Source organism: Nostoc cycadae WK-1, from assembly GCF_002897135.1.
Lineage (GTDB): Bacteria > Cyanobacteriota > Cyanobacteriia > Cyanobacteriales > Nostocaceae > Nostoc_B.
Genome location: NZ_DF978432.1, coordinates 1 through 57,671, shown reverse-complemented (window position 1 = coordinate 57,671; position 57,671 = coordinate 1). Strand labels below are relative to the sequence as shown.

The 57,671-nt window shown below is 40.2% G+C and carries 50 protein-coding genes and 2 pseudogenes (1 of these 52 running past the window's edge); 20 read left to right on the top strand and 32 right to left on the bottom strand.

Annotated elements, in window-relative coordinates; all coding sequences use genetic code 11:
* The 11 genes from NCWK1_RS17920 to NCWK1_RS17870 all read right to left on the bottom strand — a co-directional run.
* Nucleotides 1–958: the 5' portion of a hypothetical protein gene (locus NCWK1_RS17920; protein WP_103125651.1), read on the bottom strand. It extends 455 nt beyond the left edge of the window; only the first 958 of its 1,413 coding nucleotides appear in the window; the start codon lies at nucleotides 956–958; its stop codon lies beyond the left edge, outside the window.
* 6 nt (nucleotides 959–964) lie between these two features.
* Nucleotides 965–1,816 (bottom strand): hypothetical protein, encoded by an 852-nt coding sequence (locus NCWK1_RS17915; protein WP_103125650.1) that lies wholly within the window; start codon nucleotides 1,814–1,816, stop codon nucleotides 965–967.
* Nucleotides 1,813–3,639 carry a TrbI/VirB10 family protein gene (locus NCWK1_RS17910; RefSeq protein WP_103125649.1) on the bottom strand — a complete coding sequence of 609 codons (1,827 nt, stop codon included), beginning with the start codon at nucleotides 3,637–3,639 and terminating at the stop codon, nucleotides 1,813–1,815. Before NCWK1_RS17910 ends, NCWK1_RS17915 begins: the two co-directional genes overlap by 4 nt.
* A 24-nt stretch (nucleotides 3,640–3,663) precedes the next feature.
* On the bottom strand, nucleotides 3,664–4,440 hold the full coding sequence (locus NCWK1_RS17905) for a hypothetical protein (RefSeq protein ID WP_103125648.1): 777 nt from the start codon (nucleotides 4,438–4,440) through the stop codon (nucleotides 3,664–3,666).
* 13 nt (nucleotides 4,441–4,453) lie between these two features.
* On the bottom strand, nucleotides 4,454–5,605 hold the full coding sequence (locus NCWK1_RS17900; protein WP_103125647.1) for a hypothetical protein: 1,152 nt from the start codon (nucleotides 5,603–5,605) through the stop codon (nucleotides 4,454–4,456).
* A 69-nt stretch (nucleotides 5,606–5,674) separates the two neighbouring features.
* Nucleotides 5,675–6,406, bottom strand: coding sequence for a hypothetical protein (locus NCWK1_RS17895; protein ID WP_103125646.1), 732 nt, complete (start codon nucleotides 6,404–6,406; stop codon nucleotides 5,675–5,677).
* A 117-nt stretch (nucleotides 6,407–6,523) separates the two neighbouring features.
* Entirely contained in the window at nucleotides 6,524–9,352 is a 2,829-nt protein-coding gene (locus NCWK1_RS17890) for a hypothetical protein (protein WP_103125645.1), read from the bottom strand.
* Between the two features lie 42 nt (nucleotides 9,353–9,394).
* Nucleotides 9,395–9,730: a hypothetical protein gene (locus NCWK1_RS17885; protein ID WP_103125644.1), complete on the bottom strand. Its 336-nt coding sequence runs from the start codon at nucleotides 9,728–9,730 to the stop codon at nucleotides 9,395–9,397.
* Between the two features lie 93 nt (nucleotides 9,731–9,823).
* Nucleotides 9,824–10,471, bottom strand: a complete 648-nt coding sequence (locus NCWK1_RS17880) for a hypothetical protein (protein ID WP_103125643.1) — start codon at nucleotides 10,469–10,471, stop codon at nucleotides 9,824–9,826.
* Between the two features lie 371 nt (nucleotides 10,472–10,842).
* The gene (locus NCWK1_RS17875; RefSeq protein WP_103125642.1) at nucleotides 10,843–11,409 is read right to left on the bottom strand and encodes a DUF192 domain-containing protein; all 567 of its coding nucleotides are present in this window, start codon (nucleotides 11,407–11,409) and stop codon (nucleotides 10,843–10,845) included.
* A gap of 124 nt (nucleotides 11,410–11,533) precedes the next feature.
* Entirely contained in the window at nucleotides 11,534–13,171 is a 1,638-nt protein-coding gene (locus NCWK1_RS17870) for an ATP-binding protein (RefSeq protein WP_103125641.1), read from the bottom strand.
* 199 nt (nucleotides 13,172–13,370) lie between these two features.
* Between NCWK1_RS17870 and NCWK1_RS17865 the strand changes: the two genes are divergently transcribed.
* Entirely contained in the window at nucleotides 13,371–13,949 is a 579-nt protein-coding gene (locus NCWK1_RS17865; protein ID WP_103125640.1) for a hypothetical protein, read from the top strand.
* Nucleotides 13,950–14,079: 130 nt separating this feature from the next.
* Here the strand turns inward: NCWK1_RS17865 and NCWK1_RS17860 are convergent, their stop codons facing one another.
* On the bottom strand, nucleotides 14,080–15,267 hold the full coding sequence (locus NCWK1_RS17860) for a hypothetical protein (protein WP_103125639.1): 1,188 nt from the start codon (nucleotides 15,265–15,267) through the stop codon (nucleotides 14,080–14,082).
* A 307-nt stretch (nucleotides 15,268–15,574) separates the two neighbouring features.
* Between NCWK1_RS17860 and NCWK1_RS17855 the strand changes: the two are divergent.
* Nucleotides 15,575–15,718, top strand: a pseudogene (locus tag NCWK1_RS17855) (tyrosine-type recombinase/integrase); the annotation flags it as partial.
* Nucleotides 15,719–15,767: 49 nt separating this feature from the next.
* Here the strand turns inward: NCWK1_RS17855 and NCWK1_RS17850 are convergent.
* The 11 genes and pseudogenes from NCWK1_RS17850 to NCWK1_RS17800 all read right to left on the bottom strand — a co-directional run bounded on the left by NCWK1_RS17850 (nucleotide 15,768) and on the right by NCWK1_RS17800 (nucleotide 23,704).
* Entirely contained in the window at nucleotides 15,768–16,754 is a 987-nt protein-coding gene (locus NCWK1_RS17850; protein ID WP_103125638.1) for an A1S_2505 family phage non-structural protein, read from the bottom strand.
* A complete protein-coding gene (locus tag NCWK1_RS30445) occupies nucleotides 16,744–16,869 on the bottom strand; it encodes a hypothetical protein (RefSeq protein WP_281259136.1) in 126 nt (41 codons plus the stop codon). The genes NCWK1_RS17850 and NCWK1_RS30445 overlap by 11 nt, the downstream gene beginning before the upstream one ends.
* 144 nt (nucleotides 16,870–17,013) lie before the next feature.
* Nucleotides 17,014–17,382: a hypothetical protein gene (locus NCWK1_RS17840; protein ID WP_103125636.1), complete on the bottom strand. Its 369-nt coding sequence runs from the start codon at nucleotides 17,380–17,382 to the stop codon at nucleotides 17,014–17,016.
* A 183-nt stretch (nucleotides 17,383–17,565) separates the two neighbouring features.
* A complete protein-coding gene (locus NCWK1_RS17835) occupies nucleotides 17,566–18,015 on the bottom strand; it encodes a hypothetical protein (RefSeq protein ID WP_103125635.1) in 450 nt (149 codons plus the stop codon).
* A gap of 426 nt (nucleotides 18,016–18,441) precedes the next feature.
* The gene (locus tag NCWK1_RS17830) at nucleotides 18,442–19,044 is read right to left on the bottom strand and encodes a siphovirus Gp157 family protein (protein ID WP_103125634.1); all 603 of its coding nucleotides are present in this window, start codon (nucleotides 19,042–19,044) and stop codon (nucleotides 18,442–18,444) included.
* An 88-nt stretch (nucleotides 19,045–19,132) separates the two neighbouring features.
* On the bottom strand, nucleotides 19,133–19,300 hold the full coding sequence (locus tag NCWK1_RS29635; RefSeq protein WP_187308174.1) for a hypothetical protein: 168 nt from the start codon (nucleotides 19,298–19,300) through the stop codon (nucleotides 19,133–19,135).
* A gap of 756 nt (nucleotides 19,301–20,056) precedes the next feature.
* Nucleotides 20,057–20,596 carry a hypothetical protein gene (locus tag NCWK1_RS17820; RefSeq protein WP_103125633.1) on the bottom strand — a complete coding sequence of 180 codons (540 nt, stop codon included), beginning with the start codon at nucleotides 20,594–20,596 and terminating at the stop codon, nucleotides 20,057–20,059.
* Nucleotides 20,593–21,156, bottom strand: a pseudogene (locus NCWK1_RS17815) (GNAT family N-acetyltransferase). The gene NCWK1_RS17820 and the pseudogene NCWK1_RS17815 overlap by 4 nt, the downstream one beginning before the upstream one ends.
* 54 nt (nucleotides 21,157–21,210) lie before the next feature.
* On the bottom strand, nucleotides 21,211–21,702 hold the full coding sequence (locus tag NCWK1_RS17810) for a hypothetical protein (protein ID WP_103125632.1): 492 nt from the start codon (nucleotides 21,700–21,702) through the stop codon (nucleotides 21,211–21,213).
* Nucleotides 21,703–21,906: 204 nt separating this feature from the next.
* Nucleotides 21,907–22,377 carry a hypothetical protein gene (locus NCWK1_RS17805; RefSeq protein ID WP_016869159.1) on the bottom strand — a complete coding sequence of 157 codons (471 nt, stop codon included), beginning with the start codon at nucleotides 22,375–22,377 and terminating at the stop codon, nucleotides 21,907–21,909.
* Between the two features lie 244 nt (nucleotides 22,378–22,621).
* Nucleotides 22,622–23,704, bottom strand: a complete 1,083-nt coding sequence (locus NCWK1_RS17800; protein WP_103125631.1) for a tyrosine-type recombinase/integrase — start codon at nucleotides 23,702–23,704, stop codon at nucleotides 22,622–22,624.
* Nucleotides 23,705–23,880: 176 nt separating this feature from the next.
* Here NCWK1_RS17800 and NCWK1_RS17795 point away from each other — a divergent pair, with 176 nt between their 5' ends.
* Nucleotides 23,881–24,372 carry a hypothetical protein gene (locus NCWK1_RS17795; protein WP_103125784.1) on the top strand — a complete coding sequence of 164 codons (492 nt, stop codon included), beginning with the start codon at nucleotides 23,881–23,883 and terminating at the stop codon, nucleotides 24,370–24,372.
* 154 nt (nucleotides 24,373–24,526) lie between these two features.
* On the opposite strand, the gene NCWK1_RS17790 is transcribed toward NCWK1_RS17795, so the two are convergent.
* The 3 genes from NCWK1_RS17790 to NCWK1_RS17780 are packed head-to-tail and all read right to left on the bottom strand — an operon-like array spanning nucleotide 24,527 to nucleotide 34,720.
* Nucleotides 24,527–30,895, bottom strand: a complete 6,369-nt coding sequence (locus NCWK1_RS17790) for a DEAD/DEAH box helicase (protein ID WP_103125630.1) — start codon at nucleotides 30,893–30,895, stop codon at nucleotides 24,527–24,529.
* Nucleotides 30,892–31,815: a hypothetical protein gene (locus NCWK1_RS17785; protein WP_103125629.1), complete on the bottom strand. Its 924-nt coding sequence runs from the start codon at nucleotides 31,813–31,815 to the stop codon at nucleotides 30,892–30,894. The genes NCWK1_RS17790 and NCWK1_RS17785 overlap by 4 nt, the downstream gene beginning before the upstream one ends.
* Before the next feature lie 4 nt (nucleotides 31,816–31,819).
* Nucleotides 31,820–34,720, bottom strand: coding sequence for a chromosome partitioning protein ParA (locus NCWK1_RS17780; protein ID WP_103125628.1), 2,901 nt, complete (start codon nucleotides 34,718–34,720; stop codon nucleotides 31,820–31,822).
* A 402-nt stretch (nucleotides 34,721–35,122) separates the two neighbouring features.
* On the opposite strand from NCWK1_RS17780, the gene NCWK1_RS17775 reads away from it, so the two are divergent.
* Complete coding sequence (locus tag NCWK1_RS17775) at nucleotides 35,123–36,298, top strand: helix-turn-helix transcriptional regulator (RefSeq protein WP_103125627.1); 1,176 nt, start codon at nucleotides 35,123–35,125, stop codon at nucleotides 36,296–36,298.
* 91 nt (nucleotides 36,299–36,389) lie between these two features.
* Here the strand turns inward: NCWK1_RS17775 and NCWK1_RS17770 are convergent, their stop codons facing one another.
* The 6 genes from NCWK1_RS17770 to NCWK1_RS17750 form a co-directional block, all read right to left on the bottom strand.
* Nucleotides 36,390–39,626, bottom strand: coding sequence for a DEAD/DEAH box helicase (locus tag NCWK1_RS17770; RefSeq protein ID WP_222838796.1), 3,237 nt, complete (start codon nucleotides 39,624–39,626; stop codon nucleotides 36,390–36,392).
* 225 nt (nucleotides 39,627–39,851) lie between these two features.
* Nucleotides 39,852–42,002 (bottom strand): caspase family protein, encoded by a 2,151-nt coding sequence (locus tag NCWK1_RS17765; protein WP_103125626.1) that lies wholly within the window; start codon nucleotides 42,000–42,002, stop codon nucleotides 39,852–39,854.
* A 371-nt stretch (nucleotides 42,003–42,373) separates the two neighbouring features.
* Nucleotides 42,374–42,679 (bottom strand): DUF3155 domain-containing protein, encoded by a 306-nt coding sequence (locus NCWK1_RS29180; RefSeq protein ID WP_146034006.1) that lies wholly within the window; start codon nucleotides 42,677–42,679, stop codon nucleotides 42,374–42,376.
* On the bottom strand, nucleotides 42,648–42,980 hold the full coding sequence (locus NCWK1_RS17760) for a GIY-YIG nuclease family protein (RefSeq protein ID WP_245894926.1): 333 nt from the start codon (nucleotides 42,978–42,980) through the stop codon (nucleotides 42,648–42,650). Before NCWK1_RS17760 ends, NCWK1_RS29180 begins: the two co-directional genes overlap by 32 nt.
* Before the next feature lie 53 nt (nucleotides 42,981–43,033).
* Nucleotides 43,034–44,143 carry a hypothetical protein gene (locus NCWK1_RS17755; RefSeq protein WP_103125625.1) on the bottom strand — a complete coding sequence of 370 codons (1,110 nt, stop codon included), beginning with the start codon at nucleotides 44,141–44,143 and terminating at the stop codon, nucleotides 43,034–43,036.
* 72 nt (nucleotides 44,144–44,215) lie between these two features.
* Entirely contained in the window at nucleotides 44,216–44,806 is a 591-nt protein-coding gene (locus NCWK1_RS17750; RefSeq protein WP_103125624.1) for a hypothetical protein, read from the bottom strand.
* A gap of 305 nt (nucleotides 44,807–45,111) precedes the next feature.
* Here NCWK1_RS17750 and NCWK1_RS17745 point away from each other — a divergent pair, with 305 nt between their 5' ends.
* The 16 genes from NCWK1_RS17745 (at nucleotide 45,112) to NCWK1_RS17670 (ending at nucleotide 57,652) form a co-directional block, all read left to right on the top strand.
* Complete coding sequence (locus tag NCWK1_RS17745) at nucleotides 45,112–46,056, top strand: hypothetical protein (RefSeq protein WP_103125623.1); 945 nt, start codon at nucleotides 45,112–45,114, stop codon at nucleotides 46,054–46,056.
* A 20-nt stretch (nucleotides 46,057–46,076) separates the two neighbouring features.
* Complete coding sequence (locus NCWK1_RS17740; RefSeq protein ID WP_103125622.1) at nucleotides 46,077–46,877, top strand: hypothetical protein; 801 nt, start codon at nucleotides 46,077–46,079, stop codon at nucleotides 46,875–46,877.
* A 13-nt stretch (nucleotides 46,878–46,890) separates the two neighbouring features.
* A complete protein-coding gene (locus tag NCWK1_RS17735) occupies nucleotides 46,891–47,742 on the top strand; it encodes a hypothetical protein (protein ID WP_103125621.1) in 852 nt (283 codons plus the stop codon).
* Nucleotides 47,743–47,887: 145 nt separating this feature from the next.
* Nucleotides 47,888–49,132: an AAA family ATPase gene (locus tag NCWK1_RS17730; RefSeq protein ID WP_103125620.1), complete on the top strand. Its 1,245-nt coding sequence runs from the start codon at nucleotides 47,888–47,890 to the stop codon at nucleotides 49,130–49,132.
* Nucleotides 49,133–49,137: 5 nt separating this feature from the next.
* Complete coding sequence (locus tag NCWK1_RS17725) at nucleotides 49,138–49,677, top strand: HNH endonuclease family protein (RefSeq protein ID WP_103125619.1); 540 nt, start codon at nucleotides 49,138–49,140, stop codon at nucleotides 49,675–49,677.
* A 793-nt stretch (nucleotides 49,678–50,470) separates the two neighbouring features.
* A complete protein-coding gene (locus NCWK1_RS17720; protein WP_010994008.1) occupies nucleotides 50,471–50,869 on the top strand; it encodes a hypothetical protein in 399 nt (132 codons plus the stop codon).
* Between the two features lie 22 nt (nucleotides 50,870–50,891).
* The gene (locus NCWK1_RS17715; RefSeq protein WP_103125618.1) at nucleotides 50,892–51,443 is read left to right on the top strand and encodes a hypothetical protein; all 552 of its coding nucleotides are present in this window, start codon (nucleotides 50,892–50,894) and stop codon (nucleotides 51,441–51,443) included.
* Between the two features lie 8 nt (nucleotides 51,444–51,451).
* Entirely contained in the window at nucleotides 51,452–51,700 is a 249-nt protein-coding gene (locus tag NCWK1_RS17710) for a hypothetical protein (RefSeq protein WP_011316695.1), read from the top strand.
* 2 nt (nucleotides 51,701–51,702) lie between these two features.
* Nucleotides 51,703–51,921, top strand: coding sequence for a hypothetical protein (locus NCWK1_RS17705; protein ID WP_011316696.1), 219 nt, complete (start codon nucleotides 51,703–51,705; stop codon nucleotides 51,919–51,921).
* A 10-nt stretch (nucleotides 51,922–51,931) separates the two neighbouring features.
* A complete protein-coding gene (locus NCWK1_RS17700; protein ID WP_103125617.1) occupies nucleotides 51,932–52,774 on the top strand; it encodes a phage terminase large subunit family protein in 843 nt (280 codons plus the stop codon).
* A 4-nt stretch (nucleotides 52,775–52,778) separates the two neighbouring features.
* Nucleotides 52,779–53,345 carry a hypothetical protein gene (locus tag NCWK1_RS17695; RefSeq protein ID WP_103125616.1) on the top strand — a complete coding sequence of 189 codons (567 nt, stop codon included), beginning with the start codon at nucleotides 52,779–52,781 and terminating at the stop codon, nucleotides 53,343–53,345.
* Nucleotides 53,346–53,363: 18 nt separating this feature from the next.
* Nucleotides 53,364–53,852, top strand: a complete 489-nt coding sequence (locus NCWK1_RS17690; RefSeq protein WP_103125615.1) for a hypothetical protein — start codon at nucleotides 53,364–53,366, stop codon at nucleotides 53,850–53,852.
* Complete coding sequence (locus tag NCWK1_RS17685; RefSeq protein ID WP_103125614.1) at nucleotides 53,852–54,193, top strand: hypothetical protein; 342 nt, start codon at nucleotides 53,852–53,854, stop codon at nucleotides 54,191–54,193. The genes NCWK1_RS17690 and NCWK1_RS17685 overlap by 1 nt, the downstream gene beginning before the upstream one ends.
* Nucleotides 54,194–54,197: 4 nt before the next feature.
* Nucleotides 54,198–54,848 (top strand): M23 family metallopeptidase, encoded by a 651-nt coding sequence (locus tag NCWK1_RS17680; RefSeq protein WP_222838795.1) that lies wholly within the window; start codon nucleotides 54,198–54,200, stop codon nucleotides 54,846–54,848.
* Between the two features lie 26 nt (nucleotides 54,849–54,874).
* Nucleotides 54,875–55,702 carry a glycoside hydrolase family 24 protein gene (locus tag NCWK1_RS17675; RefSeq protein WP_103125612.1) on the top strand — a complete coding sequence of 276 codons (828 nt, stop codon included), beginning with the start codon at nucleotides 54,875–54,877 and terminating at the stop codon, nucleotides 55,700–55,702.
* Between the two features lie 9 nt (nucleotides 55,703–55,711).
* Nucleotides 55,712–57,652: a DNA translocase FtsK gene (locus NCWK1_RS17670; protein WP_245894925.1), complete on the top strand. Its 1,941-nt coding sequence runs from the start codon at nucleotides 55,712–55,714 to the stop codon at nucleotides 57,650–57,652.
* The last annotated feature ends 19 nt before the right edge of the window (nucleotides 57,653–57,671 follow it).

Here is a 57,671-nt window from a genome sequence, read left to right as displayed (position 1 = left end):
CGGGGATGGGAACACTGGGGAACCGATCGAACGGTACATCAGCTAATCCCGGAACCTTACCAATTGTTGTGTTTTGCCAGTTAGTAAAGTCTTTTAGCTGTGCATCCTGAATACCAGGGATGCTGGTTAGTTTATATTTATCAAGTTTGACATACTCACCAAGTTCCACTTCTCCCAGTTGGGGATAATTGTCCAGCACCTCACCAACAGTTTGGTAGCCTGCGGTGCTGCCCGTTACTTTGGTTACTAGTTCTTCAATTGGTGGGATGGCTGCGATTTCTGAATCTTCTAAATTAGGGATTGCTTCGGCGAGGTCTTCAAGTGTTTGCCAATCGAGTGTTTCAAAATCTGACAGTTTGAGATTTTTGAGTTGAATGCCCGTGATGTCAGCGATATCTTCAAGCGTGAAATCTTCAATATTGAACTCAGTTGCTTCAAAATCACCCAGTTCCATGACTTCAGCAAGGCTTTGCCCAGCACTCCAGGTGCGTGTTTCCTTCATACCAGGGTTTTTGATATTAGGGAATTCGACGCTGCCAGCACCGCCAAACTTCATATTTCTAAACGTGATACTGCTCCAATCGGGAGTAGGTGCGCCATTGACGTATTTTGTTGCAACGGGCTGTGGTTGTTTGGTTTGTTTTGTTTTATCTATCGAAGTGTTCAAATTTGAATACTTCGATGAAACTGTTTGAGCTACAGCTTTATCGCCGAATAGGAGACTGCCGATATTATAGCTACCTCCATATCGGATTAATCCGTGTAGGGCAAGCCCAGCAATAAGTCCTGCAACCATTAGGTAGCGTAATTTATTAAATTTTTCCATCCGATACTCAAGCCCTCGGTTGGTTTTGTTGTGAGTAGTTTCCTGGCTTGCAGCTCTCACTGGTACGATCGCAGTGACCTCTGCTGTAGTATCTAAAATTTGGTTGTTAGTGGCCAGATGTTCGTTATACATCACTATTTATTTAAAACTTGATTTACCTAGATTTGTTGTTGTGAGAGGGTTATTGCGCTGTGGTGGTATTTCTAACAAGCGCTTTCCACCCAGTAGCATGAGTTTTTCAACCAATTGCATTGATACTCCGGCGGTGCTGGCGGCGACGACAAGTTCCTTTCCTTGCGATCGCAACTCCACAAGTTGGTTCAGACGCTTCCAAAGCTTGCTGTCTGTCGTAACCCACTGGTTTTTTAAGGCAACTTGCATTCCTTTGGCGATATGTCTGCTATCAGATAATGCGGTGTAACTAACCTTTGGTTTTACTTGTTCAGGTTTGCTGGGAGTGTCGCCAATAATTTCAATTTGACTGTACTCTGGTGTGCCACTGCCCGCTACAATCCGGAAGTGATAGCTTTTCCTTGTTGAACCAGATTCGGTAATCACCGTCATGTGCGCCCCGTAAGGAGCTTGTGGTAAACCGGGGATTTTGACTGTCTCAATGCGGCGAATGTGAATTAGTCCAGCACCCGTGCTGCTTCCAGAACACTTACCCAAACCTTCAAGACATCCGTCTACATCAAAAACAAATCTAGATGGGTCATCCAGCCAGATTTTCTTGATGACTTCTCTGGTGTTGTAGAACGATATTGATACCCCATGTCCAGGCCACACCTTAACTGTCTGCAATTGGGCATTTTCCCCTGATACCTGGGACGCTGCAAGTTGACGAATAGTACTTGCTAGTAGAAGTTGGTTTGGTGCAAGCACGGAGGTGATGGTGAGGCACCCACCAAAGGCGATTGCGCGGAGCGCAGTGCCAGAGGCAATCGCCCAAGGCATCCTTAAACTAAAATCGGCTATATCTCTTAGTTTCACAGTTTGATTGACCTATCGACTTTGATTGTGATTTTGGTGTCTTTAGGCACATACCAAACATTGGGACGGCGATTGATTTCGTCAGTAGCACGTTCTGTGCGCTTGCTGACTGTTTCGCCAAGTTTACCAAAGGCACCTTCAAGGAAAGCAGCTCCCAGGTTGCGGTTGTTATTGCGGCTGCGGGTTCTTGTCCCACCTAAAGGCAAATCTTCTGTGACTTCTTCATCCGGCTGGTTGATAATTTCTCCTACCTTGGCAAGACCAGCTATTGTCCCTAATGTGGCATCATATTTGGCAATTTCAGATCCCTTGTCGTCGTAAGGTCTGGCGATTAGGGGTGAACCTGCCTCTCCCAAAACCGATATCGTTCCAGGTGATAGAGGATATTCTGTGCCGTCCTTGAGGATGGCCGTGACTTCGGCACGCACGCCTGATGTGCTATCAACCGAAATCATAGCGATAGTTACCTGCGTTCCTGCGGGAATGGCTATTTCACCAGTATTGCTGTAAAGCGGCTCGTCCAACCGGGCGACAAACCTTAATGTATTTGTCTGTTCTTGGGAACGAGCGTTATTACTGGTTTGGGGCATAACGAGTGGAGTTACCAGGGTTGCACTTGCAAACGAACCGACAACTAGATACTGCGGTTGTGTTTCTTGGAGTATCTGCGCTTCTTCTGGCAGGTAGTTATTTGCAACTTGCTCAACTTGCAGAGTAGAGTTGTTTTCTTTATTACTAGCAAAACTGGATTCTACGGTCTTTTCTTTGTCAAGTTCTGAGCTGGTTTGTGGCTCTTTTAGCGAGAAGCTATAAATAACTGGCACGGCTGGATTGTTATCTTTGTCATCAGTATTGCCATACTCAGGAGTACTGTCATTTGTGGTTACAGGTTGCCAACGCGGGCGCAGTTCTTCAACTTGATTAGGAGTATTGGTAACTGTTTCGGTATTCTCGTTGCGTCGGCTACGGCGACGACGGGAGCGATCGCTATTTTGTTCTGCTGGGCGTAATGTTTCTTCAGTTTTAGCTGTAACTTCTTGTACTGTTGTGTTTGTAGGTTCACTGACAGTGGTACTGGCTAGCATATACTCAACTCGACCAACTGAACCCAGGTTACGCAGGCGTTCGAGTTCGGCTATTGGATCTTTGGCGACACTCTGGTTGCTGGCAACTGTTTGTTTGGCAAATTTTGGCAGAGGAGCGCTAGGACGCAGAGGTGGTATTGGCTGTGAAGCCACTACTCTACGTGTTGGTCTAACAGGTTCGGGTGTTACTTCCCGGTATACACGTCTTCTGGAAGTAGGGGTAGTTTCTTGAGCAACTACCCTTCGTTGTCGAATAGAACGGGTTTTCTCTTGGTTTTTGGCTTGTTCTTCAGTAGCTTCCTTTTTCTCCTCTTTGTCTCCCGTGTTAGCTTGACCATTTAGGGCATCAAGTTCTTCCTGTTGCTTGGCGAGAGCAAGCTTGGCATAAACATCGCCTTCTTTTTTCTCAGATGTGGCAACCGTGGGAGTTGGAGTAGTAGTTAATTCTGGTTTTTTGGCGTTTTTACTACCCCCATTCATCATGCCGTTGAGGACAACAAATATAACTAGAAAACCAGCACCAAATGCACCACCAATAATTCCTAACCTTGACCAGGGAGATGTAACAAAGTCGTGTTTAGTTTGGATTAATGCGGGGTCTTCTACTTCAGTTTCATCTTCTTCAACAACCTCAAATTGCAAATTTTCAACTTCATCTTCTTCTATCCTATCGATTGGTAAAAGACTATCTACGGAAGATATATGTTTATTGGAAGCCTCATTCTCTAGCTGTAACATAGTTCTATGCTTGATTAATGATTTTTATTTCTTACCGAGGTTATAATCAACAATTTGAGTAATTTCTAAACCTGGTTCTCGTATCGAATAAATTTTTTTATCGAGTTCAGTTGGCTTATTTGGTAACTTGGGAGTATCGACAGCTTCGACAGTAATTGTTTTGTTAAAGGCGATTCCCTTGCCTTGGTTTTCGTTCCTATTAAAGCTTACGAGCGTAGCGATATAATCGACTTCCCACTGTCCATCCTTAATTTTTCTGGGTTCGGAGATATGGCGGGTAACGAGTGAAACTTGAACTTCACCGTTAAATACACCACTTGGAACGATTTCTGCTAATTTCTTGAGAAAGTTTGCCCGAAAATCTTGATTTTCAGATAGTGCAAATGCAGCTTCCCAGGCTCTAGTAGGAATTTTTTTTCTACTATTTTTTGTTGTTTGAATATCTATTCCCCTATCAGGTTTAGTAACATTTTCGCCATTCTCTGTTGCTTCGATTATTCCGTTCCAACCGAACATCTTAATCATGCTATCTGAGATAAAGCGTTTGATAGTTTCGGCTTCGCGTTCGTTGGGAGCAGCAAATTTACCAGGTGAAATAGACCCATCTTGGAGTTGAACTATCGTCATACCTTTGACATGATGATTTGTGTTAGCACTCATGCCAATATTTATTATTTGCAATAGGGTAGATAAGATAGTTCCTCCTGCTGTTACGGCGATCGCCATTGCAATAGGTGTGGAGGTAGATTGCCCATAACTGAGGAGCCGAGCTGGTTGAGATTTAGACTTAGGTTTAAGCATAATTATTTGTTAATTACTTTTTAACTTTGATTTTGGAACTAACAAATTTAGTGGCGTTAACAGCAACCGTAGCAGTTGTACTTGCTCCACCTGTAGCGATTCCTGCTGCAATTTCAGAGCCAAATGCTACTGTTTTACCTAATCCTGTCCAAACAGCTATTCCACCACCTGCTGCTAATGCAGACGCAAGAATAGGAGAAACTAACCCGACAAAAAGCAGAAATATCATCGGTTGATTTTGTTCGGAATTAGCGATAAGTTGTCCGCACAAACCAATAATCATGTTGAAGCAGAGTTTCGCCATTCCAACGGTGAAATAACCAGTTAGCCAAGCGAAAATAGGTTTTGCGCCAAAGGGGAGTAGCGAACCGCCTATTGCCAACGGGCCAAGTAGGGCAGTTAAAAGCATCGTGAATTCGATACCCCACTGGTAAGCGTTATTGAGGGCGAGGAGGATCACTGCGACAAATCCGGTGATCATCGAACCGATTGTACTGGTGATAGTATTACCAATCTTTTCGGCGATTTGACCAGGGGAGAGATTTTCGAGCGCGTCTTTAGCATCAGATAAAGCCTGAAGTGGGTTAAATTCCCAACTACCGCTATCGGGGGCTTCTCCTTTGAATAGATCGGGCGCAGAGGTTTTGAGTTCTGCTTCTGCTTCTTGCAAGCAGGTGATTGAATCTTGCGTGTTACCAGGGATTGAGCGGCATCTTTCCATTGCCGCCCCTACTTGCTGCTGGAGGGCAATATTGCCGACTGCTCGATTGAATGCTACTTCTAGGTTTGCTCCGGCAGCAGTAAACTCAAGAATGTCATTATTGACAGTATTAATGTATCCTCGTATGGCGAGTGTTCCACTTCTGAGTAAAGTGCCATTGTTAGCTAGTAGCCCGATAACCAGGATGGGCCATATCCAACTGGAGAGAGCTTTCATATCCTCTTGATTTATCCAGTTTTTGCCTAACTCAACCATAAAAAGGGTGAGTGTGGCGATCGCAAAAAACTGACCAACTTTGCACATCGAGCCATACAAGCTGCCGTTGAGGGTTTCTTGCCAAAGTTCATTGAAACCTTCAGCTACTAGTTGCGCCCCGGCTGCGGCATTTTCTAAAATGTCTTGTCCAAAAAATGGGTCGGTTGCAATTATGAGGTGTTCTAACATAGCACTTGGTTAACAGGCGTGAAGGTTTGGTCATCTCTGCAATTGAGATGACCGATTGATTAAGGTGAATTATTCACCTGCTGTGGTTTTGAGACTGCTAAACCCGCTGATTTCGATGTACTGGGCGCTGATACCGTCCATCATCAGGTTTTGACGACGGCGATCGCTTGCCCCCTGTTCGGCAAGTTGAGATAGCATCAGGTTAGTTTGTTGGGCATCGTGCCGTGTTTGCAGTCCGTCAATGCGAGATTGACCCAACATTGAGACAATTTGCGAGTTTTGGGCAGCAATGACCTTGAGGATGTTTTGTGAAGCATCCATTGGTTGTGCAGATTCTGCGAGTTCTTTGGCCTCAGCCACAGTTTGTTCAGTTGCTTCTATCTCATTTTTGGTACGTTCCTGACCGACTTCCCCTAAGACGCTGGCGATCGTGGCGCGGGTGGTTTCTCTCTCCAGTTCGTTAGCTGCACCTACAGCACCTTCAACTGTGTTACTTTCATTCCAGTTACCCTTTTCCTTGAGCTGCTCTTTGAGCTTTTCGGCTGAATTTACTGGGTCTGGCATATCCATACTGCCAGTCTGAATAGCAGTTTTAGCTTCGCTTTTCATCCCACCCCATTCATTAGCTGCTGCGGTGAGTTCGTTTTTGGTTTCCTCAAAATAGTTATTGAATTTGCCTAAAACCTTGAAAAAATCGTCAATTGAAAAGGCATAACTGGGTGCTGTACCAAGTAAAGTAACCAGACCAATGATTGACCCGATTATTGCCCCTTTCTTACTAAACTTGAACTTTGGTTTCATACTTTTGGTGGATAAAATAACTAATGTGGCAATTAAATAAAGTTAAGCCACTTTTTTATGATTTATTGATTCTTCTTTTTCTCAGTCCCGATTATTTGTTAGTTTGTCTTATATAATTTATGCTGGCTTTAATTGCTGATTGTTATTTTTATCCAGTAAATGTTGTGCTTCTTGGCTTAACTCATCTCCGCGAAGTGTCTGTATGTATGCCTCAGAAAATCTCACCATACCCAGCATTGGATTATCGGCATATTTATTGAGGAAGAGAGTGCGTAATTCTTGCTCATTCGGGTTATTTGCTACTGCTGCAAGTAAACAATAAGCAGGGTAATATCTACAGAAAGTAAGTTTGCCATTATCGTCAAGTAACCACTGTGAGTAGATACTTTCGCGTTTTGGAAAGAATGCTTCGGTACTATTGCGTGAGATAATTTCATAAGGGTATTTAAACCTGTTAACAAATGGGTCAACAGCTGATGTTTGAATCCGACCGATAAGGCGGGTCGTGATGTTAGCAAATATTTTGGAGGCAGATTTACTTTGGAAAATACTTTCTGGTTCTTGGGCAGATAAAATTACACGTATACCTGCTTTCGCACCGTTGGCGCAGAGTCTACCAATTAGCTCGGCTATGCTGTCAAAACTGAATAAAATCGGCGCTTCATCTAAGAAAAATATTGATACTTTAGATGATAAAGCTCTACGTAATGCTGCGGAATAGGCGCTAAGGGCAAGGACTGCTGCATCAGCTTCACTCCCAAGCGATCGCAGTGCGAATACAAGCAATCGAGCATCAGTTTTAAAGCTAGATGGATTGGCGATTGATTGTCCAACTCGTGAGTTCAGCCAAAACTTTAATCGCAATCTGATTTGGTCAAGAGCATCAAGAATTTCTTTACTATTATTGGTGATTGAATCAAGTTTGATAAACCCAGGCGAACAATAATTATAGAAATCCTTAAGTGTTGGAATATCTGCCCATTCAGGTGTTCCTAATCCATTTTCTAGTGCTAGCTTATACCGCAGCTTGATATCCTCATCGTTGTAGAAAGTTTCAATTGTGATTGTAATGATACTCTCGATATTTGATATCATTGTCGGACTTACCCCGACAGGATTTGTCCCAAGTACCATTATCATTAATGTAGATTTCAAGAATTCCTTGAAATCAGTCATCCTTTCCTTAATAAGTTCAGGTTCATACCCCCTTAAATCTGGTAATTCAAATAGGTTGTTCGATTCTTTAGTAATATCGAAATATGCCCCTTCTTCTCCCATAAATTTGGTATAGTCGGTAAACGTGCTAGTACCATCGGGTTTGGGATAATCAAGTGCAATTACGGGAATGTCTTGAGCCAAGGCAGGTGTTAATAGACCTGCTACTAAGACAGATTTACCTGCACGGGTAGTACCGAAAATAGCGAGATTTTTGTGCTGCTTGTACAAGTCGAGATGTACTGGAGTTCCTCCCTCTTCAGCAATTAGCTCAAACCCGGATTTATCTCCCGTAGCTGTTCTGACTATCGGCATGAGTCCGGGAACTTCTGATGAGAAATAGGGGAGGCGACGGTTAAAGGGTCTTGTAAGTAGATTTTCCCAGACAACAGGTACACATTGTAACCATGTTTTCCAGGCATACTCGATTTCTCTATCAACTACGGCAGGTCGTAAGAAACAGCTAGAAAGGTATTGGCAAGCCTCATCAAGTTTTTGACGACTGTGACGATGAACACAAAAAACAACAGCAGTATGGATGGGCAAACTGCCTCTGAGGATAGTTTCTTGTGCCTTAACTGCCTCCTCGATGTTCATATTAGCTTTTACGTCAATTGACCCTTTCTCAGAAGACATCGCGCTGGAGGTAATTGACTGTTTGGTAATTCGTTGCAGAGCAGTTTTGGCGAGTCCCTGGTTAGCTTTAGATAGCTGGCAGATAATCTCAGTGTCAGAGATTTTTTCTTTGGATATGACTTCCCAGAGGTATCGAAGCTGGGCGTATTCGTCTACCCACCCTTGGGGCTTTTCGCTAAATTGCAGGACACCGATATACTTGTCTTGTAGTCTTACCCAGCTGCGATCGAGAAACGGGACAGATTTCTCATTCTCCAGCATCAGGTGGCGAATATGGAAATCGCTGGTTTGAACTTCTCGAAGCCCCTCTTCATCTAATATGACAGGATTGGGAACTTTGGGTGCGTCGCTACGGTTAAATTGACTCCAAAGAATCGACCATACTTCCTCACTTGTGACTGCTCGCACTGAAAGCCCCATTGAGTTAGTAAAAAGTTGTTCCCACCGTTGAAACCCAGAGGTAAAACTATCCCGTAAAATTGTTTCGATTCGTTCTTGCCGAACACCGTGAATTTGTCCAGTAAATTGGAACCAGGCATTTTGCAATTGTTTGATAGTTTTTTCAATCGCATCATTTGAGCGACTGTCTTCAGAAGCAAGGACGCTATAGGTACACCAGAAACGTAAAAACTTATTTTTACGGGTTCCTGCTTCAGTGAGTTCTCTTGCTCGCAGACGTTCCGATCGCACTAATAAAGTTAATTGCTCTAGATCGCATTTATCCTCTATCTTTTTTAGTTCCTGCTGCCGGAGAAAATCATCAGTGAACGAACCAAGGTGAATTGTTAAGGTTTCTCGTTCGGGAAGTTCTTTGAGTCCGCCTTCAATATTTTCAAAAATGGGGAGAATCTGTTCTTCGGGCAAGGACGGGTGAATTCCTTGTACGTCAAAGCAGAACTTGATTTGAATATCCTCTTTTTTCTGGAGAATAAGTGCGCCGATATCTCTACGACCAGCAAGCGAGATACTTGCAATCCCGGCTAAATGGGTAATATCCTCAAACGGTGTCAGATTTTTGACAACACCTAATTGTTCGGTATCGAGAGATTTTTTACCAATTTTGTGCTTTATTTTCGTTGAGGTGGTCGAACTCATAGCCTGTAGTTTCGTTCGGTGATATTTATTAATTGAGAAGCTTTATCTGCGTTTTTTCAGCTGGCGCTTTTTCTTGGGTTGAGGTTGTAGAGGATTAACGAGGGAGACAAAAGGTTTGTAACCACGGGTGATGCGGGGTGTGCCGACAAACTTACCGAAAAAGGCTTTGTTGGAACTTACTGTCCACCAGGTTGCCCATCCCCAGGCGGTTACAATTCCGGTTGCAAGCCAGGAAGCTTGCATAAAACCCTTGACTACCATGTAGGAGATGAGAGCGATCGCACTCCAGGGAACAATTTGGTCGGCGGGGAATGGCCCAAGGCGTGGCTGTTCTCCTAATACGCGGTTGACAGTACGAAATTCGCGTTCTCTGGCCATTATGACGAAAGACGAAAGTCAGTTTTTGAAATCTTGATGAGTGGCACTTGTGGAATTGTGCCACTCGTGGTGGCTTTTTTGACGAGTGACGTATCAGCCTGTTACCAGTCCTGCAAGCAAGTCTCCGACTACAACTGTGAGGGCAACGATAATTGGTGTACGGGCGATCGTTTGCCAATCTTCGTCGTTTCTGGCTGCTTGAACAACCCTAATAAGACCAATACCAAGGTAAATTAGGAACAAACCTCGCAGTACTGCAAATACATATCGAATGATTGTTTCGTCAATACCTTCAAAATATTCTGTGAAGAAGTCCTCTGCGTTTTGCATGAACTGGGCGTTTGCAGGTGCAGTGGCAATGTCCAACATAAATACTACACCTACCAAGCAGAACAGAACAGTATAAATATTGATGCCATACTTGCGCTGCCATTTCTCAAAGTTAGAAAGTAGCAAGTTTGCTTCCTTGGGTAGTAACGCTACGATGCCAGTTCCAAACGCGAGTGATGCCATCACCATGTGGTGGAGTGAGATATCTGCAATCATCAAGCCAGTACCAACTGCCATTAGTCCGGCGATGCTAGCGTTCTCTTTCCAGTTGCGCTTTTTGCGACGGGTGGAAGCGGGGTATCCGTATTCTTCGTGGGAAGGAATGCGATCTGCGCTTCTCTGCGAGACGCTCCGCGAACTCAGCAGCGCTTCGCTATCGCTACCAAAATCAGATTCGTAGTCTGTTTTCATAAAAAGATTATTTCAGAAATTAGTGGATGAAACTTTGTAGAGTAACTAAGGTCGAAACACTGCTTTTTACCAAAGTTTTGATTGGAGTAAATATCTGCTCCAAATTCTCACTTGTGAAATTATTTTATGAGATTAATAACCGTGAAATCATCTAAAAATTTTCTATTTTTAGACACTATGTTTTTCAGTAAATCATCCAGTAAAAACTCAGACAAATTTGCTTGACAACTTCCAACAATTAAATCAGTGGTTTATTTCATAATGTTTGACCCCCGATATAGCCTATATCGGGGGTCAAACATTGATATATGAGGTAGCGTAATTACGGTTGTTTACCGCTAGGTTGTTGTGATGGATCAACTCTCTGCCAACTAATTCTGCGTTTTATTTATGTTGAAATCGAGTTGGATTTTCTTACCTACTTTGAGATTGAGGGTTTTAGTACTGTTAGCAGGTAGTTCAATAACTTGGTTAACAGGATAGATTGAATCGTACTTAGGACAGGTTTTGGTTTTGCAAGGGGGAGCTGCTTCTACAATTGATTTGATAACTCCATCTCGCAGGAATATCATATCTAAAGGAATATACGTATCCTTCATCCAAAGTTTAACTTTTTCAGGTTTGTTGAGGACAAATAACATTCCGTGATTTTCAGGAATCGAATTACGAAATTTGAGTCCGTGGGCATATTCTTTTCTATCGTCTGCTAATTCGAGTTGAACTGTTTGATTGTTACTGGTAAAGGTCGCGCCAATAGGTAAATACTGGGGCTGGCGAGTCCAAAAGTATAGCGGTAGGGGTGAGAGGGCAGCAGTAAAACCAGCAATTGGCCCAACAAATTTGATAAATTTGATGAATTGGTAAAATAGGCTTTTTTCTGAATTTTGTGCTTGTTTAGTTTGAATGTTGGTTTGAGCAGTTTGTCTTGTGACTTCCATAGTTTTAGATAAATAAAGTAATAAAGTGGTTAGAAATGGCAAGCATTATGAACAGTTGAAATGTTTTGGTTACATTTGCTTTTGTCCAAACATGATGAAACTTTGAATTGATTTATGAGGTGTGCTAGCTGAAAATATCAATGTTGCCAACAGCAAATTTGCTTTCGTCTAGAGGACTACTAGGTAAAGCTTGTTGGTCAGCTTTGTTACGCATCGACTCGACTCTATCGGCTTCGCGGATGGCAAGCGGGTTAATCTGACGACGTTCTTCTAGTAATGCCTCGATTGTTAGTTCGAGTGTGGAGAGTTGGCTTTCTGAGTAGGTATCTTCTGTTATGGTTTCGCAGAATATGGTACTAGCGGCGCGTTCAACAATTGTCTGGATTTCTGCACCTACACAGCGATTGGTGGCTTTAAGAATTCTGCGCCACTGTTCCTCACTCCAGGGGTCGTCGCCATTGCGAAAGCGTTCGTCAAACCGGGCAGCGTGCAGTTTGAAGATACTATATCTTTCCCCATTATTGGGCAGGTCTACTTTAAATAAATAGTCAAACCGTCCAGCACGGGTGAGTTCGGGTGGCAGCCATTCCATGCGGTTAACTGACGCGATGACCAGTACATCTGACGTGCGCTCTTGCATCCACGTCAAAAGCTGACCAGCCAGCCGTTTGGCGAGGTCATCATCCCCGGCGAAGCCTTTATCAAAGTCGTCGAAATACAAAATTACTTGGTTGAGCCTATCTGCCAGTCGCAACAAGCGTTTGAGTTTCATTTCTGCTTGGTTGCCAAAACTTCTAAAGTTGCCCCAATCGACCATGATGAGGGGAATACCCATATTCTGGGAACAGGCTTTTGCTGAGTGTGATTTTCCTGTCCCCGGTGGACCCACAAGCATAATTCCCTTGGGTACGCGCAGATTGTATTGTTTGGCACGCGGCGTAAGCAATCGCTTGAACTTTTTGAATGACTGCTGCATGAGTTCTAACCCACCAAGTTCGACTTTTGGTGGAGGTAAGAATTCGATGTCATACAAGCGGTTGAGCAATTGAATTTTTTTTGCTAGTAGAAGCTTTGCTATCTCACTGGAATTTCCTAATTCATGATTTTTTCTAATATCGGTTATGCAAGAAATAATATCAGCAATATACAGACCAGCACTAGCGTTAGCAATTTCTAAATAGTCTTGTTCAGTATAAATTAAAGGAAATAAATTACTGCTAATTAAACTAGCAATTATTTCTTGTGTATCTGGTAATTCTTGACTCCAAAGGGGTATTTCTGCTGCTATTTCGCTTGCTATCTCGGCATTGGCTCCTAGTAATATGGTAGTCTTATCGCTATTATTTGTATGAAATTTTAGATTAACTAGCGACGACTTAATCCATTCTGATAGAAGAATAAATTCAGTATCTTTAGTTATGCTTTCTTTTAACCAAGGAAAAATATTCTCAACGATTAATACTCCAGTGCCAGAATAAACCCTCCAAAAATTGAGTACTTGAAAATAATCTTCTGTATTTTGTTTTATGGAAGGTTTATAGTCGTGAAACTCTTGAAAAATAAGATTATTTTCAGGGCTGAAAACTAATTCTTTAATCCTGTCCTCGCTTAAATTCCATATATAGACTTTTTTACCTACTTGCCGACAGGAAGTAGTAATACGAATGAGGAAGCGGTGACGTTCTTGGAGGGGAGATTCACAGGCGATGATTGGATAATTGTCCGCAAGCAGGTCTTCTAGATACTCAAAGCTAGACTTCATCTTAGTTGCTTGTAGCGTAATCAGAAGCAATCTTATCTAGAAGGGATGCTGTACGATAACTGATAATTTTCTAATTTCTAAATCCAAAAAATTAGAAAAAAGTTGGTTTCTTTTCAGTATTTTGTTGATTGTGTAATGGTGTTATGAATTTAGATAATTGCCAAGAGTTCTGATTTTCCAAGTTTTTCGATTTTTAGTTATGGCCAAAACACCGGAATATCCAATCGTTGTTATTCCAGAGTTAGTTAAAGACAAAAAACAGTTTACCCCTTTAGTTTTTCCGTCTGGGCAAGGAGATGCACCAATTGGGGCAAGTGAGGAACTGTTTGAAAATGTTCTCAAACATTATTTTGGTGAAATTGTTTCTCCTCAGCAGATGATGTTTCCATCAGGGCATCAACTACCATTTACGGCTGATTTTCTGATGGTTGAACCAAATACTGGCTTGCACATCGACTTGGAGGTTGATGAACCTATCTCATTTGCAACTGGGAAGCCTACTCACTGTATTGGCGAGGATGACTATAGAAACAAGTGTTTTGTCGATGCAAACTGGCTGGTTATCCGCTTTGCAGAAGAACAAGTTTCGTCTCAACCAGAACGCTGCGCTCGATTTATTGCTGGTGCGATCGCTCAACTAACGGGCAATGATACTTATCGCCAGAAGCTACTTCATGTAGAGAAAGTTACTCCTATGCGTCAGTGGTCTGCACGTCAAGTTTCCAAATTAAAGAAGAGTGATTACCGCCAAGGCTATCTTGGCCAGAGAAGAAACTAAGGATATAAAAAATATTTAACGTTTGCGATCAGCGGTTGTAGATCCCCTTGCTATCATCAAAAACTTTCTTCAATCCGCTGCATCGCACTTGTTAGGCTCTAAAGTCACAACAACCCCAAAAACTGCCAGATTAATGTGCATCATTTTGTTGTTTTTTCCACTCTTTGAAGTCTCTAACTCTTAACTCAAACTTCTCCTTAAAACCTGCTGGGTCAAAATATTCATACACCATTTCGTTCCCATCATAGAAGAACGAGATTAGAGTAATCCATCTATCAACATCTATATCTCCGTCTACTCGCCACATCTTGATTTTTTTGTAACTACTTTTGTCCGGCAAATATGTTTCAAACCTTCTCTGATAGTCATTTTTTAGATATATCTTAACTGCACCATCTAAATGACGAGTAACTCCTCTATTAGTGTCACGCTCACTATGGATATATCTATTAAAAAGATAATGGTCATACCACTGACCGTTATCTGATATTTCTTCTATTTCAAATGTTTTTATGCCATCTTTATGACTCCAAAAGAACTCGGTTCTATCTAATTTATAGCTATCTTCAAAAAGGGAGTTTTTATTCCTTTTGACAACTGTTAGCCCAGTGTAACTCGGATCGTCTATGCGATCCAGATCGAAAGCAGGTCCATACCAGGTATCAAATTCTAAAACTTGCCCATAATTTTCTTTTGGTAACACTTCGCTATGATGATCAACTGCGATGCGGAAACTATTAGAAAGTTTTTTACTTTCATAATAGGAAATCCACCGACCTAAAAATTTGGAATTTGAGTAAGACAAATATTTTGAACGTAATAAACGATGATATTGAATAATATAACCCTCATACTCTATACCGTAATCATGCATTGTGAATGAATCATCAATAAGTAGAAGATTGTCATCATCTAGCTTTTGCTTAAGTTCTGGAAATTTATTTATAACTGTACTGTTTTCAGTCGTTTCATTCACTATTTTCTTGAAAGAATATTTTCGTCGATGTATTTCTGCTCCGATATAATAAACAGCTACTTTTTTAATATCTATTTCGTCATTAAAATCAATTGAATCAATATCAATATATATATTCATTGCAGCAGGATAGCTTTTTACTAAGCTCTTTCTTTCTTGCTGTGATAAAACCAATAAATCTTCAATAGCTTGATTTACTAGTTCGATTAGTAATTCATTAACGCCGGGTTTCTGAAGACTCCCTCTCTCATAGGAAGGAATATCTCTAGGGTAAATTGAAAAATGTTTACACTTATCAACTAATTCATTTAACTTTTGGCTGTCCAACGCTAATTCATGCATATATCTATCCTCTGAACTTTGTGGCTCTCTGCAATAGAAATATCCATCTCATCAAGTACTGCAAGGTAAGCCTAACTATTTATTATACGGAAACTTTTCGTATAATCTTTTTTTAACCCTAATATATAAAGCATTACAACGAAATCCTGTCTGAATATACGGAAACCTTCTTTTTTACCTACTTATTCGGATATTATACCGAATTTTTCCGTATAACCACCCTTCACGGGAGTATTATATGGATTTTTTCCGTATATCCCTTGGTGTTATCAAGAATTTTTCCGTATAACATCCTTCGTTTCGCCACAGTTTTACTACCCATTTATTCCAAAACGGCTACGACATCCGCACAGTGCAGGAATTACTCGGACACAAGGATGTAAAAACTACGATGATTTATACTCATGTTCTGAATCGGGGCGGTAAGGCTGTGTGTAGTCCCCTTGATTAGAACTACTGGCCTATACCTTAAACAGCAGTCAATAAGACTGCTGTTTAATTTACCAATTTCCCAACTTTTGATAAGTGTTTGTAACCCAGTTATAAATTATGACTCTGCGGTTTAATTTTGCTGCATCAGCGATACAATTAGCTGTTCCTCCCGCTTGCCCATCCCAGATAGCAATCATCATATCGTGGGCATTTTTTATTTGATTAACTATCCATCGATTACGAGCATTTAAACATTTGATTCCTCCAGCTTCTTGATAAGGTAAGTTGGAAATAAATTTGATAGCGTCGCATTGGGATAACAGCCAATGATACTTCTGCTTATCGAGATTATTCCATTTGGCATCTTGGTTAATGCAGTGTACGGCAGCAGTAAGATTTATCTCAATAGGATACTGGTACTTATCTTTTAAGCCTAAGATTATCTCTACTGCTGCTGTATCAACTCCCAAAGCCATACCTGAATAAAACTGGATGCGTTTGTAACCCCACTCAAGGGCGCGATCGCAAGCACGAACAATCATGCCTTCGAGTCGGTTACGCACCTGCTTCCATCCTTCCTCATCAAATTTTTTGTGACTGTTTCCTGTAAATGCCACTTTTAGGGTTGGTTTATCTTCTATGAGGCAATCAACAAACTCTTGGGGCAGCCAGATATTAGGAGGAAGATTGAAATTTGCAATTAGGGAAGCTATCTCTAAGTCGGTGTATCCTGCAAGGTTGCATCCAACCCTGGTTGTTAGGAATTCTAGTTCAGGATGAGTCTTTGCATATTCGACTAGTTTCTCAATTTGGGATTTTATTTGGGGAAGGGGAATTGACCGGATACCCTTATTTAGGTCTTTGGTCACGATCGCCCAGGATTGTCCTTGTCGTCCTTGGGGATTACCGTATTCTGCATTGCAGTACTGTCGCGCAAATAAAGCACTTCCAGCACCATGTCTTCCTTCTGTGTTGCTGCCAAATACAAAAATCTGGTTTTCTGCTAGTTTGGTAATTCTGTCAGGAATAATTTTGTAGGGATGATTATTTGACATTTGGTTCTTTTACCCAAAAGAAGAGATTGGGATATCTGTGATTAAATTTTTTTACTTCTGCTTGAGCAGCAGTTAGGTTATCCCATAATTCCATCTCTCCATAATCACCTTTCATTATTGCTTCTTGTCTAGAATTTGGATGATTGAAAATTATGGGTATTGCGTCTTTACTAGAATTTTTTCTTCGCCAACAAATACAATACTTGTCCATTTTATATAAACTGATAATAGAATTAATTACTATCAGTTTATATTTTTATTATGCTGACTGTTTCATCTGGTTTAAGGCTATTAACATTTCTTCTCGATTGAGATGTCGTTTCTTGCCTGTTTTAGATACTTGAATAGCGTAACTCCATTTTATTCCAGCTTGTGAGCATCTTTTCCTTAACTCTTCAACAGTGATATGTTTGTTTGTAGATCCTTGATTTTTGTTAGATATCCGCAGTTTGGATTTATCAGTTAAATTTTCAATTTTACTTACAGTGGGTTTTATGGATGTATTGCAGTTGCAGTGCTTTTCAAAAGCAATAGATATCTCTAGCAAGAATTGGAAAATGAAGAGAGTAGAAAATCCGTAAATAAGAATGTAGAGAAGCCCTGTTAGTATATACTGTGCTAATTCCATTGTTTTAACTCCTGTTGATATAACTAGTAGCTGGCTATTTAATGAAGCGGTATGCCAGCTTTCTATTTATATCAAAGCGTGAGCTTGTGTAAATTTACTCTGAAGTAAAGGCTTGATAATAAATTAATGGTGTAATAGTAATGAAATATCTTAGGCTTGGTTTGCTTAGATAAAGATGCCACTCTACATATATTTAACAACTGTTCTAATATTATCAACTAACTGTAGTATCATTCCCAAAATAGCTTTCCAGCCAAGTATTATCCCCCAAAATCCGCTAACAAATAGACCCAGTACTGATTTAAGGAAGATAACTCCCCTGTAATTTATCTCGACATTTGATTCGGCTCTGGCATAGATAACACCATCTCCAATTTTATTTTTCAAATTTCTCACTTTTTGTTCTTCTTCTCTAATCTTTCTTTCTTCTTGCACTTTCCAGCCCCAAGGGACAAATCCCAAAATAATCGAAATGGGAAGGTAGAATGGCCAGTTATATATGTAGCCCAGGGAAGCATAGATGATGAAAAAGGTTAGCCCCAAACCAGTACGCCAAACTAAACACCAAATAATAAACAAACTGTTGATAATAGCGTTACGGATAACTATACTTCGATTTTGATGATATGACATTTGAAGGTGGCTCCCGATAGCTAATATTTAATTTTTATTTATGGTGATTGCATACCTGAAGATTAAACTTAGGGCTAGTTTGAATTATAATCTTGATAGTTGGAAATTAGAAAATACATAATCAATTGAAATTACTTATCGAACTACACCAAATAAGGTTAAATTTACAAGTTTATCGTAACATTTTTTGTACTTAGTCTGGTATAGTTACTGTTGCTAAAATTGATATTTACTACTTTACTGAGTATATCTTCACTGACTTTAAATCTAAGCAAAGTTTTGATGATTTTTTTAATAAGTTTAAAATTGAGGTATAGGTTAAAAAAAATAAAAATGATTAAGATTTGACTCTTAACCATTTGATGATATATTTGTAAAATGATGGGATATACCTGTGTTTGATTTACATGGTTGAGGCGTATGCCATTAGTTGTGGTTTTTCTTGTTGCGCCCCTTAGTAGCTGATTGCACCTTAAACCGTACCTGTTTCCCAATAGTTATCTCAGCAACATCGCTAATATCTTTACCAGATTTATAGGCTTCAAGAATTGCCTTATTATTAGCTTGGTACTTAATAACTCTAAATTCATCAGGAAATTCTTGATCGTCTACCTCTACTAGTAAGTTAGCGACTTTGGGTGGGTTATCCCTGATTTCAATAACCCTTTCTTTACCAATATTTTTGTCACTGATTAATCCAATCTCGTGTAGATGTATCAGGGTACGCTTGATTTGTTCAAGTTGAGTTTTACGACGTGAAATTACCCGGTCGTGGAGTTCGGCTACTCGTGCTTTTCTTTCTTCCCAGGTTTCAAGGTCAAGATTTAACTGGTCTACTACCCAGGCGATCGCATCAATTTTGGTTTCGATACCATCTTGAACACCCATAAGTTCTTGTACGAGTTGTTCTACTTTACCTTCTTCGCCTAACTCGCTTGCTTCTTCTATCTGTGACCAGAGTTTAGCAGCATCTAAGCTTAACTCTTTGAGCGTGAGTTGATTGATTTCGCGTTCAATTGCTTGAGTCATAATTTACTTTTTGATATAAAAAACCAGTAGCAGGTAACTGCTACTGCTTGTTGACTAGGAAGAGTTGATGCTTGAAAAGAGATTGAATCTAGTACCCGTACCGCAAGTGATAGTAGTCTGACTTTTCTTGTGCTAATTCTGCTTCGTAGTCGTAATAATCTGCCTCATCTAAAAACAGGCTAACTCGTTGAGCCTGCAATGTAGATTTTGGGGATTTTTGTGCCTTTTTGGGGTTAGACTTTATAACAGTTTTCATCTCTATACAACTTCAATTCATCTAATGAAGTTGCACGTTAGTGCTTGTTATAGTTCTGATGATTAAGGGAGAAAATTAATTTTCCCCTTCTTATAATTATTGGTGATTTCTCTAAATTAAATTCTACAACGTAGAAAATGGTCAAGGTAGAATGGGCGATTACTCCTTTTGAGGAAGAGTTTGAACGTTGGTATCGTCAGACTGGTTATCGAGAGAGGTTTCTGTCAGGATGTTACGAAAAATATTTACCAGTATAGCAAGGAGAAATTTGATAAATTTTTATCAGGTTATGAACTACTTTCATGGCGACTAGCTAAAGATTCATCAATATCTTGACTACAGGTCAACTCTTTTATACCCTCGCTTTTCTCTTCGCTCTTGGAGCTTGTAGTAAGTTATTAACGCGGCTTGATAATCAGGACAATCTAAATCTTTTGACTTGCCAAATCCTCTATATATGGCACTGCCCCAAGTTTTAGTGATCGTCCATTCTCCAAATAGGTTTTGGCAAAGGGTTAAGGTGTAGAATCGCGTATCTCTTTGCCACTTCGATTGAAGCCATTTGTCAAGTTGGTAGGCAATTTTTACAGTCATCTCAACCACGTTTTTGCTGCTGGGAGCAAGAATCTGTCAACACAATAATTTTAATAATTAGGCTCTGCTTGTGCGTTACTGAAGTACCTACTACTCTTGCGGTTGCTCCTTTGATGAATTTGATTTAATTTGATGCAATATTGTTGTTATTATATTAAGTATTTAAGCAGAAAGTTTTTCGGAAAAATTCACCTGCGACATAACTTGTGCGCGTATTGAATTAGCAGCCGTCTCTGCAATTTCTGCTCTATCATAATCAGTAAGAAGTACTGCAAGTAGCGATTTGAGAGCTTCGCGGTTAGATATAAATTCTTCACCATACAAATCATCTTGCAGCAGGGTGGCTTCTAAGTAAGGTAATAGCTCAGGCGCAGGAGATAACAACCGTTCTTTAATGCGTCTCCTTGCAGTCTCTGTTGCTGCTTTTGTACCTACACCTAAATCCCATGTTTCAATTATTAGCCTGATTTCACGGTTAAGTGATACACGCAGCGTTGATAGGCGACCAAATAAAGGAAGGTTAAGCATTAAAGGTGGTAGTGCATTACCCCAATCCAAACCAGCACCAATAGTGCAATTGGCTTCATCTTCGATACGAACAGCCTCATCGAGCCATCCTTCACCAAAAAGTAAATCTATAGCTTCTTGGGTTGTTACTGGCTCGTTCACCTGAGAATTATTATTTTGCTGTTGATGATTCATAAATTTTCACCTGCTCTCCGTCTCAATACACCATACTCAAAGTAAACCAAATTATCGTATTCTTCTTCAGACCCGCAGTTAAACATATTTTGTTTTTCATAAAATCCTACAGACCTTGGTAAAGAATGCAACCCTACTCTACCTTCATACCCAAGCTCAACACTTCTAATTCTGGCAAAATTTAAAAGTGCTTGACCAACACTTTTGAATTGAGGCGGACGCTGAATTTAAATTCGGTTAGTGGGGGCAGTTGCAATACCATCAACATAAACTAGTCTCTTACCAATATTCAACCGGGAACCGTGCATTTGTGTTTCTATTATCATTAATCCTTGAGTTTTGTTTTCGCACTCAACTGCATAACCTTCAAGATTTGCTTGATTAGAAATATATCTTAATTTAAATATCCAGTCCCAGTATTTATCTTCTTGAGTAAATAACCTTAATTTTTCGACCCAATCATTTACATAATCATCAACGTGTCTTTGTCCTAAATCTACCAAATATGCTTCAACAGATGTGTTATCGCTACCTCTTTTTAATTCGATTTTTCGCTGCACCTAAAGCTCCTAGTTATTAACTTATTCTTAAAGCTTATAACGACTATTTTACTACTAAATAAAAGAGTAAAAGTAACTGCGTATATCAGTGGCTTTATGCCAACCAGCTAGCACAGCATCATCTGAAATTTCTCCAATAACTACCAAACTATTTTCTTTATCCACATAGTAGGGTAAAGGTTCAGCACTCAACCAACCATAAGCAATGGCTTCTTGATCTCGCTCAAAAATTGAAACTTCTAAACTTTGCTCATATCTTGAGTAGTAGTAAGGTAAATAGCAAGCTGGGTATTCTCTTAAAGATTCGCGATTAACTGTGTATGATTGCCAACGTAGTCGCTCACCCTTAATTTCTTTATGATTAGCTTCTAGCCAATCATAAAGCTTTTTAGCTTGCCGCAATGCGTGGTCTTTGCCTTCAAAAACAACGCTGGGAAGAAAAATATCGCCGTCAAAATGCACCGCGACTTCAAATAAATCTTCATCCTCATCTTCAGCTTCTGCCTCTGTTACCTCAATTATTCCAGCCTTGTATAGTTCTGCCATTTCCCTACATTGCTTCGTCAGATGTACCCGTACATAATTAAAATTTTAGCTAGCAGAGGTTAATTCAAGGAGCGTTACAATATTGCGCTCCTACTCTTGATAAACTGCAACTATGACCAACCATCCCACTCCTTTTCTGAACAGCGATCGCATTAACAGAGCGAATCAGTGTAAATTCAGAAATTCTTAAAATTAATAAAAATTCTAACTTGCCGGATGATATAACCCCGTATCCTGATTAAATTCCCATCCTAACCCTGCTCTATCCTTGCCTTTGCACCATCCCACAAAAAGCGGTGGTGGCAGATTAATTCGCTGCTCGCGTATAGTTTCTACACTTACACCAAGTCTTGAAGCTAAACCTTCTTCCGTTAGCGGTTGGATTCGAGGAGTTTGCCCTTGATAATATGAATTATTATTGTACGATTTCTTCTGCCGTTTCGGTTGGTTGTTGAGATAATTTTGAATTTTAATAATCGCCTCGGCGAATTGTTTCATTTGGGCTGTTATCTCTTCAGTTTTTTGTTCTAAAGAGTCCAAACGTTTATTTTCATTACCAGCAATTGCATCAAGGTCATCTAAAGAACCATCTAGGTATAGCTCAATAAAACGGGTGAGCGTCGCTGTTGCTGTCGTGCCTTTCGAGTTGCAACGGGCGATAAACTGCTCCCACATCTTTTGGTCACAGTTGAAAGATGCTAGCTTCTTTGTTCTCCCTGTATTGCTCATATCTAGGTAATGTCTAGGTATTATCTAGGTAAAATTATCCGCGGACAGGAACAACTGAGCGTGTTTCCATCTTGATAACTACCTTGACACTATCATGATGAGCGTATGAGTGCGATGGCCTAACCGCCCGGCTGAGGCGATGCCTTCTGGAGTGGCTTCCCCGTAGGGGTACACCTACGTTTTTTATTTTTTACCTATGTTTGCTTTTTCTACGCAGTGCGTGAGAAGTCCCAACACGCCCAACATGGTGAATGTACTTTGCAGTTGTCGCCGGGGAAGCGTGGCCCAAATCTGCTTGCAAGTCAAAATCAGAAGCTCCATTTTTCTTAGCCAGCGTTGCGTGAGTGTGGCGGAGAAAGTGGGCGCTGAACTTAATTCCCGCACAAGCAGAAATTTCCTCCATCATCAGTCGCAACCCGCGATCGCTTAGAGGTTTACCCCTATCCCGCCGACTGGGACTAGGAAACACCGGCTGATCATTGCTGGCATCGCCACGGTAATCCAGTAGCACCGCACTAGTTTCTGGATCGAGACTAATAGTCCTGGTTTTATTTCGTTTCCCCGTCACAGTTAATAACAGACAATCTCCATCCTCCCGAAACTGCCGCCAAAATAACCCCGGCGTAACTATGCGCTTACCATAATCAGAAGTTTGCCGCGCAATTTCTCCCGCCCTCACCCCACTGTAAAACATGAGAGTAAACAGCAGCCAGTGCATCTTATTAGTGTTGTGTTGTAAGTCTACTGCCATCGCCGCTTTTTCCAACTTAGCAATCTCGCGTTCCGAGAGAATGCGCTCTGCGAGCTTATCGTCCCACTGTATGCTTAAGTCCTTGCCCAAGTCGATAGCAAAATAACCAATAGAAGCTCTAGTACCCCATTCCCACAAACTTTTAATCGCCGCCGTGTACTTAGCCGCAGTATTTTTACTAATTCCATAAGTATTTTTCTTTCCTCGTACTGGCTTTTCATCCTTGAGCCAAGCCAGATAAGCGTGTAGATGGAATAACGTTACCATCCTCAAATCAGATATCCCAAACCGCGACTGCATATAATCGACAAGCTCATAACCAATTTGCCGATATGCCCGTCGTGTTTGGTCGCTTTTGATAGTGACAGAATGCACCCATAGCTCAATTAGCTGTTGTGTCGAATTAATTTTCTGGCGGTTGGGAAAATAATAATCCACAAGCGCAACACGAGCTTCATCAAGCGGTAGAGTCACCACCTCCACAGCAAGTGATTCCACGCTTTTGACGGGTAAATTTTCCATAAGATAAATCCCCAACCCCCACTGATAATTATGATGCCGAGAACTGTAATTCCCGGTATCTTTATGATAGTTGTTTCCCAAGCACCACAAAATTACTCATCGAAAATAATCTATATCGTATATCCGCGGATATCCCGTATGCGATGATGGTATTAGCCGTGTTGGGATGCCCGATGGTGGAATATCCGCAGATAAATATAAAACTTCTGTCTGAAGAAGACCGGGAGTTGGTGAAGCAGGCCAAGCAGCGTGCTGAGGAGTTGCGCTTAACTTTTAAGGAGTTTGTACTGGATTGTATTAGAAATGCACTTGTGGAAGAGAGTGCGGATGGTGTAAGTGCAACTGCTGCTGAAATTGAAGCGTTGAAAGCTCAAATCGCCGCCCTGGAAGAGAAGGTGAATATTCCTTCTGCGACCAAAACGGAAGTGCATACGCTCCAGGAGCGGTTAAATCAATTGCGGGTGGGGATTTCAAATGAAATTAAGAAGGATAGGGAGCAACTTGCTTCTTTAACACTGGCGATCTCCCGACTTGAAAGCCAAATTGAACAGCTAATACCTTCCTTAAATCTTCAGGTGGATGGCGAAGGTAATGCCGACAGTGATGGCGATTGGCTTTTTGGGGAAGGCTCCGGTGGTGTGGGAGGAGAAGATGTTGAAGGTTTTTGAAATTCGCTATAAAACAATTGTCTTGACCCAAAATAAGCCCCAATAAATTGAGATGCGCTAGTTTTAGTTGTGGGTTTTCCCGTGATTAGCTGTTTTGAAACTGACCTGTTGCTTTTTCAATTGTGTAACGCCAATTCTTCGCCATCCTCAAATCTTAAATGGTTTTCTCAACTACTACATAAGTGGTAAATCTAACACGATACTTTCCTTGTTCTCTTGCTAAAAAGGTCATCCCAATGTCAAAAATCACTTGATAATGCAGTCCGTCTTGTCGGTAGATTTCCAGAACGCGACCGTGAGGAATAAGATGACTCCATTGTTTGAAATCAACTGAGCGTTTAACTCGAACCAACAAATTATTTTCATTTGGTTGGAGTTGAACAAATATTTTTTTAAGCACTTTCTCTATGGTAAAAGCGTTCTTAGCATCCTTATCTTCGGCTGTGAGAATTTCTACATGAGATTGAGTATCAAATCCACCCCATTTTAATAATTCAACTAAAATGGAAGCCCCTTCTTCCCTCAAATAGCGATCGCGGTAGATAATCTTCGTCACCTTGCTTCCAGATAAAGCAGTCTCTAATCTCAGTTTATTTCTAAGTTCTGATATGCTGAAGTCGCCGCGCCATTCCTTCTCAGAAGGATTTAAGAAGATTACGGTAGTGTTTATATCTTCTAACTCAAATGCTTGAACAAGTCTTGCTTCTTGGCGTAATGTTTCTAACCGACTAAAAACTGTTTTAACACCTTCTAGGCTTCGGGTTTGAAACCATGTTGGTGGTTCATTGTTTGAGAATTGCTGCAATGACAGTGCAATACGATTACTTTGGTTGCTATTGAAACAGAGAGTTGGGACATCCTGATGTAAATTTTCAGGAAAATGTTCAGCACAAGCCTGGTAAAGTTTTACTAAACCTTGGTCTATCAACTGTTGTAAGCGTTTTCGCCAAACCTTGAGGTGATTTCGTTGATCTAAAGAAGCATCTGAAAGTGCATTGGGGTCTGGCAAATGGTTTACTATTAATTCAAGTGGCTTATTAATCAGTCTCATAGAATAAACTGCATCTGTAAGCAGATTTAACCAAGGCAAATTTGAACCTTTATTTAAACCAAACTCATCAATTAGTTTGGGTAAATAAATTAAAGTATCTGGTGCAGCCGCTCGGCAAATTGCTGGTAAGTTATCTGCTATGAGAGACAAACTTATTCTGTTAGAGTTGGGAGCAAATTTTTGTAATTCTTCATCCGGACTGACTTGCTCAACTATCGGTCTAAGAAAATCTGCCACTAAATGACGATTAAATTGGTTGTGAAATGGCTGGTTTGAGTAAGTTTGCAAACAGTCATAACAACTAGTTGCACAGTTGCATGATGAAACTATTTTTAATGCTGTCTTTAAAACTTCATCAAAGCGTTCGGCAATGCGACGGCTGTATCCTGCCCCTCCAGGCACATTGTCATAAATAATAATGTTAGCGCGTTTGTCCGAACGAGGCGTAAACAGCCCATCTAATTCTGTACGCGGTACGTCAATTACTTGGGCTGCTGCTGCTAACAATGCATAGGTGAGAGAACGCCAAAATTCTAAACCTCGGTTGCGATTTTTTGTATTGGTAAAAATTTCGCCGTCATCTTCGCGTTCTCCGTCTTCGCCGAACAGGGGTGTAGGTTCGGTTTTGGAGTCAAAGACAATTTTTAGTAAATCGCTACAAAATTCATGTCCCAAATGCATCAATGTATAGCGGCCAGAACATGGTTTTCCCGTTCTGGGATGAGTATGAGGAATTTGCGATGATTGTTGGCTAGTTGCAGAGTTTTTATTGGCTCCTTTTTTACCTCGGCTTTTTTTCGTTTCTCCTTTGGGTAATAAATCGCTCAAATCGCGTCCACAGGTAGTACAAATTGCAAATCCTTTTCTATCAAACCCTTTGTCTTTACCATAGGAACCTTGATTAGCTAAAAAGAAATTTCCACCTTTGCTAACAGTAAGAGTATACAAACCCAATTGTGGAGGTAAGGTTTCTGATAAATCTCCATCATTTATTAAAAAAATCTGAGATACTGGTTGACGCTGCGGTTTAATGTATGGGGTGACTTCTGGAAGTTTTTCCCAATCAGTTGTAAATGCTTTAGGAACTTTGTAAAGTTTCATTTTTTTAGCCGCAGGTGAAGATGGCTCATCACCGCAGACGGGACAAGATTCTACTAGTTCATCTCCCGTATTAGCATCTAAAAAATGATTACAATTTTGACAAACCCAATAGAACTTTTGTTCTAATTCTGTTGGTTTGAGAATGCCAACACTTTTGTACATTCGGTCATCTACTATTATTTCTTGGTCTGGAGCATATTCACCAAGAGCAAGTCGGCGATCGCGTTCTAGTCGATGTTTTCCTTGTGCCGAATTATACTCATTGCTTTCCCCGGTCAAAAGGCGAACTACGTCAATAGGAAAACCATAAATTGGTAGGATACTGGCTTGCGCTAGTTCGTTGTGTAGGCGACGAGAGCCAATTTTATCAAGTTCGCGCTTTGTCCCAGCAATAAGTCTGGCTATTTTCTCTAAATTTTTTGTTTCAGATGGATCGGTAATGCGGTTTCGTAGTTCAAGCATATCTTCCGCTAAACTATTCCAATCTTGAAGTTGCTGCTCTTGAAAATCTTCAATCCCATCTTTAAAGCCTCTCAGCACTATAGCAGCTTGACTTTCAGAGCTACCTAACCGAGTTAGCCACTGCGTGGCTAGGTCTGCTGCTTCATTGCTATTTAACCATTGTTGTAACTTACAAATCTTGGCTTCAGCAGGAGGAGTGAAATTTTCAGAGGAAGCAGGATTTTCTAGTGGTAAATCCAAAAACTCTGCTATTTTTATTTCTTCTGCACTGAGATTCCAGTTTTTTCGTAAAAATGCAGCTAGTAACTCAGCATGAATGTGACGCTGCTGTATTTGGAAGTTACCAGAATCAAGCTTGGGGATTTGATTGCTACCAGCAATTAACTCTTTTGGTTGCTCAAAATAAAAGCGGTCGTGGGGACGACGTTGCCCATACATTAAAGTAATAGCTACACCATCTGTGCGTCGTCCAGCGCGTCCGGCTCGTTGCTGGTAGTTGCTAACATGGGGAGGGAAATTGCGAAGAACCACCGCTTGCAACTCACCAATATCTACACCCATTTCTAAAGTTGTCGAACAACTGAGCATATTAATGCGACCTTGGCGAAAACGATTTTCGCGTTTTTCTAGTTCTGCAACACCTAGCTGTGCTGTATGTTCTTGCGATCGCAGTGGTAAAGGTGAGCGTTTTTTAATTAAATATTGCTGGTAATGTTCGGCAGCAGTTTGTTCAATTTTTTCTGGTGTGTAAGGTTCAAGAGTACCTTTACACTTATAAGCTGAACATTTTTGGACGTTAAGTGTCGCCTTCGTGATTTTTGATAAACCTGGAACATGAAAAACCTGCTGGCAGCAATTGCACTGATACCAATCTTCCTGTGTTTGAATAATATTTAACTGTCCCCAGTTAAGTTGATATTCCTTTTTGGCTGGAACAAGTAAGCCAAAATCTTGAAGCTGACGGGAGAGCCATAAAAAATCCTCTTTGCTGGGAATGTTTTCTTCACCAAATATTTGTGATAAATACCAACCTAGCCGATTGAATGGCTTTCTTAATTTCCCATTTTTCCAGGGTATAAATGAAATTGAATCTTTAAATTTCTTGATTTCATCGTCTAATTTATCCTTCAAAAATAAATAGTTCTTGGATTTACCCTGAGCATCTACCATTTCGGGACGACGGCTATCCCCTCCAGTTTCTGGGAAATAATAAGATGAATTTTCAATACTGACAATTCCTGCACGACGAATAATATCTGTAAGGACTGTTAAAAAAATCCTTGCTTCATCGTTTGTGATTCCAAAATGACCCGCAACCAGTTCAATCAATCGTTCATCTAAATCAATATGGCAAGCTACTAATGCAAACGCTTCTAAAGTTGAACGACGGTTCAAAACGAGAGCAAATTCTCTAAGTAATATTTCCTTAGCTCGTTTTTGAGCTAAATCTTCTGCATCTATTTTATTTTTTCTATCTTTAGGTTCTTCATCTGGATCGTTAGGACGGTAACTTTTATAATTTGCATCAGATTTTCGGTCAGGATGAGGAATATAAAATTCTAAAAATCTTGCTTTCAGTTGGTTAATTACTTGATTAACAGATGTAATACCTTCAGCGTTTTTTACCTGATGAAATGCTTGCCAAAGCATCTGACGGTACAGCATTTCGGTATGGGTACGTTGATAGTCTGAGGCGAAAAATGCTGCATCTTGACGACCATCGGAAAAGGTAAGTAATTTCCGCTTTGAAGAGTTTTTATCAGTCTTTTCTGTTTCAGGTAATAGTTCAAAGAGACTATCAAGCATCGCCTCTAATGGGCCATCTGTATAAGTCACGAATCGATTGATTGCTAAAGTAGTGCGCCCAGTTCCAGCACCACAAGCAGCACATCTGTTTAAATAACAACCACCTTCATCTTTATCATTTTTTTGGCGATGCCATGCTAAAGTAAGTTCATGTTGTGCTGTTACTTTGTTTGTAAACGCTTCATCTGGAAGTTTACCAATCCAGCCATGCTTTTGAAGTTCAAATTTAAAACTTTTTATGATTGTTGATTCTTGTTCCTCTTCATCTTCACCCATTTCCTCTTCTTCTGTTACACTGTCTAAATTACCAGAAGTCAAAGTGTAAATCTTGGTATTATCCTTTAATCCTTGAATTGATCTGGGTAAAGATTCTAGTTCTCCCGAATCTTGGCGTTGAGTAAATACATAACCCTGACCGCATTGAGAACAACTACCCAATTCTAGTACAGGGGAGCCACAGCATTCACAGGTTTTTTTCTCATTCAAATAAAGTTGCCCATACCGTGCTTCACGCTCTGAATAAAGCGGGTCGTGCGCTGCTCCCGAACATTTGGGATTAATACAGGCATAAAGTCCCTCTAAACTGCGAAATAAAAGATGCAATCTCACAGGAAGTAAAGGTAAATCATCTGGATTTGCACGAGCGAGAGTACCTATTTGCAGCAAATGAGCTAGTGCAACTTCTGCATCTGTATCATCAACGCTACCATCTAATTTAATTGGCAGATTTACACCCCATAATTCTGTAGAGCGAACTATTTCTTCCCAAGGTTTAGGTTCGCGACAAAGTATATTAATCAGTCGATGTATTAAGGGATGTCCCTTGAGAGCAAACCAGAGGAATTTGTGGATATCGCTATCAGCTTGCGACTCAGCTAATTTTAGTTGTTGTTCGGGTACAATAGCGCTCAGTGGGTCAAACCAAGAACTAATTGGAGAACCTTGTTGTGGTAATTCAATAATACTTAAATATTGTATAATTTCTTCATTAGTAAGTGCAGCAGGTAGGGTATAAGGTTTGCCTAATCGGTCTTTGGCATTGAGACGCTGACCGCGAATTACTTGACTAAAAGTTTCACCAAAAAACTCTCCTGCAAATGCGATAACTTTATCATCAACCGAAGCATCTCCTAAGCTGGCACTGGTAGCGATGCAGCGAATTTTACCTTTTTGTTCCACACCTACGGAAGCTTTAAAACGCTCCAACAGCATGGAAACTTCACTACCCTTAGCACCATCATAGGTGTGAGCTTCATCTACTACTAACATTTTGAAAGTATTTACTGAAGCCTCAAAAATTTTTTCTCGCTCCTTGGGTCGAATCAACATATGCTCCAGCATGGAGTAGTTGGTAATTAAAATATGGGGTGGTGCTTCCCACATTTCTTCTCTTGAGAGTAATTGCACTTGGCTAGTTTTTTCAATAGCTTTATCAATTAATTCCTCATCTTTTATAGATTCTATTTCAGCCGAGGTAAATAATTGCCGCAGTTCTTCTGGATCGTAAGCTGCAAATTCTTCTCTTAATGACTCTATTGCTTTACCTCTGTCCTTTTCGGTGCGACTGGTGTAGAATCCAAATTTAGTTTTGGTTGTCGTCTTTTGGCGACATAATAATTGCCGCAGACGTTTAACTTGGTCATTTACCAGAGCGTTCATCGGGTATAAAATTAGCACCCGCACTCCAGCGATCGATAAATTATCTCCTTCTTTCAGCAGCATATCGAGCATGGGTGTCAGGAAACACTCAGTTTTTCCCGAACCTGTACCAGTCGCAACGACTATATTTTGCTGTTGTTCCACAACTGCGCGGATAGCTTTTTCTTGATGTTCGTACAACCGACGGCTACTAGGTATAAATAGTGTTGCCATATCAGGGTGTAAAACCCCTTGTTCGACCAAATCATTGATACTAAGACTTGATTTATACGGCTGGGAACCTTCGAGGTAAGGATGTTGCCAAAGGTTTCCAGATTGCTCTAATAATTGCTTAAAGCCGTAGCGGAGATGGGGGTCACGTAGGGGGTAAGCCGTAAGTAAATAGCGAATAAAGTCTGCACGGGGTTGTTCAACTGCTGCGATTGGATCTAGATATTTAGTCATACTAATTTAGCTCCTAAACGTTTAAATGCTTCTTTTACAAGTGGCCAGTTTTTTGATTGAAAATTTCGAGTTCTGTATTCTTCTCCAGGCTCAGAAATATGCCATAACCACTGTGCATAGGTACTGGGAAGATAGACACCTTGCAAATTTAACTTTCCTGGAGGTTCATCCCAAATTATTTTTAAAGGACATCCCATTTGTTTGTCCTGGTAGAACATGGCTAAAATAGCTAAATCTGGCTCTAATTCATAAAAATTTTGGTCTTCAAACCAGAGATATTCACCTGTGGGCAAGCGCAATATATCTTCGTTTTTGATACTCTCGCTACTCGGATTGCGCCAACGTTCTTTCTGCGCTTCATTACAGGGTATGTATCGCTGAATGTAGCTTCCATTTTGCCAATTTTTAATAGAAAAAGGGTCTTCCGTCCAAGTTGAACGCAACTCCGATTTCAAGGGTCTTCTTGGTATTGGTAAATTTTCAATACTATCTGAAATAGTCAACAACCGAATACCAGCTTGACTTAGACGGTCTTTAATTCTATGAAATTGATTACTTTTAGGGCGCAATAGTAAAGGATTTTGAGGGTTTTTTTGACTTTCTAGGACTTGATGAGCCAGAGTCAAATAAGCGCGATCGCCCCGAAATAACAAATTTCTCAAATCTTCTTTATTTTGAGCCAAAACCATCGGAGGAGCCATACAGTAATGGTTGCGTCTTCCTGCTAGCACTTCCCCTTCTGCTTGCAATTCATTTAGGGTATCTTGAATTGTATCTGTTAGGTTTTCTTGAGATTCGTTAGGAGAAAGACTTGAAACTAACAGCGAAATAATCTGATGCCTTGTTAAAGGCTGTGGGATTGTTCGATTATCAGAATGACGGTGATTACTGAGTACTCGAGTAATTTTTTCATTTAACATAATTTTAATTGTTTAAGATTTTTTGAGCATCATTGTAGGTTACATATTCCATTTCTTTAATATATTCTTGAGGTAGATAAATCTTAATATCTTTTATATTTTTATATTCTAGTAACAAAATGTCGCTAAAAATAAATAGTTGAGGAATATGAATACTTAAATTTGCTTTTAGTTGATGATTCTTGGTCATCATTATTTCTACTTGTTTATAAACAAAATTACGTTTTTTAGGATTTCTTAACCTGATTAATAACCAATTTTCTTGAGTTGCTGCTACATTGCCAGTATTCGCTACTTTTGATATTGTTACTTCTTGCGTACTTGCCTGACTTTTTAACTCGATTTTTAGATTTTCAACAAGAGCTTGGAGTTTCTCTCTAAGAGAATTAATCTGTAACCATTCTGGAAGATAAAATGGTAAATTTTTTAGGCTATCGATAGCTGTTTGCAATAAATAGGGATCATAATCATATTTGGCAGATTTCACAAAATCACTAACAGATTCATTATCCAGAATGGTGTAGCAGTAATCTGCCAAATCTTCATTTTCTAAAGTTTCATCAGGTAAATCATTTTGATTACTACCACACCACCAACCAAGGTTGTGTCGTAGTTTACGTGAACCTATTAGCTGAATGTGATAAATTCCAGGTGGCAATGCTAATAGAACAGTAATTTTATCTTCATTTAACGAAACTGGTGAAATTTTAATTTCTACTGGGTATTTTTCAGGTAAAAGTAAATTCCAGCATGATAATGAATAAACTTCGCCAGATAATAAACCAGATAGGTGAACTGCTTGATTCGCCCAAGTACAGCTAATTACAAAGGGAGAAATTTCCGTTTCTATTAAACGTTGCGGTTCCTCACCTAACCTCTGGAAATTTAAAGCATACCAATTAGAGTTAGGAGATAATAAATTATAGAAAGTTACTAGGTTTATGCCTAAAAAACCTAGTGAATCTGCTTGACATTGAGAAAATATAGTTTCCTGTTGATCGTATAAATATAAACTGATAGATTCTAGAGGTAAAAGCTCTCCTATTTGAATTTCTTCTGCCCAGAACTTATCAGTAGAATTACATAAAATTGGTAATTTATCTACCTGAGATTTATCTGACAAACTAATCTTTAAATTCTTAATCTCAGGGTTGCCAGTTATTTGATAGTTTGATTGAATTTCAAATTTATATGACCATCGATGAGATTGATTCCAAAAGCGGGCTTCATATTTACCTGGTACAGTAATCCATTTATCAAGAGGAATTGCCTGCCATCTATCGCTTGGCTGTACTATTTCAGTTGTAGTAATAAGTGTTTTTTGATGGGTAATATTTTCGATAGAAATATTTAAGGATATTTCTCCTTCAATGGGTGGATACCAAAAAGTGGGAATTTCCAGATAAACAGATTTTTTACCCTTCAGCTTCAGTCCTCTTAAGCTTGGCTGTTCGTCAGAAGAAGGTTTCCAGCTAATCGCTCGAAATGTAGTAATCTCTTCATAAGAAATTACTATGAAGACAATTGATGATTCTTTCGTTGTAAGTGTAAGCTGTTGACCCTGCCAGCCTCTGATACTAGATGGTACACAACTATCTAGGATTTCAATACCATTACCAAAGTCTAGACTGACACCTTTAGGGGCAAATAAAATAATCTCTTTGGTTCCCCTAATGCTAGGATTAGCAGAGTCTAAATTAATGCGATCGCCTGTCCAAGCATCAAATATTAAACAGGGAAAATTGCTGGCTACTCCCTCAAGTTTCCATTCAGTTAAGCTTTTACTACGGTGATCTAACAGTTGCCACTTCCATAGTTCAGCCACATTCCTGATGTCTACAACTTGTTCGGGAATAATTAGTCCTGGCTTTGAGGGTATAGTACCTTCCCAAGTCGCTTCTGGAATCTGGCAGAAAGTTCCACCCAAGTTATCCCACCCTTTCTTCCAAAGGTTTTGCTCTGGCAGCACTAGTTGTATATTTAAGGAGTCAGCAGTATCTAAAACTAAAGATAAAGGCTTTTGACGACGGCTAATTATTTTACGGCTATTCCCAAAACGACGTTGTTTAGGAGTTAAAACCTGAATTAGACTGTTCCAATCCCTCAAGAAAAAATTATTTGGTAAGTAATAGCTTCCCAGAATTTTTTCGCGTTCGTTGTTATTTTTCAGTTCTTCAGGTAACGTTCCTTGACGTTCAAGTTCAACAGCGACAATAGCAATACCTTGAAGTAACTGTCCAGAAATTGGTTCAACTTCCTCGTTTTCCTTCTGTGGGCAACTTGCTTTGAGAAAGTTAATCAGAGTACCCCATTGAGAATGCTTTTCTCGACAAAAAGATAATAGTTCTTCGGAAATATCTTCACATGAACTATGAGCAATTTCCCACCATCCATACTCATTTGAGAATTCCTGAACTAACTGAGAAAAATGAGTGAGATTTTGCTGAGGGATACCACTCTGTAACCATAAGGTTGATACGTAACGATATCCTCCTTTAGCTTGGACAATACCCAGTAGGTCAAATCCTTCACCTACAAGCTGACGTAGTGTATTTTCTATGCTTTGATTACATAAAATATTTAATTTTTGACAAAAACCATACCAAAATTTTTCTTCAACACTTGAATAATAGTAGGCATACTCTGATAGAGCAAAAGTTATAATTTTTAGCCAATTTTGTTCAGGTTCATCAAATATTTTATGCAACTTATGATGAGTAACTGTATCTAGATTTCTCAAGTTATAGCCTACAATATCTAAAACTTGCTCGGTGGCTTTTTGGCTAATCTGAACGCTACCCAAAAATCGCTGCCCTTTAGGACGATTGGAATGAGACCAATATGATAAAATTTTCTGCCAAAGCTGTTGTGTATGTCTTGGTTGAGAGAAGTTAAAAGTAGTCATTATTTGATAGATAACTAACCTAGCAAAATTACTTAGTTAGATACTTAAATTTTTACTAACTAGACAACTAACAAAGTTCGTTTGCTGCCCTGACAAAAAAGTATCTTTATGTTTAATATTCCCTAAAAACAGTTTAAGTAACTATTTTTACCATTAGTTCAAATTTATACTTAAAATATTTTAGAGCTTCGGTCTAGTACTGTTGTCGTTTGAGTACAATGTAACTTGAGTTCTTTGACTTCCGTATCTAAACTGCATAGTAGCAAAAGGCATTTCCTGAAATCTAATAAATCCGAGTATTGATTGGATTAGTTAAAATTAGCCTAAAAAACAACACCAGTAAGGCTTTGAGAGGTTAATCTAAGTACTGTTTGAATATTTTCTTTTACTTGACAAATTAAAATGCCCAAGAAGCCTGTTACTCATCCATACACTGACCTCCAGGCCTTTGAACGGTTGATGCTACTAATTGCAACTTTTGTGCGTTATCCCGGAGTAGGTAGTAGTGATTTAAATAATTCAATTGAACCAAAATCTGGAGATTCTCACGATGCACTTGCTGAGGTAAGTAGGTGCTTGCAAGAAGTTGCTCGTGATTGCGGTATTGATTTACCGACTTATTCGCTACACACGCTGCGAAAAGATTTGCGGACATTGCGTCGCTACAACATTCTAGACAGCCGCATATATCGTTGGGGTTATTACCTGGGAACTGGTGCAATGAGTTTGATGGAACTACAGGTTGCGTTCAATGCCTTGAGTTCGCAAGCAAAGTATCAACAAGATCCGCAAGTTAATAAGATCTACCAGATATTGATGCGAAGATTGCGGGGGCTGAACTTAGCGGATGAAATTGTTTATCCAGTGCGAGCGCAAATCAATCGAGCTATTATTTACACCGACCCAGAAGAAATGATGGCTGATAGCAAGTATCGTGGCACCCTTTTTGAGAAACTAGAACAGCTAGAAAGTGCTATCATTCAGGGTCAGGCAATAGAAATTTATCGCAGTCGCAATGCTTATCAACAAGGTATTACTGAGTTTTTAAATATCTATCCTTTACAACTTATCTACTCAGATGTAGCTTGGTATCTATTGCATGAAGATTGCCAGAATGGACATTTAGCTACCTCAAGGTTGGATAGGTTTACCGAACACTTTAAGTTGCTTGGCTCTAAAGAACGGGATTTAACAGAACAATGGCAAAGCCTCCAAGTCGCACATGAACTACTGGAGAATGGCTGGGGATTATATTTAGGTAAACAAGAAGAACAAAGTTTAGAGCGACAGGGCAAATTAGATTTTATTAACGTAACCGTGCGCTTCTTCCCTGATGTTATGGTGTTTATCCAAGAAGGCGAAAAACGCCATAAAAGCCAGAAAATTTCTTTTGGAGCCAAAACTCCAGATGGAAAACCAAGCTATCTTGATTACAGTCTCAAACTTCCACCGCGATCGCTGGCGGAATTTAGCCGTTGGGTTTATCGCTTTATGGGTAGCGCTCAATTCCTTACACCAAAGGAATTGGTAGAAAAACACAAGCAAGTTGCTCAGGAATTGCTCGCTCGTTATCTTTAAACTATTGGCATCTCCTTTCTTTTCTAGCCGTAATTGATTAAATGCTTGGTTATAGCGATCGCAAAGGACACTAAGCGGTTAATTTCAGCGGCTAACTTTCAAAAGGTTCAAGAATTGGTGAAAGGAGAGTTGGCTCAAGTTCTTGCTGACGGTGTTGTTTCACAGCCTTTCTCACAATGGCTAGCTTTTCGATATCATGGTTGAGGTGAGAGAGAATATCTGAATCAGACACTGTTTCGATCGCGTCTATATTGCAAAGTCCAGCATGAAGTAATTGCAGATATTCACCCCGTGTCAAACGAGTGGCTACCTGCTTTGCCAAATCAACAGCTGCTGGCGGAACTCCAACATTCAGCCGTATGAGCAAACGAGAAATAGGTTCGTCTAAATCAAGGTTAGGATGCAGTATTCCTGCGACTTGAGCTACAGTAAGTAATAAATCGCAGGTTCGTTCAGCAACGTCACGAATTGCTCCTGCTGCTCCACCGAGCGTACCTCCAAACTGTGTAAGAATACTCTCAATTTCAGCTGTTGATCTATCGGTTACAAATAGAAGACAAGCAACTGCTTTCTTTGCTCTTAAAGTGCTTTGATGCTGATTGGTAACACCCAAATTCAGAGCATTCAGTAACAAATGAGGAACACCTTGTCTTAAAAGTTCTTGTTTCCAAACAGTAGGTTCTTTGTTTGTGCTTTTCCAATTGATCGGAAACAAAAGTCGATCCAACTCAACTGTTAACTGTGTTGCAGCCAAGAGTGTTGGTTCACGAATAGATTCAGGATTGAGTTGGGAAAGGCAGGCGACTAGACGGATGATCGACTCAACCTCAACGCCTGCCTCTCCAGCTAATCGTCCCAAAGGGGTTAGGTAATAGAAATTGTTTTCATCTGCCTCAACCAGTCTATGCTGCGACAAACTCTGAAGTGCTGTTATAAGCTGGTTACGATCCCATTTCCATTGGTGGGCAAATTGCATTTGTTGGAATGCACCAAAGCTGGATTCCAAAAACTCAATTAAATCCTCCGCCTGCATTCCTTGCATATGTAACTGCTGGGTTGCTTTTAGCTTGGGTAACTTTTGGGTTGTAGAAAGAATCCGTAAAAGCAGTGCTCTTGGATCGGTATCAGTACTTAAGAAGCGAGAAGTCAGGGATTCTGGATTACCTTTGACGTATTGTGTCCAAAAATTGTGTACTTGGCGTGGATTTAAAGCTAACAGGTAAGAGGTTCCTCTTTCTGCCAACTGAAGTCGTCCGGCACGTCCAGCCAAGTTTTTGTACTCTGCTACTGAATAAGGACTAGATCCTTTGTTAGCCAGAGGATGGTTTAAACCAACAATAACAACAGCTTCAGCTGGTGTGTTAATTCCCATTGCCAGAGTGGTTGTAGCCGCAATCACTCGCAAGGTTGTCTTCTTGGCACGAAACTGCTCTTCAATGACTCTTCGTTCCTCTACGGTAAGTTCGCTAGTATGAAATGCAACGCCGGCTTGCAATGCTAACTTCAAATCGGTTGAAGCTTTCGAGTCGTCGCCAGTTGGTAAAGAATCTAAAGCTATTTGAGCCGGTGGCAATCCTAGTTCTCTAGCCAAATAAAGTGCACATCCACGAGCCTCTCCCTTTTTCTCGCGGAAAACAAGCACTTGTTTCCCTTCATTAATCAATTTCTGAACCAGTGGAATCACATAGTCCTGACTAGAATTCTTAATGGGCTGGGGTTGAAAGAGTGGCTCCGTTATCTTTTCTTCACCAGAATCCCCATCAATAAACCGAAAACGCCCATCAGCAAGTAAAATTCCTTCATCTAAGGGAACAGGTCGTTCTTCCCGCCGCAGTAAGCGTGCACCTAGCCAATGTTCCAGCCCATTTGTATTTCCAATAACCGCTGAGAGGGCAATGACTTGAGGCTCAAGCCCTTGCCGTCGTCTCACTCGCAGCAAAGTTAAGATAAACTCTAGATTCACACCCCGCGTTTCATCCGCGATCATCTGGACTTCATCAATTACAATTGTACCAACCAGATTCAGAATATATGGATTTGTCAAAACAACGGATGCAAATTTCTCATAGGTGAGCAGGCAAATGTCATACCGTCCTTGTAGCAAGGGTGTAATATCGTCTGTTTCCCCTGTAGCTTGCATTGTGATAATGCCAAACGAACCGTAAGCTTCATTAAAAGTTCTAAATTTGTCACTAACTAACGCTTTGAGTGGCAATAGGAATAGCGCCCGCTTGCGCTCTAGCGCACTTTTCAACGCAGCCAGTTCTCCTATGGTCGTCTTGCCTGAAGAAGTGGGTGCTGACACAACCAGATGCTCTCCTTCTAGTACCTTAAATTCATTGATTGCTGCAAGTTGAAGCGCATTGAAGGAGGGAATGACTGTTGCCCAAGTTTGAAGTAAAGTTTCTGGAAAACCATATGCAGCAAGGCTTTGAATATCAGATGTGACTTCAGGATGTGATCGTTCTGGAAATGCCGTTCGGTACAATGAACCAGGTTTAAAAATAGGTAAAAGTAACTTACCGTCAATTTTGCCCCTTAGTGTGGGATGCTGTGGCTTACCAAGCTGAGTGGATGCGTCAATAACTCGCTGCGTAATGTATTGAAGCAAGGGGTAAACAGCGAGTTTGCCAGATTGTTGTACTTCTTCTGCTCCTTGTAGGGCTTCCAATAAATAATGGGTCAGTAAGCCATGCCCAAGTAGTATATTTTCATAGGCTGATTCCGCTGAACCTGATGCCGTCAAAATTATTCGTCCTTCCCCGGACAATTGAGATAGCGCAGCATCAACAGATTCCAAATTGCGTGCCACAGTTTCAACCTGAAACACTTTGGCTTCTACACCACCAGAAAAGCAGCAATCTAAGAAGCATATGAGCCGACGTGCTGGAATTTGTGCAATTTGCTCAGCTAAAAATTCAAGAGAGATTGATGTGTTATCTAAGTTGTAAGTATCTGTGTCATACGCAACAAGCTGATGAGAATTGGTTCCATGGCCAGAGAACGCGATAACAACAAGATCCTCTTCGTTACAAGTTGCTAGAGCGGCCAAACATTCGAGAATGGCTTGGTAAGTGGCTTGCTGGTCAATCAAAAGCTCAGCTTCACCACCCAACGTGTCACAGAATAAAGCATGGAGTGCTGTGGCATCACGTTTGGCACAGCTTAACCACGAGATTTTGGATGAGTCGTGGCGATCGATACCAATGAATAATCCTTTGAATCTCATACCCTGACGTTCCGTGCTTGGCAGTTCGTTAAGCTCAGGCTGAAAGGCTATGGCATCGCGTAGGTTGGTAAGTGGATGACAATGTTCAGCAGAAGTCACGCTAAGCTCCTAAGAAAGGGTAGGTTAATTTTTAACAGGTATGTAAATGGACAATATAGCAAAAATGCAAGCTGACGATCTTATTCATCAGGGCTTGGAATTTTATCAAAACCATCAGTTTTCTCAAGCACTTCAAACTTTGCAGCAAGCCTTAGACCTTTATCGAGTAATAGGAGATCGTGAATGGGAGTCTAATACGCTTAGTACATTAGATATTATTTACTATCATTCTTGCAAAACAACATCTTGGTTGGATTGGATAAGTTTAGCGTCTTGAGGGCGTACAATTGTGATTGCGATCGCCTGCGTCGTCCAATGGTCATTGCTTTCATTAGAAAATGGAATGCCATCGCGAGTATAAATCCGATCCATTAAACGATTTAAAAGTCCCTTGGGAATTATGGTAGAGCGTGTTCTAGTGGCTGGAGCTAACCCCTCTTGTTCCAAGAGACTGGCATCAAAGTCAGTTGTATTGACAATCAACTTGAGAATATCCTTGTATTCGGTAATACCTTTCTCCAGATAATCAGCTGGGATAAACAAACCAATCTGCTTACTCACAATCTGTTCATTTGGTGGAATTCTTACACTACTCTGTGCTTCAAAGAATGGCAGATCCACCTTGTAATTTTCTGATAGCAGCAAAACATTACAGTAAAGTGTTTTATTACTATGATTAGTAAGTGTTAGTTGAATGCCTGGAAATTGCCACTCAGTATTGTCATTGTCATAAACATATTCAAGGCGTATGTCTGCAATTGTGGATGTGCTATAAGTAGAATCTGAATCTGGAGTAGTTGCTTGAGTTCCTCGCAAAATCTCAATTTCTAGGGTGATATCGGTAGACCTAATGCTACTATTTGCTGGGCTGGCAAGATCCAAAATGTTCTGCCAACGTGCGATCGCTTCTAGATGTCGAATCACCTGGGAAGCTGACTGGAGTGTGTAATCACCTTGCGGATGAGGTTGGCTTGGAACGGGAGGGATCAAAAGACGATTATCCGCAGGATGGGTGATCCAATACTGCCCACAGTGAGCTAAAAGGTGATAATCAGCAGTTTCCGGCTCTGTTGTTTGACTGAGATATAGTGAAGGGTATTGATTATAATTCCGAGTCTGAAGAGCTTGCACCGCACGCTCTATTCCAACTGTACTATGAGTATCGCTCTTAAAGTAAATATTCAACCGTTTGAGCGGCAAACTGATAATTACTGCCCAATAGCTTGATTGCTCATCTAATGGTTTTTCGTTATCAATAATTTGGACAACACTATGATTTGACCGTACTTTTGTAATCTTGGCTGTAGCTAAAGGATCTGACAAGTGACGTAAGCGCTCTTCATCGTTGGTTGGAAAGATTGCCAATATAGCTTCTTCCCGCTCAGCAATCTTAGGAACACCGTGTATAACACCTCCATTGATTACCCAGTTATTTTCTAGGTTGTGGGTCAAGACAAAATAAGAGGGACGTTCTTTAATTGCATTTTTACCTAGAAAACTTTGCTTAAGGTCGTCGGGGTTGATTGCCTCTGCTTGAGGTGACTGACCTCGAACTTTACCTGCGACTAACGCATTAATATTCCAGTTTAAATCACGATAAGAAATGTTCCCCTTTGTCTGTTGTAGTGTTTGTAACAAGAAGTAAGAAAACACACCTCTGCGTGACCCATCCTTTGTCAAATATTCCTTAGCTTCCTGATGATCGCGACAGGCTGCGAGGAGGACGTGCTTCCCTTGAGGAAACACCAGACGGTTGGACTTCTGTCCAGCATTGTTAGAAGTGAGTAAATATTCTGCAAATGCTCGATCTTCTGCAAAGATGAAATCGTGCAGTGATCGTACTCGTGCATCTGACGGTGCAGTACGCACATCCGTAACCAAAACTCCCTCTCTTGTACCAGAACTAGAGTGACAGCAATCTAAAATTACAATAATGTGTGGTTGTCGTTCAGCAAGCTTGGCAATCAAATAAGATAATTCCTTATCAACTAAATCCCAACTACCTGCTGTGCGGCTGTCATAGCAAACTAAGGTTTCGTTCAAGTGATCTGGTTCCAGATGCCAGAACTCTTCCGGTGCCTTCTCCTGAGAACCGTGACCAGCATAGTAGAAAAGCACAACATCATCAGAACCTGCATTGCATAAATGATGCTGAAAGCCATCTATAATTGCTTGACGAGTTGCATCTTGATTCAGTAGTATGCATTTTATATTCTGAGGTTTTACTAGTTCATACTCATCCTTATTAATTCGTTCATCTAAGTAATCTCGGATAGCTTCGATATCAGCGACACAGCCTTGTAGTGAGGGTACTGGAGGATAAGAAGCAGGATGATAATTGTTAATCCCAACAAGAAGTGCATAAATTTTACGCATAAATTTTTGATTTACACCTGCTTGCGCTTAAAAATGTATAAAAGTCAACTAACAACCAGTGTATTCCTGAATATTCCTTCAGTACTTTCCGCTGCTTAAGAAAGGCAGTGTTGATCCTAACATCTGCTCTACGTGAATTATTTTCAATGTAAATTTAGAAATAATAATGTTTACATAAAAAAATACTTGTTTAAATTTGTTGTAACTGAATTGGCAGAGCAAACAAGAAAACTGAATTTTGGCTTACGTTGTAACTTGATTGCTAGACTTCTTAAGTATGAACTTTCTTTGTTTTCTTGATTCGTGCAAGAGATCTATTTTTTAGCCTGCCATATCTGACAGGCTGTAATTGATTCAGGTATTAGCTAATTTTAACTAGCAGCAGATGCTATTTCCGGTGAGAATAGTTTGTGATTTTCAATAGCATATTTATAACTAAATAGTCCGTGATTTGACAAAAAAAATTTTTCTTCACTACCCGATATCTTGAGTACGGTGATAACGCATGGTGGTTGAATATTATTATTGCGAATGAATTTCCTTGCAGTTGTACAGGTTTTTTCTTGATGGTTTTGTTGATAGCAACTAAAGCTTGTAACCTTTGATAGCAAAACTTTTCCGCGTAATCTGCGTCTTAAATTGTATCTACCTAGTTTTTGTCGAATTCGTTTTGACATTTTGCACTCTCCTTAATAGTTGTGCGTGGTTTTTATATCGTTTGAGTTGAATTTCAAGCTGACGGGCTTCTTGTTTACTTGAAGTCTTCCATACGTGGACAATTTTGAATTCGATGCCGCGTTTTATCGCAGCACGAGTAAATGCTGCTCCAGACCCTTGTAGATGCTGCTGAAATCTTTTCTTGAGGTTCGCGCATGAACCTAAGTAATAACGAGCTTGATGTTTCTCATTACCAAGCGGACGAGATAGCTCAATCAGGTAGCAGCAAGGAATTGAGGGAATTTCTCCTGACAATTCCATATATGCTTTTTTGGATTATTTTGAAAACTGAGGCGTTAGCTAATTGTGGTGGTTTATGTCATTACGCAGTTGAGTCTTTCTTGTTCCTGTATCCAACTAATTACATTTGATTTACTAATGCTTACAGGCTTATCTTCATTGGCAATAAATACTTGAAAACAACCAGTTTCTAATTCATAGTAGTCAATAATTAAACCTGCTTCTCTGGCTGTTTGGAGAGCTAATACTTCCTGGGGCAACAATTTTTCAATTCTTAACTGATCTTCTGGAGAAAGCTGCTTCCAAGCTTCATCTTTAACAGCCAGATGCCTGTAGATAGCACTTCTAATTTGATAATAACTGGTAGCTGATTTGAGTTTTTCTGCCAGCATTAACACTTCTTCCCCAACTGACTGCTGTTCTGTAGCGTTACTGGTGCTGGTTTGTTCGTTTTGTTTTAGCCTGGAGTTAACTTCTATAGCTTTTTCGCTCTCTGTTGGGGATGTTTCTAATTGTGGAAGCATACTCGAATCAACCACTTCAGATTCAGCAGTCTCTTCCTGGGGCTGCTCTTTTTCTTGGGATTTGATTTTGGCGTGATAATCTGTGATCGCTTCGCGGAGAATTTGCTGAGGGAGTAGCCCATACCCATCAATTAATTCCTGTGTGAGTACCCCTGTTTGGTGGTCTTCTTCCCACTGAGGAGGGAATTGACAGTAGCGATCGCCTTTTGGAGTTCTGCGCCAGATTGATATCTGCTTTTGTTGTTCCTGTTTTTGACCTTTAAGGAGGGCTTTCTTTTCTTCGATTAACTCCAGTACCAGTTTACAGGTCAATCCCCCAATTGGGTAATCTTGTAGCTGACTGATGATTGGCTTGTATTGAGGAGAACACAGCCTGAGAAGTATTGTTACTGGAATTGCGGCTAGGTGTTGAGGACAAGTTAAAAATTCTTGGAAGTTTTCGGCTATTTTGATCGCTCGTTTTTCCTCAGAGCTTCCTTTGTCCCAACCGTATGTATCGAGCAAGGTTCGGTATTCTTTCTTGCTGTAGGTGGTTTTGTATTCGTAGAGTAAGAAAGCGGCGTGCAAATATTCCAGACTGCTAGTGTCGATATGTGCGGTTGGATTTGGATCTAATTGATGTTTTTGGAGATAAGAGATTGATGTGATAGTTGCTGGCATGATAAGATTCACTTTGCATTAATTTCGTTGGTCTTAAAAGACCACTTACCTATTTCAGTCAGCGCAAATAATTCAGGCTGCTTGTTTGTCCCAAACTTTTGATGATTTGGAAATAGCAGCCAAAGCATAGCCCAAGGTGTGCTTGTGAATTTTGGGCATTTTGTGAAACGACATATCTTGACCCCAATCTTGGACTGATTTGGTGCCAATATGTAATACTTGCGTGAGGGTTTTGACACAAGTTGCGCGAAAATTGGCGTGGGAAACAGTTTGCAGTATTTGCTGTTCAGTTAACCCTTCAAGGAGTATTTTTTCTAGAAAGGTTTGAGCGTCTACTTCCGGTGCGTTGTATTCTCCTGTCAAGATGCTTTTTAGCTGGTTTGGTATGATTTCGGCCGCGTGAATGTAAGCAAGTGAAATTTTGCAGTAGTTGGGTATTCCGTCAAAGTTGAGATCGCTTCCCCACTTACGGACTGTCGGTCTTTGCACACCTAAGACTGCACATAGTACAGTGATACATTTTTTGCGGTATTGCGAATCTGTTTCTTCTTCGAGAAGTTCTGGGGGGCTGAGTTCGGCTATACCGAAGCAGTAGCGTAGAAATTGTCTGGGTTCTAATCCTTGCTTTGGTAGTATTTCTACCACTTTGTAGCTCTTTTGCATCTTTATTAACTCTTACAGGATTTTTACCGAGTTAGCTTGATTTATCTCAAGCCCTTGTTTTGTGCTTTTTAGGTAAAGTTTACCGATTCGCAAAGTTAGTGATGTATTAACTTAATATTATTTAATATTTAGCGATGCGCTAATTAAATTTAGTACATCACTAAATTCAAAGGGTTTATTGAGGGCAAGTCATTTAGTTGTTGTAGTGATATGGGTTTTGATATAAAAGTTAATGTTTGTAACTAAAAACCCTGTTGTTTCTATAAACTGAAGAGAAACCTAGATAAACCAAGTTCAAAAAACGTGTGTCAAATCAGCGCGAACGCTTTTCTGGAGGGGATACTGACCGGGTATCCTTTACCCTTGCACCTGGTGTGCGGCAAAAGGTAGATGATGTACTGCCGATATTGGGTGGCACTTTAGCAAAAACTCTAAGGCGTTTAGTTGATTTGGGTTTGGATTTAGTTGACCTAGCTCAAAAAAGTGGTAAACCAGTTCCTCAACCGGGTAATTTGGAGCAGATGTTTTCGGGTTATACCTCTTTGGGTATAGAACTGATATTTGCGTGCGAATCCTTGGGTTTACCAGTACCTGAAGTGGGTCAGGTGGGAGTTTGGTTTGTAGATAATCTCTCCCTTGGTTTGGGTGATATTGAGGGGATTAAGAAAGATAATGATTTTGGGGCATCACGTATATTTCGTTTAAGTCGAGAAATTCAGAGGTTTTTTCAGCAGCAGCTTAATGTACTATCAGAAGATGAGTATGCTGCATTTTTGAGGAATTTGCATCGGGAAGCTATTATTGGGCAAGAGTTTGTAGCTGCTTGTCAGACGCTGGGTTTGCAGTTACCAGAGACAGGAAAACTACATGAATGGTTACAAGATTTGGTGGAGCGATCGCGCAGCCTGTCTACAGTAGAATCCCAATTATCAAATGAGTTATTAGAAGAATGTGAGCGATTGGGGATAGATCCGCCAAAACCTGGTGAGGTTGGAGCGTGGCTACAAAATACCCGCCCTGCGGTATTTGAGGAGCCAATGCACGAACATAGGTTACCTTTTACAGATGATGGTTTGCCTTTAGGGGGGTCACAACCGTTTTTGGAGCATTTACTGACACTAAATGCACCGCCAACAGAAGATGAGCAGTATGACATTGCTCATAGGTTTGGTGTAGACCCAGCGCATCTGAAGGAACTCATATCCCGTATGAGATTTGACAGGAACGGACAGACAAATAATTGTCATTAATTTGCTGAGGGAATAAATGCATGGATGCCATTGAAGATTCCTCAACGTTGTGGACTTTATTATCTAGACCTGGATGGGAGATTAAGCCGAACCCAGTAAAGCATTTACTCAAAATTAAAGCTCCTGCCTACCAGGAAGCATTAATACTTTATACTAACTATCGAAAATTTCTAGCGACGTGGGCTGCATCCCTCAACTGTACCTGTGCTTTGATTGGAATTCAGGGGATGCGCGGATCTGCATTCAAAATTCTTGCAGCAACGCCAGCATCGCAGCAGAAGTTATACGAAGACTTAATTTTTGCAAGCTTACAAAAGTCGGTTCGTTTTGAATCTAATGGACTGGGCGAAAGCGATCGCTACTTTGAGGATAATATCTACGAATCTCGAGGCTTTTACATTGCCGAAACTTTTTTGTACCCTGAACTCAGACCAATTGTTGATGAAGTATTTTCAAACCCAGACAAGAAACTTGCTCTAACACGAATGTCTGACAATTTTCAATTGATCGTGTCCGCATCAGCAGCACGGGCAATGAGTTCTGACTCACAAGATGTGGTGCGTCGTCGAACCACAGATTTTTGGCACGCTAGAGACTACCAGATTTTTATACAGAAGTTTAAGCATGATGGTAGCACAGGTTTTGAAATCACTTACCAGGCAACGACAAATTTGCCCAAGACTAATCCTTTAGCAGCGTGGGCACAGTTTACTACGAGTTATAGGTTTTTTGAGATTGATATAGGCGGGCGCAGGGAAGTTTACCGTTTGGGCGAAGGTAAAGACATTACACCAATCAACCGTCCCAAGATTGTTTCATAATTAGCGAGGTTTTATGGCAGTAAGATTCCTAGAAAATAAGGGCAGTGGCAATATCCTAGAGATTAGTAAAGCTAGGCTTTTGGAGCTTACTCCTAATGTTTATCCCCTTACTTGGGAAGCGATTCTTTCAGGTAAAGGTGATAGTGTAGCTATTTTGGGTGCAGGTTTTGCCGAACGTGAAGTTTTTTTTGGTTTTGAAGGAGTTGGCTTGACGCGCTACCAACTTCCGACAATTGACTGTTACGACATTGCTACTCATCCACCAGAAAAGTTTTTAGCTTTACGCAGCCAATACCCAAATCTACAGTTAAATTATTTTTGCGATCGCAATCTAGCAGAACTTGAACTGACAAAACTTTACGCTCCTAAAACCTTACGGTTAATTTCAGTACATGGAGTGTTAGATTATTTACAACCAAATGCCGTTATGCGGTTGTTACTCGATATAGTGAAGGTGCAACCGGAGGCAATATCAGTGCGGCTATTTTTAATTGGAAACCCGTGGTCGCGGAATTTTGCAAGTACAAATCAGTTAGCTGAGGAAGTAAAATCAATTGAAATTATTACAAGTAGTTTGATTGAACCAATTGATTTTAATCTATTTTGTCGTACAGGTATTGTTAGATTAGATATTTCAGATGAAGATAAAATTGCACATAATTTATTACCAACATATGGTGCCTCCCATATAATCCCTGATAAGTTAGTTGGATATCTTAAAACTCAAGGATATCAACTTATAACAAGCGATGTGTACTCACTTACTAGTCAAGATTTACAAGGATATGAATCACAACATTCTAATCTTAATGAAGATGAATTTACGCATTATCCGCACGGAATATTGTTATTTTTCAAACGATAAAATAGCTAGTTCCATAAAATTCATAGGTGTAATTAACTAAATTTATCTAAAAGCGCAGTTAAAGAAATAATGTTAATACTTAAAGTAAGGTTATCTAATTTATAAGAGGTTATTTGATAAGTATAAAATTGTTTGGGAGAGCAAAATGTTAAAAGAACTTCACCTCCAGCAAGTTGGCCCTGCTGCCCACTTTGATGTCGCATTTGCCGATAGACTCAATATATTTACAGGTGATAATGGTTTAGGTAAAAGTTTTTTACTAGATATCGCTTGGTGGGTGATGACTACAAATTGGGTAGAACAACCAGCGTACCCACAGCGAGTCAGAGGTGAAAATCCGCAAATTACAGGAATAGTTAGCAATAAAAAAGATATAAGAGAATATCAGAGTTACTTTGATTTTTCTGAACAAAAATGGCGTAGTTTACAAATGCCTCCTTTATTAAAAGAGGTCGTTATTTATGTACGGTTTGATGGTAGTTTTTCTGTTTTTGACCCAGCTCGCCAACGCGATATTGCTTATAATTTTAATCCAAATACACTCTGGAATGGATTAAAATTAAAAAATAAAGTTCTTTGTAATGGTTTAATTCAAGATTGGGTATCATGGCAAAATCAACCAAATAAATATCCATTCCAACTATTTTCTAATGTTATTAAAAAACTTGCACCTCACCCTTCAGAATGGATAGAAGTGGGAGAGCCAACGCGAGTTTCTATTGAAGATGTGCGCGATATTCCTACAGTTAACTTACCTTACGGAAATGTTCCTGTCACTCAAACATCAGCAGGAATGAAGCGTATTCTGGGACTAGCTTATTTACTAGTATGGACTTGGTACGAACATAAAAAAGCTGCTGAATTACGGCAACAAAAGCCAGTAAATCAGATAGTTTTACTAATTGATGAAATTGAATCTCATTTACATCCTCGTTGGCAGAGAGTGATTTTACCAGCTATTTTAGCTGTAGTGAAAGAATTACAACCCAGGATGAAGATACAGGCTTTAGTAACTACTCATTCTCCACTTGTTCTTGCTTCCTTAGAGCCAAATTTTAATGAGCAAGAAGATCAACTATTTTTATTTAAATTACAAGATAGAGAAGTTAGCCTTGATGAAGTACCTTGGTCAAAACAAGGGGATACAGTTGGATGGTTAACCTCAGAAATTTTTGGTCTCAAACAAGCCCGTTCCAAGGAAGCAGAAATCGCAATTGAAGCAGCAGAGGCTTGGATGCGTAATGATGATATGAATGCGTTTCCAGAACACTTGAGAAGACCAACACAAATCCATCAGGAACTTCAAAGAGTTTTACCAGGACATGACCCATTTTGGCCCCGTTGGATAGTTACAACGGAGAAAAGAAATTTTGGGTTATCAGAGGTATAACACAGATGATGCCATTTAATCCTCCTCCAGAACCGCCTGATTTTGATGAAAAAGTGCGACAACCGGGAAATACTTGGTTGGAAAAAAATCCTGATCCCAAAAAAGGAACCAGAGATTATTGGTCGCCTTTCAAAAGTTATTTAGCCGATGGATTTAATAATCTTTGTGGCTATAGCGTTATGTACGAACCAGTTGGGACAGTAGATCATTATCGCAGCCGTGAAAATTATCGCAATTTAGCTTATGAATGGAGCAATTTACGCTTTGCTTCTGCTTGGATTAATAGTAGTAAAGGTACGCTTGACGACCAGGTGCTTGATCCTTTTGATTTGGGAGAAGATTGGTTTGAAATTTTACTTCCTTCCCTACAATTAGTATTAACAGATAAAGTTACTCCGCAACAACTTCAAAGGGCAGAATTTACTTTGGAAAGGTTGCGGTTACGGGATGACGAAAGAGTCTTGCGCCAGCGTCAACAATGGTATCAACTTTATTTGGATGGTGATTTGACTCTACAAGGGGGAAAAGTAGCGAGCGTGACATGAGCCGCCACGTAACGTCTGAAAGTCTTGCTACGGAAGGGTTACAAAAATAAAATTGCTCTCCGACCCGAAAATCGCCGAAAAACCTAATTTTTGGTGTCCCAATTGAAGCTTAGGCTATTTGGTACTGCATTTAGTAACGTAGCCATGAGGGTTTCAGGCTCTTAAAAATGGGATGGTTTAATTGGTACAGCCCTTCCTAGAGTATTTTGGTACGTCAAATGCTGTCGGCATCTCAAAACCGAAAAAATTTTCTGAAATCTTTATAATGTAAGGATTTCAGGGCTTGCATGGCGGCTTGTGACAGCTTGGCCACTTTTACCCCTACAAGGATTAGAGAAAAAAGCCCCTCTGATAGCTCGCGCGGTAAAGAAACAGCAGCAGGCTATTTCTCAACAAGGGTAAGCTTTGCAGTTATTAGATTGTGAAGGCAAGTATTTTCATAACATGAGACTGCAAGATAAATGGGTAAAAGTTCGATGAACTTCTCACAGGCTATTAAGTCCCATATTTCGTTATATATTTCTGTTAGAGTAATTTTTTATTAAAAGAGTATTTTTTTTATTGTTTTTACTCATATATACAAACGTGCTTGCATTATCAACAGGCAGTATGTAACTTGGCTAGTGTGCAGTTTATTTGGAGATAGGTTGAACTATAGATGTATTTGAGTTGAGCTATACCTGTACTAAACTGGCATATTTGGTAAATTATTTTCTAATTGATAAACAGTTTAGTAATTTACTAGTTTAATTCGCTTCTCATTGATGTTGTCTTTTACTTGGAATTGAGTTTGATGATATGTGAAAACGTTATCTACACCCAAAAAACACTTGCCGAAAGATACGGGATTTCAATCTCTGCTTTACAAAAGTGGTATCCCTATGCCGGTATAGTCAAACCGCGAAAGCGGGGAGGATATTTTGATGCAGCAACAGTTGAGATTGCTGATGTTTTCTACGTTGCTACCAAAATTCGGCGGTTGACGTATAAGGAATATTTACAGCAAGTAATTCCTGCTGGTGGCTTAGATGCTTATTTACAAAAAGTTAATGGCTTAACTCTTTATAACTTTTTGACCAAGCATATATCTGATGAAGAAAAAAATAACCCGATTGTGCAATCAGTAATTAGGAGAATTGAGCGCAATGAAGCATATCAACAAAGTGGCAGAGACTTTGCAGGTGTCGCCTGATGTAGTACGTACCTGCTGTCGGTTGTTAGATTTAGCTTTGCAGCCAAATGATACGCTTGATGAAACAATCGAACAGCAATTAGTTCAACTTAAAGAAATAGCTTCTCGTGAAGGTATGTCCTTGGAAGAAGCTGCCCAGCACTTGATTGCAATGCGCGATCGCAAATCAGAAGTAGGCGAACATAAGTTCGACAAGCGCGAGTATATTAAACAACGATTTGGCGTAGACCCAGAACAAGCTTCCCCTGATAGTTTTGTAGGAATACTTTATCGGGATGCAGACAGGGGAATTCAGTTAGGAGAATTACGCCATAAAGTGGTGCTTGAATCTTCCACACTTGCTCTAGAAGAATTTGTTTTTCATGGCAGTAGTTCGCTGGCTGAAGGTAATACTTCCGTTGCGCCTGGTTACGATCAGGCGCAAGAGCGAATCAATTCGCGCATTGATAACGATTTTTTCGGCAAAGTGAACTGGGGGGAAGAGACTCATCCACTGTTGGTCAGTACATCGACACCGCCGCCGAGACAGTTGAAGTCCTCGCAGCCGAAAACCGTGCAATCTCCGAAGAAATAGTAGCTCAGATGCTACCCATCTGCTATCGAATACGGGATGAGAGTTTACTTAATTTGAGAAAAACATCTACTCAAGCAGTTGGTATAAATTTACTTTCGGTAGTAGCTGGTACTGTGGTTGGGACATGGGTAGCAATTCCCCCAACGCAGGATAAACAAGAGATTTACAGCATCCAGCCAATTTTGATTGGTGTAGGCATAGGTGAATTAGTTGGTTTAATTCTGGCACTAGTAGTTATTTGGTTTACCAGGGAGTAAGTATGAGTGCAGCATTTGACTTTTTGGTTAACACTGCGGGTGGTTTGTTAATGAACTTGGGTGTTTCTGGGATGGTAGGACAGCTATTGGGAGTGGGGGCCACGCTTGCCTTGCACCCTCTGTTATTACTAACCGGGATAGTTGTGGGTGGTGCAGGAATTGCGATCGCCCGCGAGTTAAACAAGCGCCCTCAGTTGCAGTTGGTTGTTGATAATACGTAAGGGGTAAATTATGTTTACTCCTACACCTGTGCGAAATAAACAGCCAAGTCGAAGAAGACAAAAGGTAAATGTTACCCTGTGGACGGTTTGTTCAACTGTTAGTGCGCTGTCTGTTATAGGGGCGGTTGCATTGATGGTTGGATGGAAGCAACAAATTCCAGGTAATCAAATATCGGAGGTACAACAGGTAAAGGCGCAAGTTTCCCAAATTCGGGAGGTATACTTAGAGAAGCTTTCTCGTACTGACTACAATATAGACCATCTGTCCAGTTACTCCTCAGTAGAGGGTGCGCCTACTCTTACAGGCTGGCGACAGTTGGCGGCGGCATTGTGGGGACAGCAATTGCGGGGTGAAATATCCAGGATGCAAGCTAATGAGAAATCTGGATTTTACCGCCTTCACTATATGCCGGCACTAGAGATAGTTAAATTCAACTCGCTGGATGTTTTACTAGAAGCGGCTTCTGGAAATAATAGTTTTTACTGGGGATACCGCAAAACCGATGGTACGAAAGTTGAGGAGAAGATACCAACCGGAGCTGCTGCTGTTTTGATCTTGGGTAAATTAGAGGCGATTGATTACGCCCAGAATTTGGAATCTCAACCATCGGTCGATCTGAATCAAATGCTAATTCAGATTAGGAATGCTCAAGAACCATACTCGCTTGCACAGGCGCAGCTGTTACGGGCGCGGGGGTATTTAGATCCAGTAGAGCAGATGGCACAGGTGGCAGACATCCGCGAGAAAATACGCCAGAAGGAGGAGGAAAGGCGAATATATCTCCAACAAATGAAGAAGCAATTACCTCAGCCAATTCCTAATAGAAAGCCTGTTAATAAATCAGGGGAGTGATGTCATGTATGTTAAGTTTGCTGCTGCGATAATTTGCATAGCTTTGTGTTCGCTCAATGTTGTAGCGGCAGTCAAACGTACCCCTATTCGTACTACCCTGGAAGGTTCAACTCGCACAACGATTGAGATGATGCCATCTCCCAATTCAGGAGTGCATTGGATGAGTGCAGTTATATTTCTGGCTGGGTTTACTTGTTTCTTGAGTTGGGGAATTTCTGACTATAACAATGCAGTTGAAGAAACAGATGCAGTGTCTGAAAATTTGGGAAAATCTGGCAATCAACAACTTCATGTTGGTGTTCCTAATACTGATATTCAGACTTCTTTAATCCCCCCAGTTTCGCCTCCTGGGATGAGATTTAATAACGAATTTTCTGCTAAAAATGTCGTTCAATTTTCTCCTCGTTCTGCTGTTTCTGGATTAGGGCGAGTAGATAGTAGTCAGTTTGTTGAAGATGGAGTGCAAAATCAACCTGGAATGTTATCTCCAGAAGAGTTTTACGCCCAACTTCAAGATGAAGATTTTTGGGAAGATACTAACTCCCAAATAAATAATAAACCCGCCAGTTAATTAATTTGAGGTCATATTATGAGTAGAAATCAACGCCGTAATTTTGATGTTGATTATTCTGAAGGTGGAGCAATTGTGCCTGCCAATCGGTTGCAAAATATGTTGCAGCAGGTACAGCAAGGAGGAATGGTAAATCAGCAACCTAACATTTCTCCTATGACCACTTATGATACTCAACCCGTAGAAGTTAGGTATATTAATGCGCCTACTGCTTATAAGCCGAAAGTTCCTCAGATAGAAATTCCCTACATTGAGACTTGGAAAGCACATCGACTACATCCGCAGAATCCCTGGAGATTTGGCTGGTATCCAGTATATTTTTTATCAGATGTAATTAAATCTCCTGTAGGTGTCGCTGCTGTAGGAGTGTGGTTGTTAATAATGCTGTTGAATTTTCTCCTTAATGGCAGTTACACCGGGCCAGGATATGCAGCTGGGAAGAAGATTGAAGTTGTACCCAAGGAAGTTCCTTCTTTTGCCCTGCCTGTGGTTAAACAATTGGAATAATGTGGATAAAGGCAATTTTTTGGTTCGTACTGCTGGTGTGGATTGCAGATATCTTGCAACCAGGATATTTGCAGTTTTATAACTGGCGTAATGCTGTGGCGTTGGCACAAAAGCTTCCATTTTTATCGCCGACTGCTGTTTCTACTGCTACACCTAGTGTGAATATATCTTCTAATCCTGTCTCTACGCGCTATTCCCCTAAAGTTAAGGAATCTGCAACATCCGGAGATGGCTTAAATTCTCCTGACTGCCGTGTAGCTCAGAATGATTTTGAGGAAGTATTGAGTACTGCAAAGATTGGTTGTTGGCAGGTTTCTCCTGCTAATGCAAAAAGGCGTTGAGACAATGCGAATAATCTTTGAAACTGACGGTAAAAAGGAGGTTAGTAATTCGACTGTAACTAGTTTGGATGAGACGGTCGATACTAGTTCGAGTGCAAATTGGAGATATGCGATCGCCACCTCAGTTTTAATTGCAGCGATGGTCATTCCCCAGGTTTCTGGATGGATTGAATCTCAACTCTTAGTTAAATCTCTCCAAGCTCTAATACTACCAAAAACTATTCGTAGTAATCAGGTTTTAAATAATCGTCGAATTGTCTTTCCTACTGCGGCTGGTACTCCTGTAACTAGTGAATTTGGTTGGCGGACACACCCCATTACAGGCGATCGCAAGTTTCACAGGGGAATTGATTTTGGCGCAGCCAAGGGTACTCCAATTTATGCAGTTGATGCTGGCCGAGTAGCTTTTGCGGGTGATAAGGATGGTTACGGCAAAGCAGTTATTATTCAGCATCAGGGAAGTTTATCTACTCTCTACGGTCATGCTAGTCAGCTGTATGTACAGCAGGGACAACTTGTTGTCCGTGGGCAGATGATTGCAGCAGTAGGTAGTACGGGGTTTTCGACGGGGCCACATTTACATTTTGAGGTTCACGTTAATGGTGTAGCGCAGAACCCCCACCCTTATTTACACGAATATTTAGCAAACCGTTGAAAGTTATTTAGCTATTGGCAAGAGCAATGCAAATTGTACCGATTTTTATATCAGGTGTGGTTGGTGCAGCCTGCTCTGTTGCATTTTCTTTTGGAGTAGCTTCACTGCCATGTGGATTAGTATCCAAGGGTGCGGATAGTGTTTGCCAAGTGCGTAGTTTCGGTAAGGCAGTTGATAGTTGGAAATTTGGGTTTATTGTTGGTGGTTTAGTAGGATTGATTTTCAGTCCTCGTCATCAATTTATATCCCGTTTTCAACCCATTCATTTGTCAACTGCTTCCTTAATTACTTTAGGCATTTATTTTTCAATTTCTCAAAGTACTGGTGTTTCTTCATTGTCATCAAATAGTTTAAAAATAAGAGTTAGTGCAAGAGATTACTTACCACATCTTTATTCACCACGTTTGAGTGCTTTTTTAGCAACAATTCGTTGGGCAGAAACAGGAACCAGTGAGCCAGAAAGTTATCGCAAGTTAGTATTTAACGGAACTTTTAATGATTTTTCTACGCACCCGTTAAAGAAACAGTGCGCTCCTATTAATGGTAAAAATGTTTGTTCGACTGCGGCTGGTGCTTATCAAATGTTGGATATAAGTTGGTATGACCTTCGGCCGAAGTTAAACTTAAAAGATTTTAGTCCAGCTTCTCAGGACAAGATGGCAATTGAATATATTCGTCGTAATAATGCTTTAAGTGACATTGAAGCAGGAAGGTTTGATACTGCTGTATGCAAAGTAGGTAGAATTTGGGCTTCGTTTCCTTGTAATAATTACAATCAAAATGCTAAATCAATTGCTCAATTAAGAACTTACTATCAGCAGCAATTACAGAAGTTTGAAATTTCTAGAAAGTGAAACTTAGTAATGTTACCACCATACAATAACACTAATGGTAATACTGAAATTCAAAAACAACAGCTTTGGACTGCAATTGTACAGGCCAAACAAGATGGTTTGAGCAATGAAGAGATTGTAGAGAATGTACAGGAAGCTTTACCGGACGCAATGGTTTTTTATGCTGAAACTGTTTTAAAGCAGATTGACTTTAGAGCAAAATTATCACGTCCAGTTGTTGAATTTAACTTAGAATTTTTATTTCAGATGATATACGAATCAGTAATTGCAGGTACAAACGATGATGAAATATTATCAATATGTGCAGAACACTGTACTTTAAATCAGTACGAGTTTGTACGTTATGCACTTGAGTATATCCATCTCAATCGAATGCCATCACAGTGGGAGCAAAATAACGTGTATCAAAAAATGATTGAGATAGTTAGTAGCTCGCCAATTGAATCTTTATTTGAACATATAGAATCAATCAAAAATATTTATCTCAAGCAGATTGGTTATAAAGTAGTTCAGGAGAATCTTTATAATTTATTTTTGAGCAATAAAGGAACTGGTTATTTTACTGATTTAGCAAATAAATCGAGAGATAACTTTATTAAAAACTATTGCTGTCGAACGGCAGTGCTTGTTGCGCGTGCCACAGGTAAACCATTAGATTTAAAAGTGACAGGTAATGGCTCAATTCTTTTAAAAGAACCTAAATATTTGGATAGTGAAATTGCTAATAATGAGATTGCTAGCTTAAATGTTTTAACTATGGGACAAGCAGGAAAACTATTAGTTGATACTTTAGAAGATTTTAATATTAATGCTAAGTATATTGATGCCAAAAATGGCCCCACTTTTAACCGTATTAGGGTAAAACTGGGACGGGGTGTTAGTTACAAGAAAGTAGAAGATATAGGTAATGACTTAGTACAGCAACTGGGTGAAGAATTAGGCTTAAAAGTTGCGCCAATGGTGAGTGTAGTGCCTGGGGGAGTTGTATTTGACATACCCCGGTTAGATAGACAATTTGCTTATTTCCGCGATTACTTTACTTTTGACGGCGAACCTGACATTTATTCGGTGTCTATCCCCGGTGGTGTTGATGTTGATGGCACTTATGTCGAAATTCCCCTTTATAGCGATAATGTGACTCATATCCTGGGTGGTGGACGGACGCGGGGTGGAAAATCGCAGTTTGAGAAAGCCGCAATCTTGTATTTAGTGCGACGATATCCCCCTTCTGTTGTTCGATTGGCACTTTCAGATGTTAAGCGCGTGACCTTTGGTAAATTTGATGGGCTTCCCCATCTTGTAGCCCCAGTTGCGCGTGATGCAGAGTCTACCGCTAACTTGCTTGATTACTTAGTCGAAGAAATGGAATTGCGCTACCAGGAATTTGAACGCCACACCAGTATTGAAACGATCGCACAGTACAACTCACGGTTCGCACCTGATTGCATCATGCCACGAGTGATTTGTCTAATTGACGAGTGTTTTGACCTACTTTCCGATGATAATTATTGCGATCGCATTGAGACTGCGCTGATGAAGTTGCTTGCAAAAGCGGGTGGTGCAGGGATTCATGTATTGTTATATACCCAGCGACCTGACAAAAACGTGATAGACCCGTTGATTCGCTCAAACTTTCCAGCGAAGACAGCCTTTGTTACAACCCGTCCTGAAGATAGTTGTATTATCCTGGGGGACGATAAAGACAAGCGTGCAGTTTATTTGCTGGGATACGGTGATTTTTTGTACAAGACGACTGAAGTTTTACGACTCCAAGCTTTATATGTTGCTGATGATGAAGATCCTGAATACTTCCAGCAATTACTCTTGGAAGCAAAAAACCAGAACGATCCTTATACAGCATGGAAATCTGGGTTAGACTTTGATGAATTTGTCGCTAGTCTGTATGGCGAGAGTAGTAGTAATGATAATGGTAAATTTAATATGCTTTGAATCATAATATGAGAAAAAT

Excerpts from the sequence above, each read along its gene's own strand:
- NCWK1_RS17880 (WP_103125643.1), bottom strand. The coding sequence starts at position 10,471 with ATGAAAACAGACTACGAATCTGATTTTGGTAGCGATAGCGAAGCGCTG.
- NCWK1_RS17720 (WP_010994008.1), top strand. The coding sequence starts at position 50,471 with ATGATATGTGAAAACGTTATCTACACCCAAAAAACACTTGCCGAAAGA.
- NCWK1_RS17775 (WP_103125627.1), top strand. The coding sequence starts at position 35,123 with ATGCCCAAGAAGCCTGTTACTCATCCATACACTGACCTCCAGGCCTTT.
- NCWK1_RS29635 (WP_187308174.1), bottom strand. The coding sequence starts at position 19,300 with ATGAAAACTGTTATAAAGTCTAACCCCAAAAAGGCACAAAAATCCCCA.
- NCWK1_RS17690 (WP_103125615.1), top strand. The coding sequence starts at position 53,364 with ATGAGTAGAAATCAACGCCGTAATTTTGATGTTGATTATTCTGAAGGT.
- NCWK1_RS17800 (WP_103125631.1), bottom strand. The coding sequence starts at position 23,704 with ATGGAAAATTTACCCGTCAAAAGCGTGGAATCACTTGCTGTGGAGGTG.
- NCWK1_RS17680 (WP_222838795.1), top strand. The coding sequence starts at position 54,198 with ATGCGAATAATCTTTGAAACTGACGGTAAAAAGGAGGTTAGTAATTCG.
- NCWK1_RS17905 (WP_103125648.1), bottom strand. The coding sequence starts at position 4,440 with ATGCTTAAACCTAAGTCTAAATCTCAACCAGCTCGGCTCCTCAGTTAT.
- NCWK1_RS17890 (WP_103125645.1), bottom strand. The coding sequence starts at position 9,352 with ATGAGTTCGACCACCTCAACGAAAATAAAGCACAAAATTGGTAAAAAA.
- NCWK1_RS29180 (WP_146034006.1), bottom strand. The coding sequence starts at position 42,679 with ATGTCAAAACGAATTCGACAAAAACTAGGTAGATACAATTTAAGACGC.
- NCWK1_RS17765 (WP_103125626.1), bottom strand. The coding sequence starts at position 42,002 with ATGCGTAAAATTTATGCACTTCTTGTTGGGATTAACAATTATCATCCT.
- NCWK1_RS17740 (WP_103125622.1), top strand. The coding sequence starts at position 46,077 with ATGGATGCCATTGAAGATTCCTCAACGTTGTGGACTTTATTATCTAGA.
- NCWK1_RS17850 (WP_103125638.1), bottom strand. The coding sequence starts at position 16,754 with ATGTCAAATAATCATCCCTACAAAATTATTCCTGACAGAATTACCAAA.
- NCWK1_RS17730 (WP_103125620.1), top strand. The coding sequence starts at position 47,888 with ATGTTAAAAGAACTTCACCTCCAGCAAGTTGGCCCTGCTGCCCACTTT.
- NCWK1_RS17865 (WP_103125640.1), top strand. The coding sequence starts at position 13,371 with ATGGCCAAAACACCGGAATATCCAATCGTTGTTATTCCAGAGTTAGTT.
- NCWK1_RS17790 (WP_103125630.1), bottom strand. The coding sequence starts at position 30,895 with ATGACTAAATATCTAGATCCAATCGCAGCAGTTGAACAACCCCGTGCA.
- NCWK1_RS17870 (WP_103125641.1), bottom strand. The coding sequence starts at position 13,171 with ATGAAGTCTAGCTTTGAGTATCTAGAAGACCTGCTTGCGGACAATTAT.
- NCWK1_RS17675 (WP_103125612.1), top strand. The coding sequence starts at position 54,875 with ATGCAAATTGTACCGATTTTTATATCAGGTGTGGTTGGTGCAGCCTGC.
- NCWK1_RS17840 (WP_103125636.1), bottom strand. The coding sequence starts at position 17,382 with ATGGAATTAGCACAGTATATACTAACAGGGCTTCTCTACATTCTTATT.
- NCWK1_RS17910 (WP_103125649.1), bottom strand. The coding sequence starts at position 3,639 with ATGTTACAGCTAGAGAATGAGGCTTCCAATAAACATATATCTTCCGTA.
- NCWK1_RS17760 (WP_245894926.1), bottom strand. The coding sequence starts at position 42,980 with ATGGAATTGTCAGGAGAAATTCCCTCAATTCCTTGCTGCTACCTGATT.
- NCWK1_RS17875 (WP_103125642.1), bottom strand. The coding sequence starts at position 11,409 with ATGGAAGTCACAAGACAAACTGCTCAAACCAACATTCAAACTAAACAA.
- NCWK1_RS17695 (WP_103125616.1), top strand. The coding sequence starts at position 52,779 with ATGTATGTTAAGTTTGCTGCTGCGATAATTTGCATAGCTTTGTGTTCG.
- NCWK1_RS17685 (WP_103125614.1), top strand. The coding sequence starts at position 53,852 with ATGTGGATAAAGGCAATTTTTTGGTTCGTACTGCTGGTGTGGATTGCA.
- NCWK1_RS17900 (WP_103125647.1), bottom strand. The coding sequence starts at position 5,605 with ATGTTAGAACACCTCATAATTGCAACCGACCCATTTTTTGGACAAGAC.
- NCWK1_RS17670 (WP_245894925.1), top strand. The coding sequence starts at position 55,712 with ATGTTACCACCATACAATAACACTAATGGTAATACTGAAATTCAAAAA.
- NCWK1_RS17705 (WP_011316696.1), top strand. The coding sequence starts at position 51,703 with ATGAGTGCAGCATTTGACTTTTTGGTTAACACTGCGGGTGGTTTGTTA.
- NCWK1_RS17735 (WP_103125621.1), top strand. The coding sequence starts at position 46,891 with ATGGCAGTAAGATTCCTAGAAAATAAGGGCAGTGGCAATATCCTAGAG.
- NCWK1_RS17885 (WP_103125644.1), bottom strand. The coding sequence starts at position 9,730 with ATGGCCAGAGAACGCGAATTTCGTACTGTCAACCGCGTATTAGGAGAA.
- NCWK1_RS17860 (WP_103125639.1), bottom strand. The coding sequence starts at position 15,267 with ATGCATGAATTAGCGTTGGACAGCCAAAAGTTAAATGAATTAGTTGAT.
- NCWK1_RS17895 (WP_103125646.1), bottom strand. The coding sequence starts at position 6,406 with ATGAAACCAAAGTTCAAGTTTAGTAAGAAAGGGGCAATAATCGGGTCA.
- NCWK1_RS17820 (WP_103125633.1), bottom strand. The coding sequence starts at position 20,596 with ATGAATCATCAACAGCAAAATAATAATTCTCAGGTGAACGAGCCAGTA.
- NCWK1_RS17835 (WP_103125635.1), bottom strand. The coding sequence starts at position 18,015 with ATGTCATATCATCAAAATCGAAGTATAGTTATCCGTAACGCTATTATC.
- NCWK1_RS17810 (WP_103125632.1), bottom strand. The coding sequence starts at position 21,702 with ATGGCAGAACTATACAAGGCTGGAATAATTGAGGTAACAGAGGCAGAA.
- NCWK1_RS17805 (WP_016869159.1), bottom strand. The coding sequence starts at position 22,377 with ATGTGGGAGCAGTTTATCGCCCGTTGCAACTCGAAAGGCACGACAGCA.
- NCWK1_RS17750 (WP_103125624.1), bottom strand. The coding sequence starts at position 44,806 with ATGCAAAAGAGCTACAAAGTGGTAGAAATACTACCAAAGCAAGGATTA.
- NCWK1_RS17830 (WP_103125634.1), bottom strand. The coding sequence starts at position 19,044 with ATGACTCAAGCAATTGAACGCGAAATCAATCAACTCACGCTCAAAGAG.
- NCWK1_RS17725 (WP_103125619.1), top strand. The coding sequence starts at position 49,138 with ATGATGCCATTTAATCCTCCTCCAGAACCGCCTGATTTTGATGAAAAA.
- NCWK1_RS17755 (WP_103125625.1), bottom strand. The coding sequence starts at position 44,143 with ATGCCAGCAACTATCACATCAATCTCTTATCTCCAAAAACATCAATTA.
- NCWK1_RS17700 (WP_103125617.1), top strand. The coding sequence starts at position 51,932 with ATGTTTACTCCTACACCTGTGCGAAATAAACAGCCAAGTCGAAGAAGA.
- NCWK1_RS17780 (WP_103125628.1), bottom strand. The coding sequence starts at position 34,720 with ATGACTACTTTTAACTTCTCTCAACCAAGACATACACAACAGCTTTGG.
- NCWK1_RS17785 (WP_103125629.1), bottom strand. The coding sequence starts at position 31,815 with ATGTTAAATGAAAAAATTACTCGAGTACTCAGTAATCACCGTCATTCT.
- NCWK1_RS17710 (WP_011316695.1), top strand. The coding sequence starts at position 51,452 with ATGCTACCCATCTGCTATCGAATACGGGATGAGAGTTTACTTAATTTG.
- NCWK1_RS30445 (WP_281259136.1), bottom strand. The coding sequence starts at position 16,869 with ATGAAAGGTGATTATGGAGAGATGGAATTATGGGATAACCTAACTGCT.